The organism is Nonomuraea sp. 3-1Str, from assembly GCF_031570565.1.
GTDB lineage: Bacteria > Actinomycetota > Actinomycetes > Streptosporangiales > Streptosporangiaceae > Nonomuraea.
The window spans coordinates 1-55521 of record NZ_JALHBK010000019.1 but is presented as its reverse complement, the minus strand read 5'-3'; the positions used below and the strand labels follow the sequence as shown (position 1 = coordinate 55521).

At 70.4% G+C, this 55521-nt stretch carries 54 protein-coding genes and 7 pseudogenes (1 of these 61 only partly in view); 35 read left to right on the top strand and 26 right to left on the bottom strand.

Annotated elements, in window-relative coordinates:
* From MTP10_RS27165 to MTP10_RS27130, 8 genes are all read left to right on the top strand, one after another.
* Nucleotides 1–461, top strand: partial view of an ABC transporter substrate-binding protein gene (locus MTP10_RS27165; RefSeq protein ID WP_310712518.1) — the final stretch only. Its footprint begins 1087 nt before the window's first position; the window shows 461 of its 1548 coding nt (coding positions 1088–1548); its start codon lies beyond the left edge, outside the window; its stop codon occupies nt 459–461.
* Between the two features lie 66 nt (nt 462–527).
* On the top strand, nt 528–1550 hold the full coding sequence (locus tag MTP10_RS27160; RefSeq protein ID WP_310712517.1) for a LacI family DNA-binding transcriptional regulator: 1023 nt from the start codon (nt 528–530) through the stop codon (nt 1548–1550).
* Nucleotides 1547–2473, top strand: a complete 927-nt coding sequence (locus MTP10_RS27155; protein WP_310712516.1) for an ABC transporter permease — start codon at nt 1547–1549, stop codon at nt 2471–2473. Before MTP10_RS27160 ends, MTP10_RS27155 begins: the two co-directional genes overlap by 4 nt.
* Nucleotides 2473–3381 (top strand): ABC transporter permease, encoded by a 909-nt coding sequence (locus tag MTP10_RS27150; protein WP_310712515.1) that lies wholly within the window; start codon nt 2473–2475, stop codon nt 3379–3381. The genes MTP10_RS27155 and MTP10_RS27150 overlap by 1 nt, the downstream gene beginning before the upstream one ends.
* A 5-nt stretch (nt 3382–3386) precedes the next feature.
* On the top strand, nt 3387–4388 hold the full coding sequence (locus MTP10_RS27145; RefSeq protein ID WP_310712514.1) for an ABC transporter ATP-binding protein: 1002 nt from the start codon (nt 3387–3389) through the stop codon (nt 4386–4388).
* Nucleotides 4372–5397, top strand: coding sequence for a dipeptide ABC transporter ATP-binding protein (locus tag MTP10_RS27140; RefSeq protein WP_310712513.1), 1026 nt, complete (start codon nt 4372–4374; stop codon nt 5395–5397). The genes MTP10_RS27145 and MTP10_RS27140 overlap by 17 nt, the downstream gene beginning before the upstream one ends.
* Nucleotides 5398–5408: 11 nt before the next feature.
* Nucleotides 5409–6344, top strand: coding sequence for a phospholipase D-like domain-containing protein (locus MTP10_RS27135; protein WP_310712512.1), 936 nt, complete (start codon nt 5409–5411; stop codon nt 6342–6344).
* Between the two features lie 90 nt (nt 6345–6434).
* Entirely contained in the window at nt 6435–6956 is a 522-nt protein-coding gene (locus MTP10_RS27130) for a DUF4158 domain-containing protein (RefSeq protein WP_310712511.1), read from the top strand.
* Between the two features lie 81 nt (nt 6957–7037).
* On the opposite strand, the gene MTP10_RS27125 is transcribed toward MTP10_RS27130, so the two are convergent.
* Nucleotides 7038–7616: a recombinase family protein gene (locus MTP10_RS27125; protein ID WP_310712510.1), complete on the bottom strand. Its 579-nt coding sequence runs from the start codon at nt 7614–7616 to the stop codon at nt 7038–7040.
* Nucleotides 7617–8219: 603 nt separating this feature from the next.
* Between MTP10_RS27125 and MTP10_RS27120 the strand changes: the two genes are divergently transcribed.
* Together MTP10_RS27120 and MTP10_RS27115 are read left to right on the top strand one after the other, a co-directional pair.
* Nucleotides 8220–8519 carry a hypothetical protein gene (locus tag MTP10_RS27120; RefSeq protein WP_310712509.1) on the top strand — a complete coding sequence of 100 codons (300 nt, stop codon included), beginning with the start codon at nt 8220–8222 and terminating at the stop codon, nt 8517–8519.
* A gap of 15 nt (nt 8520–8534) precedes the next feature.
* Nucleotides 8535–9245: a hypothetical protein gene (locus MTP10_RS27115; protein WP_310712508.1), complete on the top strand. Its 711-nt coding sequence runs from the start codon at nt 8535–8537 to the stop codon at nt 9243–9245.
* A gap of 267 nt (nt 9246–9512) precedes the next feature.
* On the opposite strand, the gene MTP10_RS27110 is transcribed toward MTP10_RS27115, so the two are convergent.
* From MTP10_RS27110 to MTP10_RS27085, 6 genes and pseudogenes are all read right to left on the bottom strand, one after another.
* Entirely contained in the window at nt 9513–9728 is a 216-nt protein-coding gene (locus tag MTP10_RS27110; RefSeq protein ID WP_310712507.1) for an oxidoreductase C-terminal domain-containing protein, read from the bottom strand.
* A gap of 139 nt (nt 9729–9867) precedes the next feature.
* Nucleotides 9868–10707 (bottom strand): annotated as a pseudogene (locus tag MTP10_RS27105) (NAD(P)/FAD-dependent oxidoreductase); the annotation flags it as partial.
* A complete protein-coding gene (locus MTP10_RS27100; RefSeq protein WP_310712506.1) occupies nt 10704–10901 on the bottom strand; it encodes a ferredoxin in 198 nt (65 codons plus the stop codon). The pseudogene MTP10_RS27105 and the gene MTP10_RS27100, both read right to left, overlap by 4 nt.
* Before the next feature lie 19 nt (nt 10902–10920).
* Nucleotides 10921–12138, bottom strand: coding sequence for a cytochrome P450 (locus MTP10_RS27095; protein ID WP_310712505.1), 1218 nt, complete (start codon nt 12136–12138; stop codon nt 10921–10923).
* A 99-nt stretch (nt 12139–12237) separates the two neighbouring features.
* Entirely contained in the window at nt 12238–13656 is a 1419-nt protein-coding gene (locus MTP10_RS27090) for an MFS transporter (RefSeq protein WP_310712504.1), read from the bottom strand.
* Entirely contained in the window at nt 13653–13811 is a 159-nt protein-coding gene (locus tag MTP10_RS27085) for a hypothetical protein (RefSeq protein ID WP_310712503.1), read from the bottom strand. The genes MTP10_RS27090 and MTP10_RS27085 overlap by 4 nt, the downstream gene beginning before the upstream one ends.
* A 177-nt stretch (nt 13812–13988) precedes the next feature.
* Between MTP10_RS27085 and MTP10_RS27080 the strand changes: the two genes are divergently transcribed.
* Nucleotides 13989–14150 (top strand): hypothetical protein, encoded by a 162-nt coding sequence (locus MTP10_RS27080; RefSeq protein ID WP_310712502.1) that lies wholly within the window; start codon nt 13989–13991, stop codon nt 14148–14150.
* Nucleotides 14151–14195: 45 nt separating this feature from the next.
* Here MTP10_RS27080 and MTP10_RS27075 read toward each other — a convergent pair whose 3' ends face one another.
* The 3 genes and pseudogenes from MTP10_RS27075 to MTP10_RS27065 form a co-directional block, all read right to left on the bottom strand.
* Nucleotides 14196–16706, bottom strand: coding sequence for a Tn3 family transposase (locus MTP10_RS27075; protein ID WP_310712501.1), 2511 nt, complete (start codon nt 16704–16706; stop codon nt 14196–14198).
* A gap of 12 nt (nt 16707–16718) precedes the next feature.
* Nucleotides 16719–17966: pseudogene (locus MTP10_RS27070) on the bottom strand (IS3 family transposase).
* A gap of 78 nt (nt 17967–18044) precedes the next feature.
* Nucleotides 18045–18647 (bottom strand): helix-turn-helix domain-containing protein, encoded by a 603-nt coding sequence (locus tag MTP10_RS27065; protein ID WP_310712500.1) that lies wholly within the window; start codon nt 18645–18647, stop codon nt 18045–18047.
* Between the two features lie 82 nt (nt 18648–18729).
* Between MTP10_RS27065 and MTP10_RS27060 the strand changes: the two genes are divergently transcribed.
* Nucleotides 18730–19728 carry an SDR family NAD(P)-dependent oxidoreductase gene (locus MTP10_RS27060; protein WP_310712499.1) on the top strand — a complete coding sequence of 333 codons (999 nt, stop codon included), beginning with the start codon at nt 18730–18732 and terminating at the stop codon, nt 19726–19728.
* A gap of 124 nt (nt 19729–19852) precedes the next feature.
* A pseudogene (locus tag MTP10_RS27055) lies at nt 19853–20014 on the top strand (IS1380 family transposase); the annotation flags it as partial.
* 155 nt (nt 20015–20169) lie between these two features.
* Here the strand turns inward: MTP10_RS27055 and MTP10_RS27050 are convergent.
* Both MTP10_RS27050 and MTP10_RS27045 read right to left on the bottom strand, forming a co-directional pair.
* The gene (locus tag MTP10_RS27050; RefSeq protein WP_310712611.1) at nt 20170–20637 is read right to left on the bottom strand and encodes a signal peptidase II; all 468 of its coding nucleotides are present in this window, start codon (nt 20635–20637) and stop codon (nt 20170–20172) included.
* A 164-nt stretch (nt 20638–20801) separates the two neighbouring features.
* Nucleotides 20802–21416, bottom strand: a pseudogene (locus tag MTP10_RS27045) (transposase); the annotation flags it as partial.
* Nucleotides 21417–21511: 95 nt separating this feature from the next.
* Between MTP10_RS27045 and MTP10_RS27040 the strand changes: the two are divergent.
* On the top strand, nt 21512–22090 hold the full coding sequence (locus MTP10_RS27040) for a helix-turn-helix domain-containing protein (protein WP_310712498.1): 579 nt from the start codon (nt 21512–21514) through the stop codon (nt 22088–22090).
* A gap of 308 nt (nt 22091–22398) precedes the next feature.
* Here MTP10_RS27040 and MTP10_RS27035 read toward each other — a convergent pair whose 3' ends face one another.
* Entirely contained in the window at nt 22399–23397 is a 999-nt protein-coding gene (locus MTP10_RS27035; RefSeq protein ID WP_310712497.1) for a LacI family DNA-binding transcriptional regulator, read from the bottom strand.
* 62 nt (nt 23398–23459) lie between these two features.
* On the opposite strand from MTP10_RS27035, the gene MTP10_RS27030 reads away from it, so the two are divergent.
* From MTP10_RS27030 to MTP10_RS27010, 5 genes and pseudogenes are all read left to right on the top strand, one after another.
* Nucleotides 23460–24458, top strand: a complete 999-nt coding sequence (locus tag MTP10_RS27030) for a nucleoside hydrolase (protein ID WP_310712496.1) — start codon at nt 23460–23462, stop codon at nt 24456–24458.
* Nucleotides 24455–25483, top strand: a complete 1029-nt coding sequence (gene add / locus MTP10_RS27025) for an adenosine deaminase (RefSeq protein ID WP_310712495.1) — start codon at nt 24455–24457, stop codon at nt 25481–25483. Before MTP10_RS27030 ends, add begins: the two co-directional genes overlap by 4 nt.
* A gap of 70 nt (nt 25484–25553) precedes the next feature.
* Complete coding sequence (locus MTP10_RS27020; RefSeq protein ID WP_310712494.1) at nt 25554–26273, top strand: NADP-dependent oxidoreductase; 720 nt, start codon at nt 25554–25556, stop codon at nt 26271–26273.
* Nucleotides 26240–26637 (top strand): annotated as a pseudogene (locus MTP10_RS42045) (alpha/beta hydrolase fold domain-containing protein). The gene MTP10_RS27020 and the pseudogene MTP10_RS42045 overlap by 34 nt, the downstream one beginning before the upstream one ends.
* Before the next feature lie 66 nt (nt 26638–26703).
* On the top strand, nt 26704–26985 hold the full coding sequence (locus MTP10_RS27010; RefSeq protein WP_310712610.1) for a phospholipase D-like domain-containing protein: 282 nt from the start codon (nt 26704–26706) through the stop codon (nt 26983–26985).
* An 82-nt stretch (nt 26986–27067) separates the two neighbouring features.
* Here MTP10_RS27010 and nadE read toward each other — a convergent pair whose 3' ends face one another.
* The gene (gene nadE / locus MTP10_RS27005) at nt 27068–27892 is read right to left on the bottom strand and encodes an ammonia-dependent NAD(+) synthetase (RefSeq protein WP_397334519.1); all 825 of its coding nucleotides are present in this window, start codon (nt 27890–27892) and stop codon (nt 27068–27070) included.
* 165 nt (nt 27893–28057) lie between these two features.
* The gene (locus MTP10_RS27000) at nt 28058–28189 is read right to left on the bottom strand and encodes a hypothetical protein (protein WP_310712491.1); all 132 of its coding nucleotides are present in this window, start codon (nt 28187–28189) and stop codon (nt 28058–28060) included.
* A gap of 95 nt (nt 28190–28284) precedes the next feature.
* Here MTP10_RS27000 and MTP10_RS26995 point away from each other — a divergent pair, with 95 nt between their 5' ends.
* Entirely contained in the window at nt 28285–28488 is a 204-nt protein-coding gene (locus tag MTP10_RS26995) for an FAD-dependent monooxygenase (protein ID WP_310712490.1), read from the top strand.
* A 176-nt stretch (nt 28489–28664) separates the two neighbouring features.
* A complete protein-coding gene (locus MTP10_RS26990) occupies nt 28665–34136 on the top strand; it encodes a carboxyl transferase domain-containing protein (RefSeq protein WP_310712489.1) in 5472 nt (1823 codons plus the stop codon).
* Between the two features lie 27 nt (nt 34137–34163).
* Here MTP10_RS26990 and MTP10_RS26985 read toward each other — a convergent pair whose 3' ends face one another.
* On the bottom strand, nt 34164–34889 hold the full coding sequence (locus MTP10_RS26985) for an alpha/beta hydrolase (RefSeq protein ID WP_310712488.1): 726 nt from the start codon (nt 34887–34889) through the stop codon (nt 34164–34166).
* A 199-nt stretch (nt 34890–35088) separates the two neighbouring features.
* Between MTP10_RS26985 and MTP10_RS26980 the strand changes: the two genes are divergently transcribed.
* Both MTP10_RS26980 and MTP10_RS26975 read left to right on the top strand, forming a co-directional pair.
* Nucleotides 35089–36042, top strand: a complete 954-nt coding sequence (locus tag MTP10_RS26980) for an alpha/beta hydrolase (RefSeq protein ID WP_310712487.1) — start codon at nt 35089–35091, stop codon at nt 36040–36042.
* Nucleotides 36043–36116: 74 nt separating this feature from the next.
* Nucleotides 36117–36746 (top strand): alpha/beta fold hydrolase, encoded by a 630-nt coding sequence (locus MTP10_RS26975; protein ID WP_310712486.1) that lies wholly within the window; start codon nt 36117–36119, stop codon nt 36744–36746.
* Here the strand turns inward: MTP10_RS26975 and MTP10_RS26970 are convergent.
* Complete coding sequence (locus MTP10_RS26970) at nt 36669–39002, bottom strand: tetratricopeptide repeat protein (protein ID WP_310712485.1); 2334 nt, start codon at nt 39000–39002, stop codon at nt 36669–36671. The two genes, MTP10_RS26975 and MTP10_RS26970, sit on opposite strands and share 78 nt — an antisense overlap.
* 355 nt (nt 39003–39357) lie before the next feature.
* Here MTP10_RS26970 and MTP10_RS26965 point away from each other — a divergent pair, with 355 nt between their 5' ends.
* From MTP10_RS26965 to MTP10_RS26955, 3 genes are all read left to right on the top strand, one after another.
* Nucleotides 39358–39732, top strand: coding sequence for a DUF2255 family protein (locus MTP10_RS26965; protein ID WP_310712484.1), 375 nt, complete (start codon nt 39358–39360; stop codon nt 39730–39732).
* A gap of 363 nt (nt 39733–40095) precedes the next feature.
* Entirely contained in the window at nt 40096–40578 is a 483-nt protein-coding gene (locus tag MTP10_RS26960) for a hypothetical protein (RefSeq protein WP_310712483.1), read from the top strand.
* Nucleotides 40569–41621 (top strand): MFS transporter, encoded by a 1053-nt coding sequence (locus MTP10_RS26955; protein ID WP_310712482.1) that lies wholly within the window; start codon nt 40569–40571, stop codon nt 41619–41621. Before MTP10_RS26960 ends, MTP10_RS26955 begins: the two co-directional genes overlap by 10 nt.
* 215 nt (nt 41622–41836) lie before the next feature.
* Here the strand turns inward: MTP10_RS26955 and MTP10_RS26950 are convergent, their stop codons facing one another.
* Entirely contained in the window at nt 41837–42703 is an 867-nt protein-coding gene (locus MTP10_RS26950) for an NAD(P)H-binding protein (RefSeq protein WP_310712481.1), read from the bottom strand.
* A 114-nt stretch (nt 42704–42817) separates the two neighbouring features.
* Between MTP10_RS26950 and MTP10_RS26945 the strand changes: the two genes are divergently transcribed.
* Nucleotides 42818–43507 (top strand): helix-turn-helix domain-containing protein, encoded by a 690-nt coding sequence (locus MTP10_RS26945; protein WP_310712480.1) that lies wholly within the window; start codon nt 42818–42820, stop codon nt 43505–43507.
* A gap of 414 nt (nt 43508–43921) precedes the next feature.
* Here the strand turns inward: MTP10_RS26945 and MTP10_RS26940 are convergent, their stop codons facing one another.
* Nucleotides 43922–44458 (bottom strand): hypothetical protein, encoded by a 537-nt coding sequence (locus MTP10_RS26940; protein ID WP_310712479.1) that lies wholly within the window; start codon nt 44456–44458, stop codon nt 43922–43924.
* 572 nt (nt 44459–45030) lie between these two features.
* On the opposite strand from MTP10_RS26940, the gene MTP10_RS26935 reads away from it, so the two are divergent.
* The 6 genes and pseudogenes from MTP10_RS26935 (at nt 45031) to MTP10_RS26910 (ending at nt 48627) form a co-directional block, all read left to right on the top strand.
* Nucleotides 45031–45960 carry a histidine kinase gene (locus tag MTP10_RS26935; RefSeq protein WP_310712478.1) on the top strand — a complete coding sequence of 310 codons (930 nt, stop codon included), beginning with the start codon at nt 45031–45033 and terminating at the stop codon, nt 45958–45960.
* A 24-nt stretch (nt 45961–45984) separates the two neighbouring features.
* Nucleotides 45985–46155 (top strand): hypothetical protein, encoded by a 171-nt coding sequence (locus MTP10_RS26930; RefSeq protein WP_310712477.1) that lies wholly within the window; start codon nt 45985–45987, stop codon nt 46153–46155.
* A pseudogene (locus MTP10_RS26925) lies at nt 46152–46592 on the top strand (response regulator transcription factor); the annotation flags it as partial. The gene MTP10_RS26930 and the pseudogene MTP10_RS26925, both read left to right, overlap by 4 nt.
* Nucleotides 46593–46706: 114 nt before the next feature.
* Nucleotides 46707–48038: a glycosyltransferase 87 family protein gene (locus MTP10_RS26920; protein WP_310712476.1), complete on the top strand. Its 1332-nt coding sequence runs from the start codon at nt 46707–46709 to the stop codon at nt 48036–48038.
* 32 nt (nt 48039–48070) lie between these two features.
* Nucleotides 48071–48211, top strand: a complete 141-nt coding sequence (locus MTP10_RS26915; RefSeq protein WP_310712475.1) for a hypothetical protein — start codon at nt 48071–48073, stop codon at nt 48209–48211.
* A gap of 65 nt (nt 48212–48276) precedes the next feature.
* Nucleotides 48277–48627, top strand: a complete 351-nt coding sequence (locus tag MTP10_RS26910; RefSeq protein WP_310712474.1) for an STAS domain-containing protein — start codon at nt 48277–48279, stop codon at nt 48625–48627.
* A gap of 20 nt (nt 48628–48647) precedes the next feature.
* On the opposite strand, the pseudogene MTP10_RS26905 reads toward MTP10_RS26910, so the two are convergent.
* From MTP10_RS26905 to MTP10_RS26895, 3 genes and pseudogenes are all read right to left on the bottom strand, one after another.
* Nucleotides 48648–49545 (bottom strand): annotated as a pseudogene (locus MTP10_RS26905) (IS982 family transposase).
* Nucleotides 49546–49590: 45 nt separating this feature from the next.
* Nucleotides 49591–50106, bottom strand: coding sequence for a hypothetical protein (locus MTP10_RS26900; RefSeq protein WP_310712473.1), 516 nt, complete (start codon nt 50104–50106; stop codon nt 49591–49593).
* A gap of 83 nt (nt 50107–50189) precedes the next feature.
* Complete coding sequence (locus tag MTP10_RS26895) at nt 50190–50660, bottom strand: MarR family transcriptional regulator (protein ID WP_310712472.1); 471 nt, start codon at nt 50658–50660, stop codon at nt 50190–50192.
* Nucleotides 50661–50818: 158 nt separating this feature from the next.
* Here MTP10_RS26895 and MTP10_RS26890 point away from each other — a divergent pair, with 158 nt between their 5' ends.
* Nucleotides 50819–51757: a hypothetical protein gene (locus tag MTP10_RS26890; protein WP_310712471.1), complete on the top strand. Its 939-nt coding sequence runs from the start codon at nt 50819–50821 to the stop codon at nt 51755–51757.
* A gap of 45 nt (nt 51758–51802) precedes the next feature.
* Here MTP10_RS26890 and MTP10_RS26885 read toward each other — a convergent pair whose 3' ends face one another.
* Nucleotides 51803–52216 carry a helix-turn-helix domain-containing protein gene (locus MTP10_RS26885; protein ID WP_310712470.1) on the bottom strand — a complete coding sequence of 138 codons (414 nt, stop codon included), beginning with the start codon at nt 52214–52216 and terminating at the stop codon, nt 51803–51805.
* 84 nt (nt 52217–52300) lie between these two features.
* Between MTP10_RS26885 and MTP10_RS26880 the strand changes: the two genes are divergently transcribed.
* Nucleotides 52301–53116, top strand: a complete 816-nt coding sequence (locus tag MTP10_RS26880; protein ID WP_310712469.1) for an NAD(P)H-binding protein — start codon at nt 52301–52303, stop codon at nt 53114–53116.
* Nucleotides 53117–53163: 47 nt separating this feature from the next.
* Here MTP10_RS26880 and MTP10_RS26875 read toward each other — a convergent pair whose 3' ends face one another.
* The 3 genes from MTP10_RS26875 to MTP10_RS26865 all read right to left on the bottom strand — a co-directional run.
* Nucleotides 53164–53400, bottom strand: a complete 237-nt coding sequence (locus MTP10_RS26875; RefSeq protein WP_310712468.1) for a hypothetical protein — start codon at nt 53398–53400, stop codon at nt 53164–53166.
* Nucleotides 53401–53562: 162 nt separating this feature from the next.
* Nucleotides 53563–55296 (bottom strand): DUF6055 domain-containing protein, encoded by a 1734-nt coding sequence (locus tag MTP10_RS26870; RefSeq protein WP_310712467.1) that lies wholly within the window; start codon nt 55294–55296, stop codon nt 53563–53565.
* Nucleotides 55286–55521, bottom strand: a 236-nt coding sequence (locus MTP10_RS26865) for a hypothetical protein (RefSeq protein WP_310712466.1), incomplete at its 5' end; no start/stop codon positions are given. The genes MTP10_RS26865 and MTP10_RS26870, both read right to left, overlap by 11 nt.

Below are 55521 nucleotides of genomic sequence, written 5' to 3'. Positions count from 1 at the left end.
TGATGTGGTTCAAGGACACCGGCCCGCTGGCGACCGAGCTGGCGCAGTCGATCATCTCGGCCTGGGCCAAGGTCGGCGTCGTCGTGGAGCCGCAGCAGATCGAGAAGGCCGCCTGGATCAAGCGGCTGACGGCCCTCGACTGGGACATCGAGCTCCAGGTCAACACCGTGACCACCGGCGACGCCGACTACACCCTCGGCAGGCTCTACACCAGCACGGCCAACCGGATGGGCTACCACAACAAGGAGCTCGACGGCATCCTCGCCAAGGCCCGCTCGACCTCCGACCAGGACGAGCGCAAGTCGCTGTACGGCCAGGCGTGCGAGATCATCTGGCGTGACGCGGTCGGCGTCTTCCCCGCGGCGCTGTCGAGCACGTACGGGTTGCGCTCCACCGTGACGGGATTCGTCCCCGCGGCCAACAGCCAGCCCGAGTTCCGCACGGTGTCGACCGCCGGGTGATCCATGCGGAACTCGATCGAGTCTGGGGGCAGCATGCGTAACGCACGCCGTACCACCCTGAAAGATGTGGCCGAAAGCCTCGGCGTCTCGGTGAACACCGTGTCGCGGGCGCTGGCCGACAAGGACAGCGTCGGAGTGGAGACCAGGAACCGCGTCAAGGCCGAGGCCGAGCGGCTCGGCTACGTGCCGAACGTGACGGCGCGGTCGCTGGTCCTGGGCTCCGCGAGCACGCTCGGCATGGTGATCACCAACCCGTCCAACCCGTTCTACGCCCAGCTCATCAGCGGGATGGAGCAGCACTGCCGCAGGCACGGCTACTCCCTGCTGCTGATGGCGACGGAGGAGAGCGTGGCCAACGAGCGGCGCGCGGCCGACGAGCTGCTGCGCCGCGGCGTCGACGGCGTCCTGGTGGTGGCGGTGCAGGAAGGAGCCGACCACTGGCGGCGCTTCCGCTCGGCCGGCGTCCCGCTCGTGCTGATCAACCGTGACGTGCCCGAGCTGAACACCGACCTGGTGGGCGTCGACCATGTCCGGGGCGGCTACGAGGCGGCCCGGCACGCCATCGCCATGGGCGCCAGGCAGATCTACTTCCTGGAGGAGGACCTGGGGGTGTCCTCGGTCGCCGACCGCGTCGAGGGCTACCGCCGGGCCATGGCCGACAGCGGGCTGCCCGTGGAGCCGGACACCATGATCAAGGTGCCGACCCGGCGGCTGGAGCAGAGCGCCATGCCGTGGGACCCGAGCGAGGCGTACCGGCTGGCCAGGGAGGTCGTCCGGACCGCCCAGCGGCCCATGGCCTTCGTGGTCGGCAACGACTACTTCGCGCTCGGCGTCTACCGGGTGGCGGACGAGGCGGGGCTGAGGATCCCCGACGACATACTGGTCGTCGGCTACGGCGGCCACCCCTTCGCCCCGTTCGTCATCCCCTCGCTGACCACCGTGGAGCTGCCCGCGGCCGACATCGCCGTGTCGGCCGTGGACCACATGCTGCGGCGGCTCAAGCGGCCGGACGCCGACGGCCGGCCCGACCAGATCCTGTTCCCGCCGCGGCTGGTCGTGCGGGCGTCGAGCGGCGGGAGCGGCACATGACCGCCTTCGTCGCACGCCGCCTCGCCCAGGCGCTGCTGCAGATCTGGGGCGCCATCACGATCGTGTTCATCGCGCTGCGCGTGCTGCCGGGCGACCCGGCCGAGCTCATCCTCGGCAGCCAGGCCACCCCCGAGGCGCTGGAATCGCTGCGCACGCAGCTCGGCCTGCGCGACCCGCTGCTCGTGCAGTACCTGCACCACCTGCAGGACGTCGTCCGGCTCGACTTCGGTCAGTCCTGGCGGCAGGGCGTCAGCGCCCTCGACGCCTGCCTGGAACGGCTGGGCCCGACCCTGTCCCTGTCGGCGTGGGCGATGGTGATCACGGTGGTGCTGGGATTCCTCGCCGGCACCTTCGCCGCCCGGCGCGCCAACACCTGGGCCGACCACCTGGTCTCGGTGTCCTCGCTGGTCGGTCAGGCGCTGCCGCCGTTCTGGATCGGCATCATGCTGTCGCTGATCTTCGCGCGGTGGATGCAGATCCTGCCCAGCACGGCCGACGGGACGATGGCCGCCCTGCTGCTGCCCGCCCTCACGCTGGCGCTGCCGTTCGTGGGCTGGCTGGGCCGGCTCGTGCGCACGGGCGTCCTGGAGGAGACCAACCAGGACTACGTCCGCACGGCGTACGCCAAGGGGCTGAGCCACCGGGTGGTCTTCTACATCCACGTGCTGCGCAACACCCTGGTGCCGGTGGTGACCATGCTGGGCCTGCTCATGGGCTACTTCATCGCCAACGGCGTCATCGTCGAGGTGATCTTCGCCTGGCCCGGGATCGGGTCGCTGCTGGTCGACTCGATCACCTTCCGCGACTACTCGGTGGTCCAGGCCATCCTCACCGTCATCACGGTCTGCTACATCATGCTCAACCTGCTGGTCGACGTGCTGTACGTGTACCTCGACCCCAGGATCCAGTTGGAGAACGCCTGATGCCAGTGAAAGCCCCTGACCGGAGCGACGCGACGGCGTCACCGAACATGCCCAAGCGGCTCACCGTGACCAAGCGGCTGGCCGGGCTGCCGGCGCGTGCCCACCTAGCCCTCGGGATCGTCGCGCTGTTCGTGGTGGCCGGCCTGCTCGGGCCGCTGCTGGTGCCCTACGACGCCGCCCTGACCAGCCCGGTCGACCGGCTGCTGCCGCCCGGCAGCCGGCTGTCCGACGGCGCCGTCGCGTGGCTGGGCACCGACCAGGTCGGCCAGGACATCCTGGCCGAGGTCGTCGCCGGGATGCGCACGTCGCTGACCGTGGCGCTGGTGACCGTGGCCGTCGGCGGATCGGTCGGGCTGCTGCTCGGCCTGCTGTCGGGCTACTTCGGCGGCTGGGCCGACGGGGTGATCTCCCGGATCGGCGACATCCAGCTCGCCTTCCCCAGCCTGCTGCTCGCCATCCTGCTGGCGGGCGTTCTCGGCCCGAGCATGGTGAACGTCATCATCGCGCTGGCGGTGACCCGCTGGGTGATCTTCGCCCGGGTGGTGCGCGGCTCGGCGATCGCGGTCCGCGACCGGGAGTTCGTGGACTCGGCCCGGGTGATGGGCGCCTCCCACGGCCGCATGCTGCTCCACTACATCCTGCCCTCGTGCCTGCCGCCCCTGCTCGTGGCGGCGACCGTACAGGTCGGCCTGACCATGGTCGCCGAGGCGTCACTGAGCTTCCTCGGCCTCGGCGTGCCCTCCTCCCAGGCGTCCTGGGGCTCGACGATCGCCGAGGGCCGCGACTACCTGGCGTCGGCCTGGTGGATCGCCGCCGCGCCCGGCGCCGCCCTGGCGCTGGTGGTGGTGAGCATCGGGATCCTCGGCGACCTGCTGCGCGACGCCTCCGACCCGATGACGGAGCTCTGACGACGGTGAACGAAACCAGGACACCCCTGCTGGAGGTCGAGGACCTGGCCGTGGAGTTCGACACGCCGAGAGGCCCGCTGCGGGCCGTGCGCGGGGTGTCGTTCCAGGTCGGCGAGTGCGAGACGCTGGCGATCGTCGGCGAGTCCGGCAGCGGCAAGAGCGTCACGGCGCACACGCTGATGGGGTTGACGCCCCTGCTGGCCAGGGTCGCCGGTGGACGCGTCACGATCGAGGGCCGCGACGTCGTCGGCCTGCCCGACCGCGCATGGCAGAAGCTGCGCGGCGAACGGATCGCGATGATCTTCCAGGACCCGCTGAGCGCGCTCAACCCCTCGCTGACCGTGGGCTACCAGATCGCGGAGATGTTCCGCAGGCACCGGGGCACCGGCCGGGCCGAGGCCCGCCGCCGCGCCGCCGAGCTCATGGCCCAGGTCGGCATCCCGGACGCCGAACGGCGGCTGAACGACCACCCGCACCGCTTCTCCGGCGGCATGCGCCAGCGCGTCATGATCGCGATGGCGCTGGCGCTCGACCCGATACTGCTCATCGCCGACGAGCCGACCACCGCGCTGGACGTCACCGTGCAGGCGCAGATCCTGCGGCTGCTGCGCCGGCGCCAGCAGGCCGACCGGCTCGGCATGATCCTCATCAGCCACGACCTCGGGGTGGTCGCCCGCGCCGCCGACCGGGTCGCGGTGATGTACGCGGGCCGCATCGTCGAGACCGGCACCGTCGCCGAGGTCTACCAGCGGCCCGCGCACCCGTACACGATCGGGCTGATGCGGGCGGTGCCCACCGTGCGGGACGGCGACGCCCCGCTGGAGGCGATCGAGGGCCATCCGCCCGACCTCGCCGCGCCGCCCACGGGCTGCGCCTTCCACCCGCGCTGCCCGTTCGCCCGGGACGTCTGCCGCGAAGAAGACCCGCAGCCGCGTGACCTCGGCCCGCGCCGGGCCAGCGCCTGCCACTTCGCCGAGGAGATGATCGCGCATGCCCGCACCCGCTGAGCCCCTGCTGGAGCTGACGGACCTCGTCACCGGCTACCGTGTGCGCAGCGGCATCGGCCGCCCCGGCGGGCAGGTGCGGGCCGTGGACGGGGTGAGCCTGACCGTGCGCCCCGGCGAGACCGTCGGGCTGGTCGGCGAGTCCGGCTGCGGCAAGTCCACGATCGCCCGCACCATCGTCGGCCTGGTACGGCCCTCCAGCGGCAAGGTGCTGTTCGAGGGCCGCGACCTGGCGGCGCTGCCCGCCAAGGAGATGCGCAGGCTCCGCCAGGAGATCCAGCTCATCTTCCAGGACCCGTACGCCGCGCTGAACCCCCGCATGACCGTCGCCGCGCTGATCAAGGAGGCGTGGCGCATCCACCCCGGGCTGGTGCCGCGCGAGCGGTGGGAGGAGGAGGTGCGCGGCCTGCTGAGCCGCGTCGGACTGCGCCCCGAGCACGCCGACAGGTACCCCCACCAGTTCTCCGGCGGCCAGCGGCAGCGCATCAGCATCGCCCGCGCGCTGGCCGTGCGGCCCCGGCTGATCGTCTGCGACGAGGCGGTGTCCGCCCTGGACGTCTCGGTGCGGGCGCAGATCCTCAACCTGCTGCGCGAGCTGCAACGCGACCTGGGCGTGGCGTACCTGTTCATCTCCCACGACCTGGGCGTCGTCCGCCACCTCTGCGACCAGGTCGCGGTGATGTACCTGGGCAAGATCGTGGAAACCGGCTCCAAGGAGAGCGTCTATCAGCGGCCGTCGCACCCGTACACGCAGGCGTTGCTGTCGGCGGCGCCGAGCCTGGACGACTGGCGGGGCGACGAGCGCGGCGAGATCGTCCTGAGCGGAGATGTTCCCTCACCGTTGAACCCCCCGTCAGGCTGCCGTTTCCGTACGCGCTGCTGGCGGGCCCAGGATCGATGCCGGGACGAGGAGCCGGCGCTCGTCGACCGGGACACGGGTCATCCGGTCGCCTGCCACTTCCCCGAAGCCGTCCCCACCCCGAGCACGACGGCGGCCGAGACCGCCTCATGAAGGAGCGACCGATGTCAGGCAAGGTCCTGTCCATGCTGGCGGCCGGAGCAGTCACGGCCACGGCCGCGTTAGCGGGCGCCCCCGTGGCGAGCGCCGAGAGCGCGATCGCCTCGGCCTGCACCGACACGCCGGTGACCAGCGGCGCGGTCTTCAACCAGCCGGTGGGCGGGGACCCGGCCGCCCTCGTGCGCGAGCTGTGCGGCCTGGTCCGCCAGGCGCCCGCCGCCTCCCGCATCCAGCTCGCCCACTTCGTCATGTCCGGCGCGGCCGGCACCGGCTTCGCCGACGAGCTGATCAGCGCCCACCGGCGCGGCGTGGACGTCCAGGTGATCCTGGACGGCGACACGCGCGGGGCGGGCGTGGCGGGGCGGCTGTCGGCCGAGCTGGGCACCGACACCTCCGCCGGCTCCTGGGTGCACGTGTGCACGGGCCCCCCGTCCGGCGGCACCGCCGCGTGCATCGGCGACAAGGGCCAGCACAACAAGTTCTACCTGTTCTCGCGGACCGGCGACGTCTCCGACGTGGTGGTGCAGTCCTCGGCCAACCTGACCGACCTCAACTCCTCCACGTACTGGAACAACCTGGTCGTCCTGCCCGGCAACAAGCGGCTGTTCGCGGCCTACAGCGGCTACTTCGCCGACCTGGCGGCCGAGCGCAAGAACCTCGACTACTACCGTGTCACCACCACCGGCGGGCCGGGCGGTTCGGTACGGGCCCACTTCTTCCCCCGGGCGGGCACGGACGCCGGCACCGACCTCATCGTGGACTACCTCGGCAAGGTGTCCTGCCGCGGCGGCACGACCATCCGCGTCGGCATGTCGGAGTGGGACACCTACCGCATCGCGATCCCCGAGAAGCTCCGGAGCCTGGCCGCCCAGGGCTGCACGGTCCGGATCGTCTACGGCATCATGGACGAGGAGGTCAAGAGCGGCCTTCGAGGAGTCTGAGTGCAGAAATTAGCGGTAGCGAGTTGATCTTGATACCGGTTCGATGACGGCCGCTGTTCCTGCTGGTGGCAGGCCCTACGTTCCTGGGCCATGCCTTTCGAATTCCTCTCTGATGAGCAGGTCGCCCGCTATGGCCGCTTCCCCGCGGAGCCCTCGCCGGCCGAGCTGGAGCAGTTCTTTCGCCTGGACCGCAGCGCGCTGGATGCGCTGGCGTCCAAACGACGCTCGGCCACCAAACTCGGCTGGGCCGTGCAGTGGGGCACAGTGCGGATGCTCGGGGTGTTCCTGACCGAGGATCCGCTGGCGGTCCCGCCGGGCGCGGTGGCGTTCGTGGCCGAGCAGCTCGGGCTCGATCCGGCGCACTTGGCCGATTACGGTCACCGCCAGCAGACCGTCTATGAGCACGCATGGGAGATCCGCCAGTTGCTGGGCTACCGCGACTTCGGTGCCGGCGAGAAAGAGGTGCGCCGGTACGTGGCGGCGCGAGTGTGGGCGTCGGTGGAGGGGCCGCGGGCGCTGTTTGACCGGGCGCGGGTGCACATGCTCAAGGAGCGCATCCTGCTGCCCGGCATCACCGTGCTGGTGCGGCTGGGGGTCCCGGTAGTCCTGTAGGAATTTCCGTCGGATATGGCCCTGAGATGGGATAACGCGGCTGTGCTTCGGATACTCGGCGGGCTACTCGTGCTCGGCGGGCTACTCGTTCGGCTGAGTCTCGGCCAGGGCTTCGGCGAGGGTCTTGTGGACGACGCCGATGGAGACTTTGACGTCGGCGGCGATGGTGCGGATGGATTCGCCGCGCCTGCGGCGGGCGAGGATGGCGGCGCGTTTGTCGTCGTCGACGACGGGGCGGCGGCCGCCGATGCGGCCTCGGGCGCGGGCGGCTTCGAGCCCGTTCTTGGTTTTGCGGGTGATGTCGCGGCGGCGGTCTTCGGCCAGGGCGAGCGCGAGGTCGAGGATGAGCGAGCGTTCGGTGTGCTCGCCGGCCGCGATGCCCTCCAGGACCTTGACGCCGATACCGCGCTGGAAGAGGTTGTTGAGGACGATGAGTCCTTCGAGGAGGTTGCGGCCGAGGCGGTCGACCTCCTGGACGGTGAGCAGGTCGCCGTCGCGGATGTAGGACAGGGCGTTCAGCAGCGCGGGCCGGTCGTCGGTGGAGAGCTTGCCACTGATCTTCTCTTCGAAGACCTTCAGGCAGATGGGGTCAAGGGCGTCGTGCTGCCGCTGGGTGTTCTGCTTGTCGGTGCTGACCCTGACTAGGCCGATGAGCGCCATCGAGGGGCCGCCTCCCGTTCGTCAAACGTACTGCTCGGAGCAGATGAACACTAGCGGAAAATGAACGGTGAAATGAACGCCGTGGCCGGTTGTGGCGGCCTCTCCGGCCGTATCCCCGCTTGCGTTCATCAGACGTTCCTTAGATGAACGCCGAACATGCTCCCCATCCCTGGGAGATCCTGACGGTCCGTCCAGATCTTGCGTACGCAGGCACTACGCGATGCACCGGCAAGATGGCCCGCCAGGGGACTGGCAGCGAGCCGGGATTAAGGATGACATTCGTTGACGCACTGAGCGTAGGGGGCGTGCTCTTTGCGTCCGGTCTTCGTCGGGAACGGCCTTCCGCGAGACCCGCATCCTGCGCACCGTAGGCAGCAGGGCCGTGGTCTGCCTACGGCACGGCGACCGGCACCGAGCTGACCGGCTTGGCCCACAGCCTGGACACCATGCAGGTACGGGCCCGGAATGCGGGCGGCGCTCTCGACGGCGGCTGCCCCTCACAGTGGCGTGTAGGCCGTGTCCTGTAGATCTTGGTGGGTCTGTCGGTGGTCGTGGTTAGCATCGAGTACGTTCGGCAGTCGGTTTGTCTATCGAGGGGTAGCGATGCTGCGTGCTGTGTTTGTCCGGACCCTGAAGGTGGGCGTGACATATGAGCAGTTCAAGAACGCTTGGGTTCCGGAGGATATGGACGGGGGCTACCCCGCGAAGGTCAGCGTTGCTCGCAACGTCGCCGACGACCGGCAGGTGATCACGGTCCTTGAACTGGACATGTCCCTGGCCGAGTTCGAGAACAAGCGCGCGGTGCTGACCCGCCCCGACGCATTGGAGCGGCTCGCCGAGATCGTGGACACCACCGAACTGGAGGGCCTGTATGAGGACGTGTTCGATGACCGGGATCTGTGACCTGCCTGGCCAGTGATGTCGTTCAAGGCCGAACAGATCGCCGGGCTGGCCGAGTCCGGGTGGTCGCACTGCGAGTCAGTGGCCGAAGCGGTGGCCAAAGCCGGGCTACCGGCGGTGACGCCTGACTACCTGGCGACGGCCTTCTCGGGCGATCTGTGGGACGCCGCCGAACGCGCGGTGCTCGCCCTGCGGGATCACTTCGCTGCGGCTCGCTTCGCGGACGAGACAACGTATGGAATCCTGCTGGTGCCCGACCCCGGCAGGCTGGACACCCGGCGCCCGATGGCCGCGGCCGTGCGAGCAGACCAGCTCGGCACGCCCACCGAGGATGTGTTCGACGAGCGGCTGCCCGCGGGTGTCCTCGGGATTCGGCCCGGCACGCCGTGGACCATGGTCGCTACGGTCACCGGCGTCTATGGGCCGTCCTTGGGCAGCCACCACCAAGTCGTGGACGGGGCGGCGGCGGCGTTCACGGTGGCCGGCACCGACACTAGGGCGCTGATGATCCGTCAGCTCTGGGGAGCGCGAGTCCTGCAGGGCGGTCGTGACCTGCCTGACTGCGAATCAAACCAGAGGTGGACGTTCACCCTGTTCCCCGGGGAAGGCCTCACCGATGGCCAAGCCGAGTCCGGCACCGTGCTCAAGGGCAAGGTGCGGTTCCGTCTCGGCAAGCCGGACCGCGGCATCGGATCCGCACGCGTGGCTCCCGCCATCGCGGTCACCTAGGCACCTTGCCGAGGTACGCATCGGCGTCGATGGTTTTCCCTTGCCCGCAGCGGCCGCCGAACTCGGCCCGCATCTGCTCCCCATGCACGCGTTGGAGCGGGTGATCCCGTCCGAGAGCCCGCGCCGCCCGAGTCAGCACGAACCAAGCCGGCACGTCCATCTCCAGTGCCTCCAGGTCTTCGGCGTGGCCGGGGCACAAGCCACTACGGCAAGATCGCCACCTGACAGGCCGGCAATCGAGAATCCGGTACCCAGCGCACATCGCCATCAGCCGCGGCGGACTCCCAGTGCTTGCCGCCAGGGGGTTCGCTCGGCGACATGGCGGCGAAGGTCACGTGCCTGCCGGGGAAGGTTCCAGGTCACGGCTCCTGTGACGCGACCGTCCGTGCTGTACAGAGCGGCGAACTGATGCGTGGCCGGGTCGTCGGCGATGATGTGGAGTTCGGCCTCCCCGCTGGGGCGGCCGTAGGCCTGGATCTTCACGTCGTATTGGTCGCTCCAGAAGTAGGGAACGGGCGCGAACGAGGTTGCCGCGCCCGAGGAGAGTCTGCGCGGCGGCGGTGCCTTGTTCGGTGGCGTTCATGCGGTGTTCGACGCGCATATGTCCGAACTGCGGGTGGGACCAGGAGGCAAGGTCACCGGCGGCGACGACACCGGGGGCGGCCCGGCACGTCTGGTCGCATCGCACGCCGTCGTCCAGGTTCAGCCCGCTGCCGGTCAGCCAGTCGACGGCCGGGGTCGAGCCGATGGCCACCAGCACCAGGTCGGTTGTGACGTGATCGCCGTTGTCCAGGTTCAGACCGGTAACCCGGCCATCGCGGCTGCTCAATGCGGTCACGGTGGTGCCGGAGCGGACCGTTACGCCGTGCTGGGCGTGCAACTCGGCGCACAACTGGGCCACGTGATCTCCGAATTGACGGATCAGTGGGGGCAGCGGGTCGATCAGGGTGACGTCCAGGCCGAGTTCGCGGGCGACCGCGGCGACCTCCGAGCCGAGGAAGCTGGCGCCGACGATGGCCACCGAGGTGGCGGCCAGCAGCCCGGCTCGCAGGGCAAGCGCGTCGTCGAGGGTGCGCAGCAGGTGCACGCCGCCGAGTTCGTGTCCTGCGGGCAGCCGCTGGGGAGCGACTCCGGTGGCGATCACGAGCCCGTCGTAGGGCAGCACGCCGCCGTCGGTGAGGGTGAGTGTACGAGCGTCGGTGTCGAGGTAGGTGGCGGCGACGCCGAGCCGCCAGTTCGCGCCCAGGGCGGCGAGCGCGCCGGGGCGCCGCAACGTCACCCGGTCGGGCTGCCAGGTGCCACGCAGGATCTGCTTGGACAGCGGCGGCCGATCGTAGGGCGGTCGCGACTCGTCGCCGACGATGGTCAAGGCGCCGGTGTATCCGTTGTGGCGCAAGGCTTCCGCGGCGGTCAGTCCCGCCGCGGAAGCGCCTACGACAACGATGCGGGATGGCTGCCTCACGGCCGGGTCAGGGTGATGGCCGAGGCCGGGCAGATCCGCTCGGCCTCACGTACGTCTTCGTGCTGGTGGGCAGCCGGGTTGTCGTTGAGCAGCACGACGATGCCGTCGCTGTCGCGCTGGTCGAACACCTCGGGGGCGCTGAGCACGCACTGGCCCGAGCCGGTGCAGGCGTCCTGGTCGACGGTGACCTTCATCTACGTTCTCCTTCGTGTGCTACCAGGTGACGGGCAGGTCGCGGACCCCGTAGAAGACCGCGTTGGGTTTGAACGTGAGGTCCTGCGGCGGCACGGCCAGCGCCAGCGTGGGAACGCGCCGGAACAGGGTGCCGAAGACGACCTGGAGTTCCACGCGGGCCAGCGGCTGGCCCAGACACTGGTGGGCGCCGTAGCCGAAGGCGACGTGGTGGCGGGCGCTGCGGTGGACGTCGAGCGCGTCCGGGTCGGGGAAGGCGGCAGGGTCGCGGTTGGCGGTGCTCTTCACCGCGATGATGCCCTCGCCCCGGCGAATCAACTGCCCGCCGATCACGAGATCCTCGCGGGCGACGCGGCGGGCTTCGGTGTGGGTGATGGACAGGTAGCGCAGGAGTTCCTCGACGGCGCTGGCCACCAGGGCGGAATCGGCGCCATCACGGATCGCGCTCAGCTGCTCGGGGTTCGTCAGCAGCGCGGTAGTGCCCAGGGCGATCATGTTCGCGGTGGTGTCGTGCCCGGCCACCAGCAGGAGCTGTCCCATCGTGGCGATCTCGCCCCGGGTCATCGCGCCGGTGCGGTGCTGCTCGGCGGCCAGCCTGCTGAGGGCGTCGTCGCCTGGCTCGGCGTTCTTCTCCTCCACCAGCTTCTCGAGGTAGCCGTTCAGTTCCTCACTGGCGGCCATGGCCTCGGCGGGATCGCCCTCGTCCATGACAAGCTTGCCCGCCACACGCTGGAAGAAGGCACGATCGGCGTACGGCACGCCCAGCAGCTCGCAGATCACCAGCGAGGGAACCGGCAGTGCGAAGGCCTCCACCAGGTCGGCAGGGTTCGGCCCGGCGAGCAGGTCATCGATGAGACCATCGACGATCCGCTGAATCGTGGGCCGCAGCGCTTCCATCTTCTTGACCATGAAGTCCGCGGTCAGCCGGCGCCGGTGCACGGTGTGCTCCGGCGCGTCCATCTGCATCAGCGTCTTCATCTGCGCGTCGCGCGCCTTGCTCACCGCGTTGGTGTGGGGGAAGCCCGGCTCGGCGACGTCGACGCTGACGCGCGGATCGGCGAGCAGCGCGCGGACGTCGGCGTAGCGGGTGACCATCCACGTGGTGCTGCCGTCCCAGAGCCGCACGCGCGAGACCGGCGCCTGCTCGCTGCGGCGGCTCAGCTCCGGTGGCGGATCGAATGGACATCCCGCCGCACGGGCCATCGGGAACATTGGTGTCTTGGACAGGGCATCAGTCATGACATCTCCATCGGGTCGTACATGAGGCATGGTCGAGCTCGAGTAGCGATCGAAAGGCTGTGGTGAGCGATTCAGACCGGATCGGTGGGTGGTGACGGGTCATCGGCCGGACTGATCGGCTGAGACCAGAGAGCTGGTACGTGCCGCCACACGGGCGGTGACGGCACCGAGCGCGCAGATGATCGCGAACCCGAAGAGCATGTATCGGGCCGCGTCGAGCATCGAGGAGCCGCCCAGGTTGACCAGGGCGCCGGCGACCGCCGTACCGAACGCGATCGACAGGCTCGTCACCGTGGCGATGGCAGCGGCCGCCCGCCCTCCTTCCTCCGGATCCTGCGTGCTGGACATCACCGCCACCGACAGGTGCGGATAGGCCAGCCCGATGCCAGCACCGGCGATGAACAGCACCGGCACCCACACGAGCACCAGCCAGACCGGGGCGTCCTGCCGCTGCAGCAGCCCCTGGACGAGGAAGCCGAGCGCCAGCAGCAGCGGGCCGAGCATGCGCAACCGGCCGATCGTGCGTTCCTTGACCGCTGAGGAGCTGACGAGCTGGGTCGCCGACCAGCCCAGCGAGATGGCCGCCCCTAAGAACCCGGCCACGGCCGGGGCCAGCCCGCCCAGCCGCTGTCCGAACAGCGGCAGGAACGACTCCACCGCGACGCCGAAGGCCAGCAGCGCCAGCGTCAGGTACAGCCACTTCAGCGGCGACCCCGGCCGGTAGGTGGTGCGCGGGAAGACCCGCAGCTCACTGCGCCGCTCATGAGCGACGAAGACGGCCACCAGCAGCAGCGCCACTGCGATGCCGACCGCCATGGCCGCAGCGCCGGACAGCACCCCCGCCACGCTGACCGCGGCGGTGGCCGCCGTGACCAGCAGCAACGACACGACCGGGACCGGTGCCCGCGCTCCACCGCGTTCGCCGCGCGGCAGTACCCGGGGCACGAGCAAGCCGCACACCGCCGCGATCACCGCCATCGTGACGAACGCCATCCGCCATCCGCCGAACTGGGCGAACAACCCGCCGAGCGCGGGGCCGACGAAGTTGCCGACACCGTACATCGCCGACATCAGCGCATTGCCGCGCGTCCACAACCGCTGCGGTAACGCTGATCGGACGGCGGCGAAGCCCAGCCCGGACAGCAGCCCCGCCCCCAGCCCCTGGACGCCGCGGCCGGCCAGCAGCACCGGCATCACCGGGCTCACCGCGCAGGCCAGCGAGCCCACCAGGAACACACCGAAGCCGAGCAGGTAGGCGCCGACGCCGCCCCAGCGGGCCAGGAAGCGGCTGACCAGCATCGTCGCGATCACCATCGCGACGAGGTAGATCGTCATGTTCCACGCGTAGAAGTCCGCGCCGCCGATGTCGGCCACCGCGGTCGGTAGCAGGCTCGAGGCCAGGTAGATGTTGATCGCACCGACGAGCACCCCGACGGCCAGGACGATCGCCGCGCCGGCGTGCTCCGGGCTCAGCAGTTCCCGCCACGAGACGGCGGCGGGGGCAGAGGTATCCTTCACGCGGTCGGCCCCGTCCGCTCGCCGGGCACGGGACGTCTCGCGGGGCCGGACTCGTCCGCCACGGCGAGAGAGCCGTCCGGTCGGTGGCGCAGCCGTGAGCGGCGGATCCCGAGGGCGGGCTCCGCGCCGGACTGCTCGTTGTCACAAACACTCATGCTTCAAGGCTGTCGTTGAACGAGTCCCGGAGACTTACGCCTCGCGCCGTACCCCCTGCCTGGGCGCGGTACGCGAAAAGCCTCAACCGCGCGGTGCAACCCGGCCGATCAGCCTGTCCGGCCCGGAGGTGAGACTCTCGGGCCACCCGGCCTCAATGCCGAGTCGAATGATGACGCGTGGCACTCCGGCGGCCGTCGATCCAGTGTCAGCGATCTTGGCGGCTGCCCCCGCTGGCCTCCCTGGCCGTCCTCGACGTCATCCTCGTCGTGACAGCCACCGTCTTGACCCGCGCGCACCACAACCTGGCGTGTGCCCTCCGCGAGGCCGGGGCCGCCTGAGGCCGCACGACCACCCTCGAGGGCCAGCGGCAGGGTCAACTACGGTCAGATCTGCCCGAGCATCCCGTCCGTCCCGTCGGCAGGCCGCGTGCGCAGGGGCCGCCAGCCGTTGTCGAGCTTGGCGAGTTCGGCTTCCACCTCGACGGGGATGGCGCCGAAGAAGTTGATGTTCTCACTGCGGCCGGGTGAGATGTGGCCGAGCAGTTCGTCGTCGATGGCCTTGCCGTCCGCACGGAGCTGCTGCACGGCGAGCCCGAAATATTCGGTCGTCCAGACCACCACGCTGTTGGTCAAGATGGTCAGACACCACTGCTGTTCGATCTGGTCGGCAAGGTAGGGCCGGGCGGTGATGGTTCCCTGCTGGGCGTAGTGCAGGTCCCGGCGCAGCGCGTGCAGGGACTCTCCCTTGTTGAGCTGCCGGGAGATCCGCCGCCGGTAGACCGGGTCCGACAGGTAGCGGGCAGTGTGCAGGGTCCGTCTGAGCACCCCCCATTCCTTGAGCGCGGTGGCCAGGGTGTTCTGGCGCGGCGCGGCGGACCACTTGCCGACCACCAGGGAGGCGGTGGCCTGCCCGTACTTCAGCGACGCGCCCATCCGCATCAGATCGTCCCATGTCCCCTCCACGAGGGCTTCGTTCCAGCGGGAGTTCAACAGCGGCCCGGCATTCGGATACCGCAGATTGATCACGGTAGGGGTGTCATCCCGAACCAGAGTGACCTTCGTCAGATCCCGCATCCGCGGGGTCAGGCGCTTGCCGACCAGGTCGAACAGACTGAAGTTGATCAACGTGGCGCCGTGTGTGTCGGTTGCGTGATCATGCAGCGGGAGGTCGGTCTTGTTGCCGAGGAACTCATCCAGGGTGTACTGGCCCTCGCGGGTGGTCGGCACGAACTGCTGGGTCCCGAACGTCGACCACTGGTCGGAGACGTGGGTGTAGGACGACAGCACCTGGCCGCCGTAGACGGTCATGTTCCGGCTGGTCAAGCTCTTGCCACGGACCGGGAACCGTTGCCCGTCGGAGGAGGACATGGTGCCGCCACCGAACACCTTCGACGGCTCCAGCCCATGGTGGTGGTTGACGATCACGGTGTTGGCATCCCGGAGCGTGTCTTCGCGGATGTACCACTCCATCGTCCAGGCGAGCACCTCATAGGAGACCCCGCAGGCCTCGCTCATCCGGACCAGGCCGAGGTTGGTGCCGAGGCCGATCAGGCAGGCCAGGATGTTGCGTTTCGTCTCCGCCGACTTGGCCAGCTTGCGGCCGCCAGCGTGGGTGAAGCAGTCCAGGAACGCCGTCCGGGCGTCCAGCTCGATCAGCACCGAGGCGATCGGCGCGAACGGCAGCATCCCCGCCAGATCATCGTGCAGCTCCTTCACCTCCGACGGGATGTCCTCGGCCAACAGCGGCGGCACGATGAGGTTCCCGTCGGCGTCCAGACGGACCGCCCCGGCCTGGTCCGGCGGCGCGTTCCGCAGCGTCTCCTCCAGATCGGCGAGGGCGGCGTGCAGTTCCTGCTTGCCGATCTCGACAGCGTCCTTGCCGGCCAGGGGCTTGCGGACCAGCTGGGCGTACTCGGAGCGTTTGGGCGCCCACTGCTTCGCGGTGTACAGATACGTCGACGGATCGGCGTACCGCCGTGAGCCCGGCACGAACACATCCCCCGACCGCAGCCCGTCCCGCAGGCACAAGATCACCACCAGTTCCCAGTAGTGCCGGAACGCGGTGTCCTCCCCGGACGTGCGGGCCTTGTCCAGATAGTCGGCGTACCGGGCCGGCACGAACCCCGTCGGCGCCTCCGCAGGGACCTTGCGGCCATTGGTCTCGTTCAGCCTCTTCAAGATCGCGACGGCTATCATGAGGTCATCGGTGCCAGGCCCGCCCTGGAAATCGACCGCCGCCAGGACGTTCGGGGTGAACTGGCGCAGGTAGGAGTAGGAGGAGTCCAGTTCCGACAGCCGTCCGCGGTCCTTCGGGAGCGGCTTCCAGGCATCCGAGGTGATCTCCCTCAGGCGTTGCATCCCGATCTGTTCACGCAGCATGCCGCCGACCTGCTCGTCCGGCACCAACGGATCGGCCAGCACGGGCAGGATGAGGTCCATCAGCAGCTGCCGGGCCTCGCCCTTCTTCGCCCGTTCGACCAGGGCCTCATCCGTCTTGCTCTTCGCCCGCGACTCACGCGCCGACACCGCCTGATCGAACAACGCCACGACCTCGTCCATCTGGTCGATCGCGGCCTGCGCCACAAAGGCCAGCAGGATTGGATACTTGCGTTCCTCCCTCCGATGCAGCGCCTGGTTCGTCGACCGGAGCGCCACCGTGGCCAGGAACCGGCGCCGCTCGTTCGGCAGAGCCGACAGGTCCATGGTGTGAGCGTCGATCGCCCGTAGCCACAACAGCTTGTCGATCGACGTCTTCACCGCCGAGGCCGTGGCCTCCCGCGCCCCCTGCTTCAGCCACTCCAGCCGGGTCATCCCCAGGCCGACATCAACGATCAGGAGCCGCTCCAGGTCCGCCCGGACCTCGGCGGTGAAGTTGCCCCGGTTCAGTAGACACATCAGGGCTTGCGACTACGCGGCAGCATAGTCGAGGTCTTGGGCGTTCTCGTGTGCGTGTCGGCGTTCGTATTCGGCGGGGCTGAAGTAGCCGTTGGCGGAGTGGCGGCGGCGCGGGTTGTAGAACCCTTCGATGTAGCTGAAGAGGGCCCGTTCGGCTTCTGACCGGGTGCGGAATGTGCGCCGGTCTATCAGCTCGCACTCCAGCGAGGCGAAGAAGCTCTCGGTGATCGCATTGTCGAAGCAGGTCCCGGTACGGCCCGTCGACGGGCGGACGCCTGCCTGCTCACAGCGCTGGCCGAAGGCGATAGAGGTGTATTGCTCGGGTTCAAGGAGTCGTTGTGAAAGAGCGCACCGTCCAGGCGGCCGCCCCGGGTGTGCGCCGCGGCCTGCAGCGCGTCGACGACGAGCTCGGTGCGCATGTGGTCGGCGATCGACCAGACCACCAGCCGGCGCGAATACAGATCGACGACCGTGGCCAGGTAGAGGAACGTGCCGCCGCCGACGGGCAGGTAGGTGATGTCGCCCACGTAGCGGGTGTTCGGCTGCTCGGCGGTGAAGTCGCGTTGGATCAGGTCAGGGACCGGCGCCGCGTCCGGTTCCGGAACGGTGGTGCGGACCTTCTTGCGTAGATGCAGCCCGACGATGCCGTGCTCATGTATCACCCGCTCCACCCACTTGTGGTTGGCCTTGATGCCGGCCGCCCGCAGCTCAGCCGTCATCCGGGGCGAGCCGTAGGTTCCCTCATACTCGGCATGAATCCGCCGCATCCGCCCGGCCAGCCACTCATCGCCCTGGCGGCGGGCCAGCCGCGCGGCAGCACTCTTCAGCCACCGGTAGAAACCCGAGCGTGACACCTGCAGCACCCGGCACAACCGCTTCACCCCGAAGAGCGCCTTGTGGTCCTCAACGAACTGAAAGCGGCTCACCAGTTCGTCTCGCCCGCGAAAAGCTTGGCGGCCCTGCGCAAAATGTCCCGCTCTGCTCAAGCTCCCGGATCCGAGCCCTGAGCTGCTTGTTCTCCTCTTCCAGCACGTCGTCCGAGGGTAGGTGTCCAGACGAAGCAGACTTACCGGCAGCGGCACCTGCTGCCGCGCCTTGTCTGCCCTCGCCGCGTGCTTGCGCGGCGCGCACCCATAGCCGCAGCGTCTCGCGGCTGACCCCCAGCTCCCTCGCGATCGACGTGATCGTCCGGTCCGGCCGGGACAGCACCAACGCCACCGCGTCGGCCTTGAACTCGGGCGGGTAGTTCTTCATCACCATCAGTGGCATCTCTTCCCCTGGACCTCAAGATCCAGTCTCCAAGGTGTCCACATTCAAGGGGGAACGCCCTGGACGGGGTCAGGTGACGGATTGCGCCACCAACGCCATGGCCTGCCGCATGGCGTTGCGTACCTCGTCGGGTCCGTCGCCGCGCTGCAGCGCGGTCAGCGCGGATGCGCTGACCGCGCCTACCATCGCGCCGACCAGGGCGGAGGCGGTGATCGTGTCGAGGCTGTCGGGGAATGCCCGCTGCAGAGCCTGGGCCAGTTCGGCCTGCGCGGTGAGGTATCGCTGCAGCAGCCGGGCCTGCAGCGCCGGCACTGAGGCCGTCAGCCGTGCCCGAAGTGCCGCGAGCCCGCTGGGGAGGTCGCTGTCCCATGTGTTGGCGATCATCTGGTCCATCGCCCGCACCAGCACTTCGGGGAGCCGTTCCTCGGCGCGGCGCTCGTCGATCGCCTGCAGCGCCAGGTCGACGCGCACGTCGGCATTGGCCAGGAGCACATCCTCCTTGGCCTGGAAGTGGAGGAAGAAGGTGCGGGGTGACACCTCCGCGGCGTCGGCGATCTCGGCCACGGTCACGTGGTCGTAGCCCTTGTCCTCGAACAGGCGCACCGCCGCCTCGATCAGTGCCTGCCGGGTGCGCTGCTTCTTGCGCTCTCGCAGTCCATGCTTCTCCACCACGCAGGGCAGTTTATTGCATCTTTCGAATTGATGCATACTGTGAATCGCTACATAGACTGTAGTCAGTTGAAGGAGATCATTCGTGGGAAGTCTGGACGGACGCGTCGTCCTCATCACCGGAGCAGGGCGCGGCATCGGGCGGGAAGAGGCGTTGTTCTTCGCCGCCGAAGGCGCCAAGGTCGTCGTCAACGACCCCGGCGTCGCCATCGACGGTACGGGCGACGACGACGGCGTAGCCGCGAAGGTCGTCGAGGAGATCACTGCCCACGGCGGACAGGCCGTGGCCAACACCGACAGCGTCACCGACTGGGACGGCGCCCGCCGCATGGTGCAGACGGCCCTGCAGTCCTTCGGTGACCTGCACGTCGTGGTCAACAACGCGACCATCGAACGGAACATGGGCCTGACCGACCTGTCGGAGGAGGACTTCGACGACGTCGTAGCCGTCAAGCTGAAGGGCACCTTCGCGGTGACGCACTGGGCGGCCCGCCACTGGCGCGACCGGTATCAGGCAGGGGTCCACGCCGACCGCGCCGTGGTCAACACCTCCTCCGGCTCCGGGCTGCTCAACCCGCTGCCCGCGCAGGTCTCTTATGCGGCAGGCAACGCCGGGGTCGCGGCGCTGACCACCGTGGCCGCCCTCGAACTCGGCCGCTACGGCGTGCGGGTCAACTGCATCTCGCCCTCAATGGCCCGCACCCGCCTCACTCTCGCCGTCCCCGGCATGAGCCAGGAACCGCCGGCGGACCGGTTCGACCCGCTACACCCGGCCGCCAGCGCGCCTATTGCCGCCTACCTGGCCAGCGCAACCTGCCCGCTCACCGGCCAGGTGCTGTCGGTACGGGGCGGAACGGTCGCGGTCAACCACGGCTGGTCCCTCGGCGCCCACATCCACAAAGACGGGCTGTGGAGCGTGGAGGAACTGGCCGAGAAGGTGACGGAACTGCCGATGGACGACCCGTTCGACAAGCTCGCCCAGGCCCTGACCGGCGCACTCGGCTCCGTCGGACGCGCCCAACTCCAGGAGATGATCAACGCCCTGCTGGACCAGGGAGTCCACTCCGACGCGGCCTCCGCATGACGCGATGAGCCACGTCCCCGGACCGCGTGCTCCAGTCTCGCGGTCCGGGGACGTGATCTAGTGGCTCGTCTCGCATCGTTGACCGAGTAATCGACGTGCCGCCCGGCGGCCTGCAGACTATCTCGCCGAGCCGAAGAAGCTCCGCTACCGGCTGCTGCATGCAGCCGCTCGCATCACCCGGGGCGGTCGCCGCTTCCATCTGCGCATCTCCGCAACCTGGCCCTGGCGAAACGAGCTGACCAGCGCATTCGTAGGCCTCACAGCCCTGCCCTGGCCAGCCACCTGAAGCATGACAGCGCCTCTGCCCGCCCACCACCCGAGGAACCCTGGAGCACCCGACCCGCGCGTCGGGCCACGGCCATGCCCGCCGACGAAAAGCAACCGAACCACCACTGCACACCAGCTCAGACCGGCTCAGCCACTCGAAGCGAAACAGGGAGGCTAGGCGGATTCTTCGCCCGGCACCTTAGCGAGTTGCACACCACGCAGGCTGAGCAGCACCAATCCAGCGCACCCGCAGACGAGCGCGATGTCGGCGACGTTACCCACGAACGGGCCGTAGTCGATGAAGTCCACAACATGCCCGCGGCCCAGGCCGGGTTCGCGGAAGAGTCGGTCGCCCAGGTGGGATACCGCACCGCCGAGCAGCACGCCCAGCACGAGCGCCCAGCCCGCCGAGGCCAGTCGGCGTGCGGTGTAGAGAATGCCGACCACTGCCGCTGCCGTTGCCAGGGTGAACACCCATGTCGCCTCGATGCCTATGGAGAACGCGGCGCCAGGGTTGTACAGCAGCCGGAAGTAGATCAGAGGCGGGATCACGGCGACGCGCTCGCTGTCGGACAGCGCGGAGACCGCCCACAGTTTGGTGAGCTGGTCCGCGAGCAGGACTACCGCCGCCAGTATGAGCATCACGCTGTACAGTCGGCTTGAACCCCGCGCCAACCGCATCATCATGGCCTCCGTGCGTAGCGATATCCGAACCAAGATTCCCTGAGACTACTGGCCCCTTCGCCGTGGCGGGTCTGTCCAGTTAACGGCTCTGTCCCGTAATCGGTGGTAGCGCTGGGTGATCTTCACCGCAGCAAGATGCGGTGGCGCAGGAGGTCGAACCCGGCGCGGCCGTGCATCTGTCGCATGATTCTCTTCGTGCGGGTGTTGGCGCCTTCGGTTCGGCCATTGTGGTGCGGAAGGGTGAGGGCGGCGTTCACGGCGTCGCGGTCGAGTTCGAGGCCGTTGGCGAAGCCGTGCAGGTGGGGCAGGTCAGCGGCTCGGATGGTGGCGATCCAGGTGGTGAGCTTGGCGTCGTTACCTCCGGCTGGGGTGAGGAGTTCTGCGAAGCCGCGGACATGGCGGACGAGATCGGCCAGTTCGGGGCAGGCGGCCGTGAGCTCCTGCAACAGTTGGGTGTCGCTGTCACGCAGTCGGTCGGGGCGGGTGAGCAGGAGACGGGCCAGGCGGCGTGGGGTGATGACAGGCCGCTCTCCTTCGGCTCGGCCTTGGGTGATGTAGCGGTAGAGCAGGTTGAGGCTGCCCGTGTAGCCGAGCTCTTTGATCTCGCGGAACAACTGCAGGACCGCTACGGCAGGGTCGGCGGAGCGCCGCTCTCGCAGGTGATCACGGTAAGGATCGACGAGGGTGGGCCGGTAGCGCGGAGCATGGCGCAAAGCCTCGGGTTCGCGGGTGCGGGCACCCACCTAAGTGGATATGTCGTATCCGATTATGTCGGGCAGCCTAGCACGTAGCGGATATGCTGTATCCAGTTAGGCGGAGGAGCGGGGATGCCATGAGCGAAGAGACACCGGTACTGCGCCGCGATGCCGAGCACAACCGGCAGCGCACACTGGCGGCGGCACGGGAGGTGTTCGCCACGCGTGGGCTGCAAGCCACACTCAACGACGTCGCCCACCACGCGGGACTCGGCGTCGGCACCGTCTATCGACGGTTTCCCAACAAAGAAGTCCTCGCCGAGGCCGTCTACGCCGGCAAGCTTCACGGCCTCCGCGCCACGGCACAGGCCGCGCTGGCAGGGCGGGACGCCTACGAATCCCTGAGGGCCTTCCTCGAACATGCCTTGGAACAAGCCGCGACCGACCACGGGCTCCGCGAACTGATACGGCAGGGCGCGGGCGAGAGCAAGCAGATCGCGCGCACCCGGGAAGACATAGTGGAGTCCTGCGGCCACCTCATCGCCCGCGCCCGGGAACAGGGGACGATACGCGAGGACGTCACGGTGGACGACATCGCGCCCATCGTTGCGATGATCGACTCCGTGATGGATCTGCCGACCGCCGGCGCCGTGCAACCGTGGCGGCGCTACCTCGCGCTCATCCTCGACGGTCTGCAGGTCAGACCGGACCAGTGAGGCCGGCGCTCGTCATGGAGTTCGGCTCGCCATCGCGCGGTATGTAGGCGTCGAGATGCACCAGTCGTAAGATTCGGCCGCGGGCGCGATCGGCGGCGGCGATCACCATCTCGCCGAAGCCGTGGCCGACCAGCGTCGCGCTGGCGTGAACGGACGCTGCCGCCGCCGCAGGATGACCCTATCCAGCAGGACAGCAAGTGCTGCGTCGCAGGACCGTCTCGTACGTACTCTGCTCGTGAATGTCACGGTGACCTGAACCAAGCGCGCTTCAGAAGATTTGGGCCGTTCTGGGGCCTGTCGCCTATCGGTCATCCTTCGTCGCACCCACAGCTACGTCTGATGACCAGGGGGGCATGCGCGACGAGCGAACAGGAAGCATGGCCGAACAGCAGGTCGATGGCCTGCTCTGCCATGGCCTGCAGTGGCTGGCGGGTGACTGTCAGTGCTGGGGCGGTGTGGGCGCTCTCAGGGGTTCCGTCCAGGCTGATCACGGCGATCCGGTCGGGGACGGGAAGGTCGCATGCCCACGCCCCTGACAGGACCCCGGTTGCCTGCTCATCGGTGGCGGTGATCACGGCCTGTGGCATGGCGCCTTGGCCTGCGAGGCGGCGGGCCAAGGCGTCCGCTGCTGCCCGTGAGTAGTCACAACGCAGTAGGACGGCATCAGGATCGTCGGCGACGGCCGCGTGCCATGCAGCCCGCCGCGCCCCCACCGGTCCTGTGTCGTGTGGGCCGGACAGGAAGGCGATGTGCCGGTGCCCGTGCGCGCGTAGGTGCGCGACCGCTTCCTGCACGGCATTCTTGTTGTCGGCCGCGACGACAGGTGCGCGCCCGCCGGTCGGGCCGTTGTGGACGTAGACGGCGGGTACGCCCGCCGCTTCGGCGCGGGCCGCCACGTCGTCCTCCCCGTCCGCGGAGACGATCACCAGAGCGTCGACCTGGGCGGCGAGGAAGCGATCGACGAGGTGCCGTTGCCGGTCGGCGGAGTAGTCGGCGTTGCCGACCAGCGTGAGTCGATCGCGCTGGTCGAGCGCCTGCTCGATATGCCTGGCCAGAGCGCCGAAGTAGGGGTTGGACGCGTCAGCCACGACCAGGCCGACCACCCCTGTGGTGCGTGAGCGCAACGCGCGCGCGATGCGGTTGGGGCGATAGCCGAGCTCGGCTGCGGCGGCCAGGACGCGTTCTCGCGTCGCGGCAGCGACAGGACGAGGGCCGTTGTTGATCACATAGCTGACCACCGCCGTGGAGGTCCCCGCTCTACGGGCCACATCGGCCAGCGTGATCGTCTTACCTGCGCGATTCATCATGGCGGTTTACATTCTCTCATCTAATCGATTAGATTGCACGGTGTGACTCTAAACGTTTAGATGTGGAGGAGACCGTGCCGAAACTTCCCTTGATCATCGATACCGACACCGGCTCCGACGATGCGGTGGCGCTCCTGCTCGCGGCCGCCAGCGGTCTGGGCGACGTACGTGCCGTCACCACGGTGGCGGGCAACGTACCTGTGGTGACGGGCACTCGCAACGCGCTCATCTCACTGCAAATAGCTGGATGTGTCGACATCCCGGTCCATCCCGGGTGCGAACGCCCGATGACGCGCGCGCCGTCCACCGCCCAGCAGGTGCACGGCCACGACGGGATGGGCGACGTCGGTCTGCCCAAGCCGCTGCGGGCCGCCGAGCCGCAGCACGCGGTCGACGTCTTGCTGTCCTACCCGCGATGGCATCCAGGGGAGCTGACGCTGGTCACTCTGGGCCCACTCACCAACATCGCCGCCGCTCTGCTGCGTGATCGCGATCTGCTTACCCGGTACCGGCATGTGTACTGCATGGCCGGTGCCGCGGACATGCGCGGCAACATCTCGGCCACCGCCGAGTTCAATGTCTGGGCCGACCCCGAGGCCGCTCGGGTAGTACTCCAGGCCGCCACACCGGACAAGGTCACCTGGATCGGCTGGGACGTCTCCCGAACGGACGCGGTCATGACGCCCGCAGACCAGCTCCGCCTGGAGCGGCTCGGCACGCCCATGGCCACCTTCGCGCACCGCATCAACCGGACTGTCAACGATTGGGCCCGCGACGTCACCGGCCTGCCCGGATACGATCTCCCCGATCCCGTCACCATGGCAGTGGCGCTGCGGCCCGAGCTGGCCATCGAGCGGGAGCAGGTCCATGTGGACATCGCCCTCGGTGAGGAGACTCGCGGCCAGCTGATCATAGATCGCCGCCGATCGGCTCCCGTACCCAACCTGACGCTCGTCCGACGGGTCAGCGGAACCGGCTTCAAGCAGTTGCTCTTCGACACGTGCGCCCGAACCCCGGGCCAGGCGTCAGCACCCGACCCTCACCCAGAAAGACACCGATGATGTCCGACGCCGCTCCCTCACTCGTGCCGCGTTACGAACTGCACTGCCATCTCGACGGGTCGGTGCGCCCCGGCACGGTGGCCGATCTGGCACGCCTTCAGGGCCTCACTTTGAACGGCCCCGTCGAGCGGCTGGTCACGGCGCCCGTCGATTGCGGCAGCCTGACCCGGTTCCTCACTTACATCGACGTGCCACTACAGGTCCTGCAGACCCCCGACGCTCTCCGCAGGGCAGCCCGCGAGCTGGTCGAAGACTGGAGCGCCGACGATGTGGTCTACGGCGAAGTCCGGTTCGCCCCGCAATTGCATGGCCGACGCGGCATGAGTCAGGACGAGGCGGTCGAGGCCGTCTCCGAGGGCTTGGCAGCAGGTAGCGAAGCCACCGGCGTACGCACGGGGCTGCTGCTGTGCTGCCTGCGGCACCAGACAGCACAGGAGAGCCTCGCCGTCGCCGAGACGGCGCTGCGGCACCGCGACAAGGTGGCCGGGCTCGACCTGGCCGGAGACGAACGGCTTCACAGCGCCGTGCCACACCGAGCCGCCTTCGACCTCGCCCACACGGCAGGGCTGCCTTGTACCGTTCACGCCGGCGAGGCCGCAGGCCCCGACAGCATGTGGGAGGCGATCGAGGTGCTCGGCGCTCGCCGGATCGGCCACGGCGTCCGCTGCATCAGCGACAACGCGCTGCTCGAACGGCTGCAGCGCGACAGGATCGTCCTGGAGATGTGCCCGACCAGCAATATACAGACCGGCGCAGTCCCCAGCCTGGCGGCGCATCCCGCCGCCTGGCTCCTGACAAAAGGGCTAGCGGTCACCATCAACACCGACACGCGCACCACTTCAGCAACCACGCTGGCCGGGGAGTTCAGTAGCCTGCGAGAGGCGACCGGATGGACGGTCGAACAGGAAGCACTCGTGCAGGCTCACGCGGCCGACGCAGCCTTTGCCGGCGGACCGGCTGCTCAGGTTCGCCCCCGCCAGGCCGGCTCCGACACCAGCGCCAGCAGGCATCAGCCGTGTCGCTGAGCTGTGACGCCGCCCCAGTAGTTGCACATCATCAACGCGTCCATCAGCCCTCGGTGACGGCGTCGATGCGGTGGCGGTCGGTGACGAGGTCGTCGGATTCCTCCCGATGATCGGCGACGGCGCAGCTGCTGAGTACGTCATCGCGCCCGCCGAGGTCCTGGCGGCCGCGCCTTCGAGCGTGCCGCTCGCTGACGCGGCGGCCCTGCCACTGGTGGGCCTAATCGCATGGCAGGCACTGTTCGAACTCGGCGAGCTCACCGCCGGGCAACGCGTGCTCATCACCGGCGCCGGAGGCGCTGTCGGTGCCTACGCGGTGCAGCTGGCAAAGAACGCCGGTGCGCACGTTATCGCCACGGCGAGCTCGCGCAGCGCGAACCGGGTCCGGGCCGCCGGTGCCGACGAGGTTCTCGACCACACCGCGACCGACGTGGTGGATGCGGTGACCCAGCCGGTCGACCTCTTGCTCAACCTCGCACCGATCGAGCCCTCGCAGCTCGCCGACCAGGCCGCTCTCGTGCGGTCCGGCGGGGCCGTGGTCAACACCACGGTGTGGATGCAGGCGCCGAGCGACGAAGCGCGCCATGTGCGCGGGCTCAACGTCTTCGTCCGGAGCGACGCCAAGCAGCTCGCCGGACTCGTGGCGGCGATCGACCGAGGCGAACTTCACATCGACATCAGCCGCCGTATCCAGCCCAAGGACCTCCCGAACGGAACCGAACATGTCCCCTCATCCTGGATCCCGAAGTCGCCGAAGCCATGGCCCCGATGGGCGAAGCGATGGCCAGCATGACCCCGCCGGTCGTCAGCGACGTCGGCGGACGACGCGCCATGTGGGAACCGATCCTTGAGGCGTCAGGGAAGGCCCGGCCGATCCCGAAGGACGTCACCACACACGAGTACGTCGCCGCCACGGACGACGGCGCCCCGATCACGATGCACGGCCCCTTCACCTGGGACGTCTCGGCGAGCGGCGTGCCCATGCTCTCCGTCGAGTACCGCCGAGCACCCGAACACCCCTCCCCCACCCCGCTCGAAAACGCCTATACCGCCCTGAAGTGGCTGAACGGGCAGCCGCCGAGCTCGGCGTCGACCCCGACCGGATCGGCGTCATGGGCGACAGCGCCGGTGGGGGTATGGCGGCCGCACTCTCCTGATGCCGATGCTCGACGACCGGAACATCACCCCGGACCGGCACATCGCACCCCTCGCCGTGCGGGAGCCTGCTGCTGGCCGAGCCGAGGATCGAGCTGCGCACGCTGGGCGACGGCGGCGCGCTGCCCGGCCGCGTCCACTCCAAGTACCTCCTCGTCGAGGGCTCCTTCGACGGCGACCGCGACGCCCGCTGGGTGTTCACGGGCAGCCACAACTACAACGAGACGTCGCTGCGCCGCAACGACGAGACGCTGCTGCGGCTCAACGACAGGCGCGTCTACCGGCAGTACGTGGACAACTTCAAGCGGATGCGCGCGGTGGCACCCCTCGCCCCCGCCACCGCCTCCTGACCCCTGCCACCGCCCACCGGCCACCGACGTCCCGGGCGGGACGTGTCCCGGCCCGATCGCCCCCTGATCGCGGCCCCGCGGATCAGCGGGCCGTTCCGGGGGCGATCGGCGGCTGCCGCTTGTGCTCGGTGAGCCGGTAGCGGGCGGCGATGGCCGCGAAGGCGGCCTCGCCGACCGGCTTGCCTTCCAGGAAGTCGTCGATGTCGTCGTAGGTGACGCCGAGCGTCTCCTCATCCGGCTTGCCCGGGTTCAGGGTCTCCAGGTCCGCCGTCGGGGTCTTCCAGACCAGCGCGGACGGCGCGCCCAGGGCTTCCGACATGGCCCGTACGCGCCGCTTGGTCAGGCCGGTGAGCGGGACCACGTCGGCCGCGCCGTCGCCGAACTTGGTGAAGAAGCCGGAGACCGCCTCGGCGGCGTGGTCGGTGCCCACCACCAGGCCGGCGTGCGCGCCCGCCACCGCGTACTGGGCGATCATGCGCTGGCGGGCCTTGATGTTGCCGTGCACGAAGTCCTGCTGGTGGTCGTCGCGGAAGACCATGCCGCCGGCCAGCAGCGCCTCCAGCGCGGCGTCGGCCGCGGACTTCACATCGACGGTCAGGACCTGGTCGGGCCGGATGAACTCCAGCGCCAGCTGCGCGTCCTTCTCGTCGGCCTGGGCGCCGTACGGCAGCCGCATCGCGAAGAACGTCGCCTCACCGCCGGCGGCACGGACCCGCTCGGCCGCGAGCTGGCACAGCCGGCCCGCGGTCATGGAGTCCACCCCGCCGCTGATGCCCAGCACCAGCGAGCGCAGGCCCGTGGCGGTCAGCTGATCGGCGAGGAAGGCCACCCGGCGCTCGATCTCCTGCCCTGCGTCGAAGGTCGCGCTCACCTGGAGATCCCGGGCGATCCCCTGCTGCAGGGACATGGACGCCAGGTCGGTCACGGTCGCTCCTCGGTCGTGCTCGTGCTCGTGGTGGAGGCCACGGACGCGTGTGGGACGCAAAGCACTCTAGAGGACGGCCGTGCGGCGGTGCTCGGGGCGCCCCGCACCTGAGGGCCGCGCCACGCCCGTGCGGGATCGCCGGAGGCGTCAGGCGGTGTCGAGCCCGAGGTGCCGGGCGACGGCGGCCACCTGATCGGCGAAGTGCTCGACGAACTCGGGCGATCCGGGATCGGCGTCGCAGACGCTCTCGATGACCTGCGGCAGCGTGGTGATCGCCATGGCCGCGGCCATCTTCCCGATCGGTATCCGCTCCGCCGGCCGCGTCGAGGCGTGGGAGCCCGGCCCCGTCACGCTGCTCGGCGACAATCCACCTCATGCCGCCCACCGGCGGCGTCGGCGCGAACACCACCCTGCGGGACTCCGCCACCCTGGCCGGCGAGCTGCTCCGCGCCGCCCGCGGCGAGCAGTCACTCACCGACGCGGTCGCCGCCTACGAGCGCGTCATGCTCCCGCGCGGCCTCGACGCCGTCGACCACTCCCTCCGGATGGCGAGTCAGACCTTCGGCAGGACGTTCTGACCACGATCACGGGGGCGAGCCGGCGCGGTTTTGGTGGTTTTCCCACAACTCGGGGCGCGTAACGTGCGCTGTCTGCGACATGGCGGTGCCCACCCGGTAGAGGGAAGGGTGGAGACTACCGGGGGGCCGCCGCGTCGCGGCGCGCACATCATTGGTCTACAGGAGGGCTCGGTCGGGTGTTCAGTCGTGTCGCCATCGTCAACCGTGGTGAGGCCGCCATGCGGCTCATCCACGCCGTCCGGGACGTCGCCGCGGAGACCGGGACACGGATGGAGACCGTCGCCCTGCATACCGACGTGGACCGCACCGCCACGTTCGTGCGCGAGGCCGACATCGCCTACGACCTCGGCCCCGCCTCCGCCCGGCCGTACCTCGACCTGAAGGTGCTGGAGCGCGCCCTGGTGGAGACCGGCGCCGACGCCGCCTGGGTCGGCTGGGGCTTCGTCGCGGAGGACCCGGCGTTCGCCGAGCTGTGCGACAAGATCGGCGTCACCTTCGTCGGGCCCAGCGCGGAGGCCATGCGCAAGCTCGGCGACAAGATCGGCGCGAAGCTGATCGCCGAGGAGGTCGGCGTGCCGGTCGCGCCGTGGAGCCGCGGCCCGGTCGAGACCCTGGACGCCGCCCTGGCCGCGGCGGCCAGGATCGGCTACCCGCTGATGCTGAAGGCCACCGCCGGCGGCGGCGGGCGCGGCATCCGCGTGATCACCGACGAGACCGAGCTCGCCGACGCCTACGAGCGCACCAGCCAGGAGGCCGCGCGGGCGTTCGGCAGCGGCGTCGTGTTCCTGGAGCGCCTCGTCACCGGCGCCCGGCACGTCGAGGTCCAGGTGATCGCCGACGGCGAGGGCACCGCGTGGGCGCTCGGCGTCCGCGACTGCTCGATCCAGCGGCGCAACCAGAAGGTCATCGAGGAGTCGGCGTCCCCGGTGCTCAGCCCCGTGCAGACGGCCGAGCTCAAGACGGCGGCCGAACGCCTGGCCATCGCCGTCGGCTACCGCGGCGCGGCCACCGTCGAGTTCCTCTACCACCCCGGCGACAAGCAGTTCGCCTTCCTCGAGGTCAACACCCGCCTGCAGGTCGAGCACCCCATCACCGAGGTCACCACCGGCTTCGACCTGGTCAAGGCACAGCTGCAGGTGGCCTCCGGCGGCAGACTCCAGGGCGAGCCGCCGCTGGAGCGCGGACACGCCATCGAGGCCCGCCTGAACGCCGAAGACCCCGACCGCGACTTCGCGCCCTCTCCCGGCCACATCGCCCGCCTCGACCTGCCCGCCGGGCCCGGCATCCGCGTCGACACCGGCGTCAGCGAGGGCGACACCATCCCCGCCGACTTCGACTCCATGATCGCCAAGATCATCGCCTACGGCCGCGACCGCGACGAAGCCCTCGGCAGGCTGCGCCGCGCCATGGCGCAGACCACGGTCATCATCGAGGGCGGCGCGACGAACAAGAGCTTCGTGCTCGACCTGCTCGACCAGCCCGAGGTCATCGACGCCAGCGCCGACACCGGCTGGATCGACCGCGTCCGCGGCGAAGGCCGGCTCGTCTCCCACCGCCACTCCGCCGTCGCGCTGGCCGCCGCCGCCATCGAGGCGTACGAGGAGGAGGAGCGCGTCGAACGGCAGCGGCTGCTGTCGACCGCGTTCGGCGGACGCCCCCAGGTGCAGCACCAGAGCGGCCGGCCGCTCGGCCTCAAGCTGCGCGGCGCCGCCTACCGCGTCCGCGTCGCCCGGGTCGGCGCGCACCGCTTCCGCGTCGGCGTCGAAGCCGGCGACGACGTCCGCATCGCCGACGTCGAGCTCGACCGCTTCGACCGGCACACCGGCCAGATCATCGTCAACGGCACCCGCTACCGCCTGCTCACCGGCACGCACGGCCCCACCCACCTGGTCGAGGTGGACGGCGTGACCCACCGGATCAGCCGCGACGAGGGCGGCGTCGTCCGCTCACCCGCACCCGCGCTCGTCGTCGCCACCCCGCTGCAGGTCGGCGCCGAGGTCGAGGCCGGCGCGGCGGTGCTGGTGCTGGAGAGCATGAAGATGGAGACCGTGCTGCGGGCTCCGTTCAGGGCGCGCCTGACCGAATGCGTCGTGTCCGTCGGCAGCCAGGTGGAGACCGGCGCGCCGCTGCTGCGCCTTGAGCCGCTCGGCGACGACACCGAGGCCGCCGCCGCCGGCTCCACCCACTCCGTCGAGCTCGACCTGCCGGCCGCGCCCGGCGAGATCCCGGCGCGCCGGCGCGCCACCCGCGGTCAGGAGGACCTGCGCAGCCTGCTGCTCGGTTTCGACGTCGACCCGCACGACGAACGCCGGCTCCTCGACGACTACCTCACCGCCCGCAAGGCGGCCACCGACGACGGCCACCGGCCGCTCGCCGAAGAGCTCGAACTCATCGACGTGTTCGCCGACCTCGCCGAGCTGAGCCGCAACCGCCCGGCAGGCGAGGACATCGGCGGCGACGGCGGCGACAGCCACGTGCACAGCCCCCGCGAGTACTTCCACACCTACCTCCAGAGCCTCGACGTCGAACGGGCCGGCCTGCCGCAGTCCTTCCAGGCCAAGCTCGCCAAGGCCCTCAGCCACTACGGCGTCACCACCCTGGAGCCCTCCCCCGGGCTCGAAGCCGCGGTGTTCCGCATCTTCCTCGCCCAGCAGCGCGCCTCCGCCGACGCCACCGTCATCGCGACGCTGCTGCGCGCCTGGCTGCGGGAGGCGCCGCCGGACGAGGCGCTGCGCGAGCCCGCCGGCCTCGCCCTGGAGCGGCTCGTGGCCGCGACACAGGTTCGCTTCCCCGTGGTCGCCGACCTCGCCCGCGGCGTGGTGTTCGCCTGGTTCGCCCAGCCGCTGCTGCGCCGCAACCGCGCCAGCGTCTACGCCCAGGTCCGCAAGCACCTGCGCCACCTGGACGCCCACCCCGACGCGCCCGACCGCGCCGAGCGCGTCGCCGAGATGGTCCGCAGCACCGAACCGCTGGTACGGCTGCTCGGCCAGCGGCTCATCCGCGACGACCTCGACAACGCCACCATGCTTGAGGTACTGACCCGGCGCTACTACGGCAACAAGGGCCTCACCGGCGTCCGCACCAGCCAGGTCGCCGGCTGCACGTTCGTGGTCGCCGAGCGCGCCGGCTCATGCGTCGTCTCCTCCGCGGTCGGCTTCGAAGCGCTGGGCGACGCCCTGCGCGGCCTCGCCGAGCTCGCCGACGGCGAGGACGCCATCGACGCCGACATCTACCTCGCCTGGGAGAACCAGCCGCAGGACTCCGACGCGATGGCGGCCGCCCTGCACGAGGTCGTCAGCGCCCACCCGCTGCCCAGCCAGGTCCGCAGGCTCACGACCACGGTCGCGGGCAGCCGCGGCGCGGTGATGCACCACCACTTCACCTTCCGCCCCTCGCCCACCGGGATGGCCGAGGAGCGGCTCATCCGCGGCCTGCACCCGTTCATCGCCCAGCGCATGCAACTGGAGCGGCTGAGCAAGTTCGACCTCACCCGCCTGCCGTCCTCGGACGAGGAGGTCTACCTCTTCCAGTGCGTGGCCCGGGACAACCCCTCCGACGACCGTCTCGTCGCCTTCGCCCAGGTACGCGACCTGACCGAGCTGCGCGAGCACGACGGCCGGCTGGTGGCGCTGCCGACCGCCGAGGACACCATCGCCTCCTGCCTCGACTCCATCCGCCGCGCCCAGGCACTGCGACCGTCCGCCAGACGCTTCAACACCAACCGCATCGTCGTCTACGTCTGGCCGCCGATCGACATCACCCGCGCCGAAGTGGAAATGATCGCCGGACGCGTGCGCCCCACCACCGCGGGCGCCGGGCTGGAGGAGATCCTCTTCATCGCGCGTCAGCGCGACCGCAGGACCGGCGAGCTGACCAAGGTCGCCGTCCGCATCTCCTTCGACGCCGCCGGCGGCACCGAGCTGACCATCGGCGAGCCGTCCGACGAGCCCGTCGAACCGCTCGACGACTACCGGCAGAAGGTGCTGCGCGCCAGCAGCCGCAACACCGTCTACCCGTACGAGCTGACCGGCCTGCTCGGCGACTTCACCGAGCACGACCTCGACGACCAGCACGCGCTGGTGCCGGTCGACCGGCCCAAGGGGCGCAACACCGCCGCCCTCGTCGCCGGCGTGGTCACCACGCCGACCCCGCGCCACCCCGAGGGCGTCACCAGGGTCGTGCTGCTCGGCGACCCGACCAAGTCACTCGGCGCCCTGTCGGAGCCCGAGTGCCGCCGCGTGATCGCCGCCCTGGACCTCGCCGAACGGATGCGCGTGCCGCTGGAGTGGTACGCCCTGTCCTCCGGCGCCCGCATCTCCATGAAGTCCGGCACCGAGAACATGGACTGGGTCGCCGCCGCGCTCAAGCGGATCGTCGAGTTCACCCAGGACGGCGGCGAGATCAACATCGTCGTCGCGGGCATCAACGTCGGCGCCCAGCCCTACTGGAACGCCGAGGCGACGATGCTCATGCACACCAAGGGCATCCTGATCATGACGCCGGACTCGGCGATGGTCCTCACCGGCAAGCAGGCACTCGACTTCTCCGGCGGCGTCTCGGCCGAGGACAACTTCGGCATCGGCGGCTACGACCGGGTCATGGGCCCCAACGGGCAGGCCCACTACTGGGCGCCCAACCTGACCGCCGCGCGCCACGTCCTCATGTCGTACTACGACCACACCTACATCGCACCCGGCGAGCACGCACCACGACGGGCGACCACCACCGACCCCGTCAACCGCGACATCTCCGACTTCCCGCACGCTCTGGACGGCAGCGACTTCACCGCCGTCGGCCAGATCTTCTCCCCCGAGGCCAACCCCGACCGCAAGAAGCCCTTCGACATCCGCACCGTGATGCGGGCACTGTCCGACCAGGACCACCCCGTGCTGGAACGCTGGGCGGGCATGGCCGACGCCGAGACCGCGGTCGTCCAGGACGTCCACCTCGGCGGCATCCCCGTGTGCCTGCTCGGCATCGAGTCACGCTCCGTGCCGCGACGCGGCTTCCCGCCCACCGACGGCCCCGACACCTACACCGCCGGCACCCTGTTCCCCCGCTCGTCCAAGAAGGCCGCCCGAGCGATCAACGCGGCCAGCGGCAACCGGCCCCTCGTGGTGCTGGCCAACCTGTCCGGCTTCGACGGCTCACCCGAGTCGATGCGCAAGCTGCAACTGGAGTACGGCGCCGAGATCGGCCGCGCGATCGTGAACTTCCGCGGCCCCATCGTGTTCTGCGTCATCTCCCGCTACCACGGCGGCGCGTTCGTGGTGTTCTCCAAGGCGCTCAACCCGAACATGACCGTGCTCGCCTTGGAAGGCTCCTACGCCTCCGTCCTCGGCGGCGCCCCGGCCGCCGCCGCCGTCTTCTCCGGCGACGTCAACGCCCGCACCGCGGCCGACCCCCGCGTACGCGACCTGGAGGCCCGCGTCGCGGCCGCCTCCGGCGCCGACCGCGCCGCCCTCACCGCCGAGCTCGACGAGCTCCGCTCCTCCGTCCGCGCCGAGAAGCTCGGCGAGGTGGCCGCGGAGTTCGACCGCGTGCACAACATCCGGCGCGCGGTCGAGGTCGGCTCCGTCGACGCCGTCATCAGCGCCGCCGAGCTGCGCCCGCGGATCATCGAGGCCATCGAGTCCCGCCTGCGCTGACGGTACGAGACAGGAACGCCGGCGTGTTCAGGCCGAGACGGCCCGGACCGCCTCCCGGATCACGCCGGCGACCTCCTCGGGACGGGACACCGCGATCGCGTGCGAGGCGCCCGCCACCTCGACGACCGTCGCCCCCGCCCGCTCCGCCCCGAACCGCTCCACCTCAGGGTTGATCGCCTGGTCGGCGCCGGCGACGACCGCCCACGAAGGCTTCGCCCGCCAGGCCGCCGTACTCGCGGCCTCGGCGAACGCCCCGCCCGCCAGCGGCCGCTGCGTCACCGCCAGCACCCGGGTCACCTCCGCCGGCACATCCGCGGCGAAGATCTCTGGGAACGCCTCCGGAGCGATCGTGAACTCCACGGCGCTCCCGCCGCCCTCCACCGGGTACGAAGCCTGCCGCAGGTTCGCGCCGAGCGGCGAGTCGGCGAAACGCCCCTGCAGCTCGCCCAGGCTCTCGCCGTCCTCGAGCACGTACGCGGCGACATAGACCAGACCCACGACGTTCTCCGCCGCGCCGGCCACGGTGATGACCGCGCCGCCGTACGAGTGACCGACCAGCACGACCGGACCGTCGATCTGCGCCGCCACCGAGGCGACATACGCCGCGTCGGCCGCCAGGCCACGCAGCGGGTTGGGCGGCGCCACCACGGGCACGCCATGCCCCTGCAGCTCGGCGATGACGCCGGACCAGCTGCCCGCGTCGGCGAACGCGCCGTGCACGAGGACGACCGTCGGAATGGTGCTCTCCGTCATGAGAACGCTCCTTGTCGGAAGATGTCAGGTGTTCAGCGACGATCCGAGCACGCCACGAGCAGCCGGCACGAGGCGAAACCACACTTCTGCCTGCCGTTCTGCCTCGTCCTCGCCGGCGCCGGTTGCTTGGATGTGCGAAGGACGGCATCCCCCCACCGCGCCACAGCCTCGCCCTTTCCCACCCATCCTTGGAGCCATCGTGAACAAGCCCGTCCTCGAACCCGCCGCCCAGGCCTTCGCCGAAGCGACCGCCCAGCCGCCCTACCTCTTCCAGCTCACGCCGCAGGAAGGCCGCAAGGCCGTCGACGACGTCCAGTCCGGCCCGGCCGACAAGCCCGCCGTCGACGAGGAATGGATCACGGTCCCCGGCGGCCCCACCGGCGAGGTCAGGGCCCGCATCGTCAGGCCGGCGGGCGCCACCGGCGACCTCCCCGTGATCATCTACATCCACGGCGCCGGCTGGGTCTTCGGCAACGCCCACACGCACGACCGGCTCGTACGCGAGCTCGCCGTCGGCACCGGCGCGGCCGTCGTCTTCCCCGAGTACGACCTCTCGCCCGAGCACCGATACCCGGTGGCGATCGAGCAGAACTGGACCGTGGCCCAGTGGATCGTCGCCGAGGGCGCCTCCAAGGGCCTGGACCCCGCACGCATCGCGGTGGCCGGCGACTCCGTCGGCGGCAACATGACCGCCGCACTGACGATCATGGCCAAGCAGCGCGGCGGTCTGCCGCTGCGACAGCAGGTGCTCTTCTACCCGGTCACCGACGCCGCCTTCGACACCGACTCCTACCACCAGTTCGCCGAAGGCTACTTCCTGCGCCGCGACGGCATGCAGTGGTTCTGGGACCAGTACACCACCGACGAGACCCAGCGGGCCGAGATCACCGCCTCCCCCCTGCGCGCCACCACCGCCGAGCTGACCGGCCTGCCCCCGGCCCTGGTCATCACCGGCGAGGCCGACGTCCTCCGCGACGAGGGCGAGGCGTACGCCGGCAAGCTGCGCACCGCCGGGGTCCCCGTCACCGCCGTCCGCTACCTCGGCATCATCCACGACTTCGTCATGCTCAACGCGCTGCGCGAGACGCACGCCGCCGAGTCGGCCATCGAGCTGGCCATCACCACGCTCCGCCGGGCCCTCACCGACAGCTGAGACCGGCCCGTACGGGGCCGCCGTGGTGCGGCGGCCCCGTACGAACCGCCTCCCCCCACCCAGGACGTCACGCCGTGCCCCCAGTCCCCGTCCTCTTCCTCCCCGGTCCCTGGCGGCCACCCACCGGCTGGGGCCGCTGGGCCCCCGTGTTCGAGGAAGCCGGATACGCCGCCCTCACCCCACCGGCCCGAGCGGATCTCACCGACCTCACCGACCTCATCAGCCGGCTCGAACGCAGACCCGCCATCATCGGCCACTCCACCGGCGCGCTGCTCACCCAGATCCTCGCCGGACGCGGCCTCGCCGCGGCCTCCGTCGCCGTCAGCCCCACCCGCGAAACCCCGCCGCCCGGCTACGACCGGTTCCGCCACGCCTTCGCCAACGCCGTCCACGAGCAGGAAGCCGAGCGGCTGTACGAGACGCTCCACACCCCCGCGACCCGACCGCACCACCCCTGGACCGAACCGGACATCCACCACACGGCCCACGACCGCGGCCCGTTACTGATCATCACCGGCGAACTCGACCGCACCGCACCCTGGGCCCTCGCCCACACCACCTACAGAAACCACGCCCGCAACCGGCACCACCTGACCGAGATCATCGAAATGCCCGGCCGCGGCCACTCACTGACCGTCGACAGCGGCTGGCGCGAGGTCTGCGGCACCGCCCTGACGTTCATCCAGCGCTTCGTGGACCCCTGACCGCAGCCGATCGAGCTCCCTGACGACCCGCGCCGCCCGCGCCGTGTCACCAGCCCCCTCGTACAGCTCCACCGCCTCCCGGAACGCCTCCCGAGCCTCCTCCACCTCCCCCAGCCGGACCAGCGCCTTGCCCAGATTCAGCAGCGACACCGCCATGGCCCGCACGATCGGCCGCCCGCGCAACTCCGACAACGCCTGCCGGTAATGGTCGGCGGCCTCCTGCCAGCGGCCAAGCTCCAGGTAACCGTCCCCCACCAGATCCAGCGCCGCGCCCACGGCGTGGCTCACGATCGCCGGCGACCCGCCGAACGCCGGATCACGCAGCCGCTCCACCACCGCCAGGCTGTGCCGCACGGACTCCTCCACCCGGCCGATCCGCCGCAGACAGTTCCCCACGCTCACCATGGCGTGCGCGTACCCCTCCGTGTCCCCCGCCTGCCGGAAGTACTCCACCGCCTGCCGCGTATAGCCCAGCGCGACCTCCTGGCTCGGCTCGTCGTCACGCGCCCACGACGCCCACGTGGCATAGACCAGAGCCCACCCCTGCTGACGCACGTCACCGACCTCACGGGCCAGCTCCAGGGCACGCAGAGCGGTCGCCTCCGCCTCCGCGTGACGCGCCTGACAGTACGTCCGCGCCCACGACAGATAGTTGAGATGCGCCGCCTCCTGCGCACGGTCCCCCATCGCCCGAGCGGCCCCGGCGGACAACTCGAACACCTCCGGCCAGTGCCCCCAGTGCATCCACAGGTCCGAGAACCAGTGCATCGCCCCGGCCACCTCGACGACCCGCGCGTTCTCCCCGACCCGCGCCGCCTGCCGCAAGGCCGCCAGCCACGCCTCACCTTCCAGCTGCAGCCACTCCTGCGCCTCCTGCGAGCCGTCCAGCCCCACAGGAGAGCTCCAGTCCAGCGGCGGCGCACCATGATCCGGCTCGAACCAGCGCCCGGCGACCGTCGCCACCTCCAGCAACCAGTCGTCCATCCGCCGCCGCGCCTGCCGCTGAGCCACGATGGACTCCTCCTCCGACAACCGCGCACGCGCGAACAGCCGCACCAGATCATGGAAGCGGTAACGACCGGGGTACGGCGACAGCAACAGGCCGCAATCCACCAGCTCCTCCAGGGCGTCCTCCGCCTCCCCCGGACCCAGCTCGGCCAGGACGGCCGTCATCGGCACCCCGAAATCCGGCGCCACGGCCAACGCCAACCGCCGGAACACCCGCCTAGCCTCCACGGAGAGCTGCCGATACGACAGCGCGAACGCCGCCGCCACCGACAGATCCCCGGCGGCCAGGGACTCCACCCGCCGGCCCTCATCACCCAGCCGCGCGGCCAGGTGGCCCACCGTCCACCCCGGCCGGCTCTGCAACCGATTCCCAGCGATACGCAACGCCAACGGCAGATTCCCGCACAGGCTCGCCACCCGCGCCACGCCCTCCGACTCCGCCCCCGCACGCCCCTCGCCCACGATCGCGCTCAGCAGCGCCACCGCCTCCTCGGACGCCAGATGCGCCAGCGGAATCTGATGCACACCCTCCAGCCCCGCCAACGGCCGCCGGCTGGTCACCAGCACCATCACCGGACCATCCGAAGGGAGCAACGGCCGCACCTGCCCCTCATGCGCCGCGTTGTCCAGAACGATCAGACACCGCCGCTCACGCAGCAGAGCACGGTAATGACCCGCGCGGTCCTCCTCATCGGCCGGGATACGCCGCTCCGCCACCCCCAGAGCCTTGAGCAATCGCGACAACACGGCCCCCGAGTCCAACGGAACCGGGTCCATCCCCCGCAGATCCACATAGAAGCACCCGTCGGGGAACAGGTCCGCCAACTCCCCGGCGGCCCGCACGGCCAACGCCGTCTTCCCGATACCGGCCGCCCCCGAAACGGCCGCCACGACCGCGGTCCTGCCCTGACCCGCCGCCTCCGCCAACTCGCGCAGCAGGGCCGACTCCCGCACCCGCCCGGTGAAGTCCCCCACGCCACGCGGCAACTCACACGCGCCCGGCGCGCCGGCCTCCTGACGAGGCCGGCCGGCACGAGCCGCCTCCGACAACACCGTCCGCTGCGCGTCGTCGAGCCGGAGCGCATCGGCCAACGCCTCCACGGTGCGCCGCTGCGGCCCCCGGCTCGCACCGCGCTCCATGTCGCCGATGGCCCGAACGCTGACGCCGGACGCGTGGGAGAGCTCCTCGATCGTCAGCCCGCCCGTATGACGCAAACTCCGCAGCAACGTGCCGAACGACTCCGCCACTCGTCTCCCTCGCCCTTGGATCCACCGGCCGCCGGCACAACCCACCCCAAACGCCGCATATCACCCTATCCGCCCTGCTGAGAGCTCACTGTCGCTGTCGTTGGTTGTGCGCTGTGACAGGTCGATGATCTTCACTCAAGCCCCCGCCTTTACAATGTAGATTTCTACGTGGAACCCACGATCGAGTGCCGCCGATCCGTGACCGCCGGCGTCAACGGGGCACGACAAGCACTGATGCCTCGCGGCATCGACCGCCCGGCTGCTGCTCCGCCGTGCCGCACGTTCCGGCGCGCCGGGTGCGTGCCGCCGCCCGATCCATCAGCGGCTCTCAGCCACCCGTGAAGGAGACACGCCCATGACTGTCTGGACCAGCGACGAACTGCAGCGCATCGCCACCGCCGAGGAACTGGACATCGCCCCCCAGCGCACCGACGGCAGCCTGCGCGAGCCCACCACCATCTGGGTGGTCCGCGACGGCGACGAGCTGTTCGTGCGCTCCTGGCGTGGCGGTGACGGAGCGTGGTTCCGCGCCGCCCGCGCCAGCCACTCCGGCCGCGTCAGCGCCGCAGGCGTCACCAAGGACGTCGCCTTCGCCGAAGAGACCGACCCGGCCGTCAACGACCGCGTCGACGCCGCCTACCGCGCCAAGTACGGCCGCTACAGCTCCTACGTCGAGCCGATGGTCGCCGCCTCCGCCCGCGCCACCACGCTCAGACTCCTGCCGCGCTGACTCCTGCCGCGCTGACGCGTTCGCCCGGCGAGGTGCGGATGCGGCCCCCGCGATGGCGACGACGCCCACCAGCGCTTCGGCCGCGACCGCGGGCGCCCGGACGCGGGGCCGAGGCCGGGCATGTCCGGCGCACTCATGACACCGACCGCTCAGGGAACCGGCGCCCGGCGGCGGTTCCGGCCTGTGGCGGCCGGGACCGCCGCATCGCCGCCGACGGCACGGCCCCGGGTGTGAGCGGCCGGGTAACGCTCTGAGCAGTGGCAACGCGTTGTTCTCGGTCATCCCGGCCACCGTTCATGCCGCGTTAAAGGCTCTCTTGGAGGTTTGTGGACTGGCACTCCACCCTGCACGAGAGGCTTCACTGTGAAGAACAAGAAGGCCCAGGAGTCCGAGCAATCCGGGCTTTCACGGCGCCGGCTGGTCAAGTACGCCGGCGTCGGCGCGACCCTGGCCGCGGCGGCCCCCCTCGTGGGCGGCACCCCGGCGCAGGCGGACGACGAGCGCAAGTTCGGCAACGGCGGCAACAACGGGCGCATGTGGCGCGCGGGCGATCACCACATCCACTCCGAGTACAGCGGCTCGTTCGACACCAAGACGAACCCGCCGACCTTCCGCAAGGGCGCCGACGCCGTCTACCCCATCGTCACCAATGCGATCATGTCCAAGTACTTCGGCCTGACCTGGGCGATGTGCACCGACCACGGCGGGCCGACGCACTCGAAGGTCAACCTGGAGCAGGCCTACCCCGACCTGCTGCGCTCGCGCGTGCTGGTGCCGGAGGTGCTGCAGTTCTGGGGGATGGAGTTCGACGCCCCGGCCCTGGACCACCACACCGCATGTTCCTGATCGGCGGCACCCTGGCGGACCGGATCGGCTACAAGCCGATGATCATGGCCGGGTGCGCGCTGCGCACCCTCGGGTTCGCGCTGTTCGGGCTGACCACGTCCGTGCCGCTGCTGATCGTGGCCGCCGTGCTCACCGGGTTCGCCGGCGCGCTGTTCAACCCGGCGGCCCGTGCCTGCCTCGCCGTCGAGGCGAAAGAGCGCAAGGTGGCCGCGTTCGCCGTGTTCAACGTCTTCTACCAGGGCGGCATCCTGCTCGGCCCGCTGGCCGGCATCGCCCTGCTGAACGCCGGGTTCACCGCCGTGTGCCTGTCCGCCGCCGCCATCTTCGCCGTACTGACCGTGCTGCAGGGGCTCTGCCTGCCACGGCGGCGCGGCATGGGGCAGGGCCGCCGGCCGGTGCTGCGCGAGTGGCGGCAGGCGTTCGGCGATCGGGCGTTCCTCTCCTTCGCCGCGGCGATGATCGCCTCCTACGCGCTGTCGTTCCAGATGTATCTGGCCCTGCCGCTGGAGGTGCAACGCCTCGGCGGCGGCCAGGCAGGGGTGATGGCCCTCTACGCGGTGTCGGCGCTGCTCGGCATCGCCGGACAGATACGCCTGACCGCCTGGTGCGCGCAGCGGTGGAGCCGCGGCCAGGCGATCAGCCGCGGCCTGGCGCTCATGGGCGTCGCCTTCCTGCCTCCGGCCGCCCTGGCACACCTGCCGCCGGCAGGGGGATGGGCGATGCTGCCCGTCCTGATTTGCACCGTCCTGCTCACCGCGGGCACACTGATCGCCTTCCCGTTCGAGATGGCCACCATCGCCGACATGGCCGGCGACCGGCTGATCGGCACCTACTACGGGATCTACAACCTGGCCTCGGGCGCCGGCATCCTGGCCGGGAACCTGGTGGCCGGCACCCTGCTGGACGTGGCCCGCACAGCGGGGCCGGCCGGCCTGCCATGGGCACTGCTGGCCGTCGCGGGCCTGGCCTCCGCGGCGGCCGTCCGGCGCCTGGACCGCCGCGACCGGCTCTCGCCCACCGCCCAAGTGGCCACCGTCACCTGAACGCGAACGCCTCACGTACGCGGCTGAGGGCCGCCGGACCACCACTTCGTTCATGAATCCTCCTCAGCTTCTTGGACGTCCCGGCGGTCTCGCCGGCGTGAGCCGGAACCGCCGGCGGCACGGGCAGGCATGAGCGCGACGGGACACCGCCGACCGGGCAGCAGGTCGTCTGCCGAGGTCACGGGCCTCGCGACGAGCACGGGACCGTCGGCCGGTCAGTTGTCCATGGTGGGCAGCGAGCCGCGCAGGTAGTCCTCGATCGTCGTCGCGGGACGGCCGAGGAGGTCGGCCAGGGCGGGGTCGGTGGCCCCAAAGTCGCCGCGCCGGCTGGCGGCGAACATGCCGACCAGCAGCTCGGCCGCCGGTGCGGGCAGCCCCGCCGACAGCAGACCATGCCGGTATTCCTCGTCGGAGATGACGACGTGCCGGATCGCTCGGCCGGTGATGCGCGACGCGATCTCGGCCACGCGACTCATGTCGATCGCTTCCGGGCCGGTCAACGGCGGGGTGCGGCCGTCGAATCGCCCGTCGACGAGGATGCGTGCGGCGGCCTCGGCAAGATCGGCGTGGGCGGTCCACGCGACGGGTCCGTCCTGCGGGACGCGTAGCTCACCGGTGTCCAGCGCGTGCCGCAGCAGCTGGGGCACCGTCGAGGCGTAGAAGCCGTTGCGCAGGGAGGTGAACGCCGTTCCCGATGCCTGCAGGGCTTCCTCGGTGGCGGCGTGGTCGGGCATCGGGGGGAACGGAGACGACGGGTCGGCGCCCATGTGGCTCGTGTAGAGGATGCGCTTGGCGCCTGCCGCCACAGCGGCGTCGATGGCGTCGCGGTGCAGGCGCACGGCTTCGGCGCCGGTGCTGTTCGCCGACACGATCAGCACGTGGGACGCGCCCTCCCACGCGTCCCGCAGGCTCGCGGGCTCGGCGAAGTCGCCGTGCCGGACCCGCACGCCACGTCGGGCGAGGCTCGCGAGTTTCCGCGGGTCGCGGACGCTGACACCGATCTGCTCGGCGGCTACGAGCCGCAGCAGATGGTCCACGACGGCACTGCCGAGCTGACCACTGGCCCCGGTGACGATGATCATCGCTTCTCCCTCTCATGAGTGCGAACCGCCGAAGCCGGATCGCTATCGCTGGAACCATGATGACCATAGCACTGTTAATAACGACGGAAACACAGTTGTGTTATCGTTGGCGACGTGGACAGCAGAGAGGTCGACTCCCCGCGCGAGCGCATCATCGCCGCAGCCCTGGAGTTGCTCGGGGAGGCCGGCGAGGAGGCGGTCTCCACCCGGGCGGTCAGTGCTGCCGCAGGGGTGCAACCTCCGACCATCTATCGCTTCTTCGGCGACAAGCAAGGGCTGCTCGACGCGGTCGCGACCCACGGCCTGCACGCCTACCTCGCCACCAAGTCCGCCGTGCCGCTGTCCGACGATCCCGTAGCCGACCTGCGCCGAGGGTGGGACCTGCACGTGGAGCTGGGCCTGGCGCGCCCCGCCCTCTACACGCTCATGTACGGCCGGCCGCGCGCCGCCGCCTCACCGGCCGCGCGTGCCGCCGCCGACATCCTGGCCCACCACATCCGACGCATCGCTGAAGCAGGTCGCCTACGGGTGCCCGAAGCCCTCGCCGCCGGTCTCGTCCACGCCGCCGGCTCCGGTACGACCCTCGCCCTCATCGCCACGCCCGAAGATCAGCGCGACCCTGCCCTGTCACCCACCGCCCGCGAAGCGGTCATCGCCGCCATCACGACCGACCAGCCCATCGGACGCCAACCCGGACCAGTGACCGCCGCCGTCGCCCTGCACGCCGCTCTGCCCCACGTCGACACGCTCACCGCCGCCGAGAAGACGCTGCTGACCGAGTGGCTCGACCGCATCACCACTTGACCACCTCACCTTCCCGCACCCCCAGCTCGACCTCCCGCCAAGGCAACCACGATCCCGCCAGAAGCACTTCACGAAAGGTTGTCGGGCTCTCCGAGGGCCTCGCCGACACCGACGACGGCCTCACCGCCTGGGCCGGCCGCTGCCTCACCCTGGCCGGCCGCGGAGTGCGCTCCGACGAAGTCGCCGCTGAGACAGCCCGCCATGGGCGGCGCTTCATCGCCTGGCTCACCGACGGCCTCGGCCACGACCACCTGTCGGCCGTCACCCCGCGCGGGATCACCTCCTGGCGCGACCACCTGGCCGCCGCACACCGCCAAGTCACATCACGGAAGGGCTCTTTCCTGCAACGTTCTGGAGCGCGGCGCGCCACGGCTATGTCGGCACGTCGACGGAGATCCATGACTGGCAGCGCCTTCAGGCGTGGCGGCGGCGCCGGTGGTAGGCGTGGGCCAGGACGAGCACTGTCGGTCCCCACAGCGCGAGCGGGGTGATGCAGACCATGGCCAGCGCCTGCCACCAGCCGTTCTCGTACGCCATGCGGCCGGAGACGCCGACCCAGGTGAGTACCATCCAGACCGAGACCGCGGTCAGCACCAGCCCACCGGCCGCGGCAGGGACGACCGCCGCCATCGGCGGCACGCGGCGGCCGCCGACGATCGGGATCCAACCTGGGGCCGCCTCGCCCCACCGGCGCACCAGTCCGATGCTGAGCAGCGCCGCCAGTTCGGTGAGCACACTGAGCCCGAAGACGTACGGGATGGTGATCCACAACGGCGACACAGGCGCGTCGTTGAGCTGCCCCATGTCGAAGTGAAAGGCGAACGGCAATCTCCACAGGCACGAGGGCAGCAGCAGCCAGGGAAGCGCGTAGGCGGCACGCAGCGCCCAGCGTGGGACGGGTTGTTCAGTGTCGCTGGTGGCGGGAGCCTTGTGCAGCAGGTTGATGGTCATTCTTCTGCCTCCGGGACTGTCTGGACAACTGGATAGCGGTGTTTTTCGATCTTGATCCATCGGGTCGTCGGGGCCAGGCCGTCGAAGGTCGGACGACAGCCATCCCTCCCGCGTCCACTTCTGCCGGCCGGTGCCCCCGGCGAGATCGTTCTCAGCGCCAACGGCTGTTCATGGCGCTGGAGGGACCGCAGGACCCCGAAGGATCTCAAGGGCTGTTCGTCAGAAGGGACCGGGCATTCCCCCGCCACCTCAGGGCGACGGCGGCGACCAGGACGCCCGCCGTACACGTGAGGGCGATCACCGGAGCCCTCGCACCCGCATCGGCCCCGGCGAAACAGGCTCGCACCGTCGACGGCTCGCGGGTCGGGACCCGCCGCCGCCCGCCCACCGGTGGTAGCCGGGTGCTCCGCAGACGGCGCTGGACAGCAGCGCGCCGAACATCACCGGTCTCTTCCGTACCATCGTCGCCTCCCGGCTTCTGGAATCAGCACCCAGACTGCGCTCACGCGGGGAGGAAGACATCTGCCGATCGGCCGATTCGCCGGCGCGGGCCGCTGCCCTAAGGTGCCGCTATGAGACTTCTTGCAGGTGGGCTGCCGGTGGCCGGCGCGCTCGCGCTCGCATTAGTCTTGCGGCCGCTTCCGAGCCCGCTCGTCGTCGTGCCCGCGATGCTCGCGGTCGCGGCCATGTCGGTTGTCTGGTGGCCGAGGGCGCGCCCCCTCCTCGCGGCGATCACGGCGGCCGCGGGTGTGGTCGGCGCGACGTGCACGCTCGCCTGGTTGGCCGGTCCCGGCATCTCCGGCGGTCCGTCGACCTACACCCACACGGTTGCCGTGCTCACGCTCATCACGCTGACCGTGCGCTGGGCCGCCGTGCGGCAGGCAGTCCCGGCGGTGGCGGTGGCCGCGACCTCCGAAGCGCTGCTGGCGTTGCAGATCACCCAGCCGCCGCCCTCGGGCCTCGAAGCGGTCGCTCTCGCCCTCTTCTGGTCCATCGGCACGGCAGGCGCAATCGGTCTCGGCGCCTATCTCCGCACCCTCGACCGGCGCCGGGTCGAGGCGGTCAGGCAGGCCCGCCGCACCCAGCGCCTGCAGCTGGCCCGCGACCTGCACGACTTCGTCGCCCACGACGTCAGCGCCATGGTCATCCAGGCCCAGGCGGCGCAGATCCTGCTCGACCGCGATCCGTCCGAGGTCGCGGCGGCACTGCGGGCGATCGAGGAGGACGGCGCGCGGGCACTCGCGTCGATGGACCGGACCGTGCGTATGCTGCGCGAGCTGGAGGGCGAGAGCGCCTCCGCCGAGCCACTGCCCGGGCTCGACAGCCTGCCCGATCTGGTACGGCGTTTCGCCGACGCGGGCTTCCCCGACACCGAGATGCGCGTCGAACCATCCGGCCCGGTGCCGCGCGAGGTCGCGACCACGATCTACCGCATCGTGTCGAGGCGCTCACCAACGTCAGAAAGCACGCGCCGGCCGGGTCGAGCGTCGCCATCCAGGTGACAGACGAAAGGGGGGGCGGTCGTCGTGACCGTGGCCGACCATGCGCGCGACCAGGCCCTGCCGCGTCTGCCGTCCGCCGAACGCGCCGGCGTCGGCTTGGCCGGGCTGGCCGAGCGGGTGCAGGCGCTGGGCGGCGAGTTCACCTCCGGCCGCGCCGCCGGCGGCGGCTGGGTCGTGAAGGCGGTGTTCCCATGACCATCCGGGTTCTGATCGCCGACGATCAGCCGACCGTCCGACGCAGCTTCCGCACGATCCTCGAGGCCCAGCCGGACCTGGAGGTGGTGGGCGAGGCGCCGGACGGCGTGACCGCGCTCGACCTCGCCCGCGAGCTCCGGCCGGACGTGGTCGTCGCCGACATCCGCATGCCGCGCATGGACGGGCTCGAACTCACCCGACGCCTGGCCGGCCCCGAGGTGGCGGCACCGATGCGGGTGATCGTCGTGACCACCTACGACCTCGACGAGTACGTGCACTCCGCGCTCCATGCAGGAGCCTGTGGTTTTCTGCTCAAACACGCGGGGCCGGTGCTCCTCGTGGAGGGCATCAGGGCGGCAGCCGCAGGCGATGCCTTGATCAGCCCCTCGGTGACCGTACGCCTGCTGCGCCACCTCACCGTGGACGGGGCTGCCCCGGCGCCCTGCGAGGCGTCGTGAGAAAGCGCGCCTTCCCTGCGGAGTTCTTACAGACTCCGGACGTTCCGGCTCCAGAGGGCCTCGACCTGCGCCGGCGGTGGAAAGCTCGGCGGTGTGAGCAGGTACGGCGCCGGCGGGCGCATGGTGTGCGCTGTCGCGGTCCTGTCGGCCCTGGTCGCCGTCCTCGTCAGGATGGCGCTCGGGGGCTCCGGTCTGCTCGGCTGGCATCTGGCCGGGTGGGCGCTGTTCGCCGCCGCCCTGTGGGTGGCGCGGAGCCTGCCGGCAGGTCGTCTCACCGGCCTGGTCGTGGCCGGGGGCATCGCCGTGACCGCCACCGGCCTGGTGGCCCCGCCGAGCACCAGCACCGATTCCTACCGTTACGCGTGGGACGGCCGGGTGCAGGCGGCGGGCATCTCCCCCTACGACTACGCCCCCGCCGACCCGGAGCTGGCGTTCCTCCGGGATGACTGGCTCTTCCCCGGCGACTGCGCGGCGCCTCGTCTCGCTCCGCTCGGGGACGGAACGTGCACCCGGATGAACCGGCCCGCCGTGCACACGATCTATCCGCCGGTCGCCGAGGGGTACTTCCTTCTGGTGCACCGGCTCTCGCCCGAGGGGTCGCGGCACAAGGTCCTCCAGCTCGGGGGCGCGCTGATGGCGATCGCCGTGCTGCTCGCGCTGTGCCGATGGAGGGACGTGCGGACCGCCGCCTCCTGGGGCTGGTGCCCGGCCGTGCCGGTCGAGGCGGTGAACAACGCGCACGTCGACGTCCTGGGCGTGCTGCTGGTGGTGCTGGCGTTCTGCGTGGTCCGGGGCCGGGGCCGCGGGGCGCTGCTCGGCGCCGCGGTCGCGGCCAAGCTGCTGCCCGCCACCGCGTTGCCCGGCGCCCTGTCGGGCGTGCTCAGGCAGGGGGTGGCGTGGCGGCGGCGTCTCGTCGTCGTGGTGCCGGCCGCGCTGGTGGTCATGGCGGCGTACCTGCCGTACGCGCTGGTCTCGCGGGGCTCCGTGCTGGGCTATCTGTTCGGGTACGTGCGGGAGGAGGAGTACGCCGACCCCTCCGCCAAGAGCCGGTACGCGCTGGTGCGGCTGGCGCTGCCCGACTCCGGGGCACCGTTCGCCGCGATCCTCCTGCTGGCGCTGGTCGTCCTGCACGTGCTGCGCGAGGGGGACCCCGAGCGGCCCTGGGCCGGGGCGCTGCTGGTCACCGGGTCGCTGTTGCTGCTGTTCACGCCCGCGTACTCCTGGTACGCGCTGCTGGTGGTCGCGATGGTCGCCATGGACGGCAGGTGGGAATGGCTCACCGTGGCGGCGGCCGGAGCGGTCGCCTACCTGTCCGGCCCGGCCACGGCGGCCTACGCGGTGGCGGGGCTGGCGGTCGGCGTCGGCTGGGCCGTACGCCGGTCACACCGTTCCCCCGCACGGACACGAGGAGGAGCGCAGCCGTAGCTCTCCGGACGAGGGCCGCCAGGGTGTCCGCCGTGATCGCCGCCGATCGGCGCGCCGTCGACCGCGCGCCTCCGGAATTTCTTGCACATGGCAAGGATCTGCTACGGTCGTGGACGGTGAGCCGGGAAGTCTGGTCGGCGTGGAAGTGTCATGCGATCGAAGGGCAGCCGTGAGCCGGAACCAGCCGCTTCCACCGGATCGCTCCGCCCTTCGGGTGCGGCAGTGGAGCGTGGGCCCGGTGATCGTCCTCACGCTCAGCGGCCTGCTGACCTCCGACACCGCGGGCACGCTCGAGCGCCCCCTGGTGCAAGCCCTGGCCGCGCGCATGCCGCCGCTCGTCGTGGTGGACGTGTGCCGGACCGACGAGATCGACTCCGCGGGCCACATCCTGCTGGCCGACGCCGAGCGATACGCGGCGGCGGCGGGCGGCCGGCTGATCGTGGCCGGAGGGAGCGGACACGCCGCGGGAGCCACGGCTGCTGCGGCGGCGCCGACCCTGGAGGAGGCGCTGAGCGAGCTGGCCCGGCCGGTCCGACGCGGTCCCACGCCTCCACCTGAACCGCCTGGCGGCGAACCGGCCCAGGACTAGACGAGTCGTTCCGAATATGATCAGTGGTCATAGGCGGTCAGTGAACGGCTGACCGCCTGCCCGGTCTGGAAGTTGTGCCATACGGCGGCGGCCAGCGCCAGGACGCGCTGGGCGACCCGTACGGCCACGCCCTCGACAGTGCGCCCGCCGTGTTGTTCCAGGTCAAGCTGGCCCTTTAGGGTGTCGTTGACCGACTCGATGAGCTGGCGCACCTTCTTGAGCATCGGCTCGCCGGGCCGTAAGACCTCCTTCTTTCGGGAAGGCCGCAGCAAGGTGATGCCCTGTTCGGACAGTGATCGTTCGAACTGCTTGGACGCGAATCCTTTGTCAGTGATCAGCAGCAGGCCGGGCCGAGCGGCCACCAGGTCGGCCTCGACCTCCAGCAGCGCGGCCAGCACCTCGCGCTCACCGAGCTTGGGATCGGCCAGCGCCCACAGAATCGGCATGCCCGCCGGGGTGCACACCAGGTAGAGCCGCAGCCCCCAGAAGAACCGCGAGTGCGACGCGCAGTAGCCGTAGTTGGCCCAGTCCCGTCAGCTCCGACCGCTTGACCGTCGGCCGGGACATCCCGCACGGCACTGGCGTCGATTCGCTGATCCACACCGTGTCGTGCCAGAAGTCGCTGTCGATGGCCAGCAGTCGGAACACTCGCTTGATCGCGGGTAGCGCGGCGCGTAGCCGTTTGTTGTAGCCGGAGTCTTGGGGCAGGAAGGGGAACAGGTGGCGGTAGTGGGCGCGGGCGTGCCGCAGCCAGCGGGCTTCGCTGTGAAAGCCGAGCATCGCCTGCATCACCGCCAGGCACAGCAACTCCGAGTGACTGAGCTTCGGCGGCCGTCCCGGCAGGCGGGCGATACCCGCCCACTCGTCATCGATCTTCACGTACAGTGCGGTCACGAGGGTGTCCAGGTTCATCGTCACAACCGATCATGGACACCCTCCCTTTCGCCTCCGCAAGCATCCCAGTCAGCGAAACCCGGATCGAGGGTAGGCCGGATCTACAGTGATCTTCACCTGTTGAGGGGCGTTCCTGGGAAAGGCCCAGACACGGCCTGCGGTACTGATTGCCGTCACGGTGGTCTCATCCAGGGCGACCTCGGCAAACGGATTGGACCCGCTGGAGATCACGACCCATTCCAGAGCGCCTTCGTCATCGTCTCGCGTCAGGGCGACCCAGCCGATGCTGCCGTGGGCGGCTGACTCTCCTGCCAAAGCGCGGACTCCGGCGTAGGTGCATGAGGCGAGCACGCAATCGACATCCACCCAGTCGTTGGCCGTCCACGCGGTGGCTCGTAGGAGCTCGACCCACTCCCATCGCTCAGCTCGGAGATCGTTGAGCCGACCCGGCAAGGAGAGGCACCTGAGGTCCATCACTGACAGAGAACCATCGGCGAACACGATGAAGTCTCCGTCAGACGCCTCCCAGGCACGCCAGCGGCGATGCACCTCGTACGCGGCAGCTGTCATGTCGGAGATGTCCACGTCAGCATCGTGACATAGGGCAGCAACCACACAGGCCGGACGGAACAACCGGACATTTGGAAAGACTCGTCTAGGAACGTCCGCTAGATCTCGGGCACCGCCTTCTCGTCCGCCGCCTGGGCGAACGCGCTCAGGGCCGCCACCACCGCCTCCCGCTGATCCTGCGTCAACTGGCCCAGGATTCGCGCCAGGTCGCCACGGCGATGCCGGGTGACCCCGTCCACGAGCGCCCGCCCCTGCGGAGTGAGCGCGATGCTCACCGTCCGCCTGTCATCAGCGGGCCGGCCGCGTCGCACCAGGCGCTTGGCCACCAGCCGATCGCACATCCGCGACGCCGTCGACTGGCTCACGTCCAGCGCGTCGGCCAGGCTCGCCAGCCGCTGCGGGCCGCGCGCCGCGATCACCACCAGCAACCGGTACTGCGGAAGCGTCACGTCCCCGCCCGCCGCCGCGATCGACCGCGCCGCCACGCCCACCAACGCGCGGCTCGCCGTCAGCACCGACTCCACAACCGGATCGTCCTCCGACAACCGCTCAGCGACCGGAACGTCCACCGCACTCCCCACATGTCGACCATCGCCGCACCATCCAACCGCGATCATCGCGGTTCCCGCCGGGTCTCAGCCACGGCACCTTCCCCAGCAGCCCGGCTCTACCGGCGGCCCGGCCGGAGGTGGGGAACATCGGGGGCATCTCGTTCGTCCTTCGAGGTATGATGAGCTCACCTGATCGTGACGGGCGGCTGCGGGACGCGGCCGCCCGCGTGCGCCGGGCGGATCATCTGCGGCGGCTGCGGGAGGCGACGGCGGAGCAGATCCAGGACACCCGCCGTACCCTGGCCGGCCTGGAGCTGGAGCTGTCCAAGGAGGAGAACGACGTCACCCGCCTGGAAGGCGGGCTGTCCGCCGTCCTGGCCCGGCTGCTGGGCGACCGCGCGGAGCGGCTGGACCGCGAGCGTGCCGAGGCGGCCGCCGCCCGGCAGCGGGTCGAGGGCCACCGGGCCCGCCTGGCCCGGCTGGAGGCGGACGCGCGCGCCACCGAGGCCGAGCTGGCCGGGCTCGCGACGGCCCCGCAGGAGTACGCGGCGTCACTGGCCGAGAAGGAGCGGCAGCTCGTCGGCGGTGGTGACGCCCGCGCCAGGGAGCTGGTCGACCTCGGCGCCGCTCTGGACCGGGTGGCGGCGGACCTGCGTGAGCACGCGGAGGCGCAGCAGGCCGGAAAGGCCGCGCATGACGCGCTCCGTCAGGTGCTGCGCCATCTGAGCTCGGCCAAGAGCGCCTCCACCTGGGACGTGCTCGGCGGCGGCCTGTTCGCCGACGCCATCGAGCACGGCCAGTTGCACACCGCCGACCAGGCCGCGTGGCACGCCCAGCGAGCCCTGGACGTCTTCTCCCGCGAGCTGGCCGACGTCGGCGTCTCCGCACGTCCGCACCTGCCCAAGGTGGACACGCGGTGGTTCGTCGACACGTTCTTCGACAACATCATCACCGACCTGCTCAAACATCAGCGCATCGCGAACACCCACGCCGAAGTCGCCAAGACGGCCCAGTGGGTGCAGGACATGGGCGCGCACCTGCGGTCCCGCACTGCCGAGCTGTGGGCCGAGCAGTCGCGGCTGCTGGCCAGGCGGGAGGCGCTGCTGCTCGGCTAGGCTCCCCCGGGACCCAGGCCGCCGGAGCAGCTGACCGGAGCTCAGTCAGCGCACGCCGGAGCCGGGGTTCAGCTCGTCCCAGTCGCGGCGGGCCAGCGCGACGGCGTCGCGGTGCTCCGCCGACCAGTCGGCCAGGGTCTTGACCAGGTGCGTCAGGCTGTGGCCCATCGGCGTCAGGGCGTACTCGACCTGCGGCGGGATGGTCGGATGGACGGTGCGCGTGATCATTCCGTCGCGCTCCAGCCGCCGTACGGTGAGCGTCAGCATGCGCTGCGAGATGCCCGGGACCGCGCGCTGGAGCTGCCGGAAGCGGCGCACTCCCTGCGCCAGCTCGACGACGACCAGCACCGACCACTTGTCGCCGATCCGGTCGAGAACCTCGCGTATGCCGCAGTCCTCGCCCTCTCCCCCGCACGTGACCACGGGCTGGGTGGTTACCGCCGTGTGCCCCACTGACATCGAAGTGCCTCCTTCCGCCGCGCGGCACGGACCCGCAGCATGGTCGTGGTTACCAAGAAGAACCTACCGCCAGGGAGAACTTCGATGATTCTGGTCACCGGCGCCACCGGCGCCCTGGGCGCGCTGGTCTCCGAAAGGCTGTCCGGCCGGGACGACGTGGTCCTGGGCACCCGCGCGCCCGAGCGTCTCCGGGGGACGTCGCCCGTCCGCCGGATCGACTTCGACGCCCCAGACACGCTCGCCGAGGGGTTCGCGGGCGTCGACGTGCTGCTGCTGATCTCCGCGGGCTACGGCGAGGACGACACCGTCATCGCCCGCCACGAGGCCGCCATCGCCGCGGCGGAGAAGGCCGGCGTCGGCCACGTCGTCTACACCAGCCTCACCGCGGACGGCGACCACCTGCCGTACGCGCTGCCGCACCGCTGGACCGAGCGCCGGCTGCGCGACAGCGCGCTGACCTGGACGATCCTGCGCAACGGCCTCTACGCGGAGCTGCTGGCCCTGCTCACGGCGCCGTCGCCGGACGGCACGGTCACCGCGCCGCTGGGCGACGGGCGGGCGGCCGTCGTGGCCCGCGCCGATCTCGCCGACGCCGCCGCGCTCGTCGTCACCGACGCACCCGCCCACGCGGGCCGCGTCCACGAGCTCGTCGGCGAGCACGCCGTCGGCGGCGCCGACCTGGCCCGGGCGTACGGCGCGCACGTCCGTTACGAGCCCGGGACCCTGGCCGAGGCCCGCGCGGGCATCACCGCCCTCGGCGTCGAGGCGTTCCAGGTGCCGATGCTGGTCGGCACCTACTCCGCCATCGCCGCGGGCTTCCTCGGCCGTACGGGCGGCGAGCTGCGCGCGCTGCTCGGACGGGCGCCCCGACCGGCGATCGAGGCCATCACCTCGCCCTGAGAACTCGCCTTGAGAACTCGTCCTGAGAGGAGGCCGGCGACGGCCGGTCAGCCGGCCAGCCGCCGGCGCAGGTGCTCCTTGCCCTGCTCGGCGCCTTTGTGGCTCTCGGCCTGGGCTCTGCGGAAGAAGTCCGCCAGCTCGGAGTCGCCGGCCCGTTCGGCGTCGGCGATGTAGCTCTCCAGCCGCAGCGCGTTGCTGAGGCACTTCTCGACGAACCAGATCAGGTTGTAGTCCTTGTCCTTGGTACCGGTGACCTCACCGGTCTCCTGACGCGACGGATCCATGGGCACCTCCGGTCGAGACACGGACACGCACCCCGTAGGGGCGGCATTCGGTCCTGTACCCGAGCCGCGCCGGATATATCTCCAGGTGGCGAGGGGTGCGGCGCGTGGCAGGGTCGCGGACGGGCGCCCGTCCGCGACCCTGCCGCGCGGTGGAGGGTCAGGTCAGTTCGGCGCTCCCCCGCCGAAGGCGAGGTCGCTGTCGCTGAAGATCGGGTGGGCCGGGTTCACGTCGGCCTCGCCGGCGCCTCCGTCGCAGCGGCGGTCGGGATTGAACATCAGGTACGTCCCCGAGCCGCAGGCCGTGGCGGGCTCGGCGTCGCCGCCGATGACCACGCTGGCGCTCAGGTTGGCCCCTCCTTGGACCAGGGCGCTGTTCTTCACCACGGCGTTGCCGGTGACGGTGGCGCCGCTGTTGACCCAGGCCAGGTCCTCGACGCGGGCGTTGCCGCTGACGGTGCTGTTGCCGTAGACGGCGGCCCGGGGCCCGACGTAGGCGGTGGCGGCCACGTTGGCCCGGTTGTCCACCCAGCCGCCGCCGTTGGAGTGCCAGTGGCCGTTGCCCGGCGCGGCCGGACGCACGTGGCCCGGCTCGTACCCCCATGGCAGGGCGCCCTGGAGGCGGAACTGGTACGGGTAGCGGTAGTTGCGCGGGTAGCCGTCGAGGAAGGCGTACTTGTGCACGGCCGCCGGGGCGCCGACGACCACGAGGTAGACGTCCTTCTCGCCCGGCTGGGTCTGGAAGGTCACCTCGCCGTTGGGTGAGCTGGTGACGGGGCCGTAACGGGGGACGCCGTTCTTGACCGCGACGAACCCGTACGACCAGCCCGACTGCGCCGCGCTGTTGACGTGGCCCCTGAAACGCATCCGGATGAGGGCGCCGTCGCTGCTGGGGACGAGGCGGATCTTGTTGTAGCCGTAGTCGGACGGGGCGAGGGCGTCGGAGACGCGGAAGTGGCCGGCGGCGGCGTTGACCGGCTCCACCGCCACCCCGTTGTAGGCCGTGACGAACGGGTACAGGCTGGTGATGAACGGCATGACGTCGGCCCGGTTGGAGTAGTCCCAGGTGACGTTGTGCTGGGCGTACTCGCCGACGCGCCGGTTAAGCTCGGCCTGGTCGATGCCCGAGATGCGGCGGTAGACCTCCAGCGGGTGCTCGGTGTCGCGGGCCTCGTTCCAGATGCGGTTGAACATGGCCAGGCCGTCGCGGTCCTTGATGTACTGCAGGAGCATCCAGGCCCCGTAGTGGTGCCGGCTGCTGCTGTAGGCGAGGTTCTCGGTGCGGATGAACCTCGTCAGGTCGCCCGCGGCGGTCTTGGGGTAGACCTGCATGGCCATGAACTCGGCGCTGGCCTCCCAGAACGTCCCGGCGCTCGGGTGGGCCAGCCCGTAGCCGGGCCTGCCGAGGAACGTGTAGTTCTGGAAGACGTGGCCGAGCTCATGGGCCAGGCCCCAGGATCCGGGCTGCGCGGCGGCGGGGGCGATGTTGATGACGCCGACCTTGCCGTCGGTGGAGCCGCCCGTGGCCCACGCGTCGAGCGGCGCGTTCGACCACGTCGTGGTGACGATGACGATGATCTTGTACTGGGCCAGCAGGCCGGTCTCGGGCGTGAACTTCATGGTGTTCACGTAGAAGGAGTAGAGGCTCTCCAGCTGGGACAGCATGTTGTCGGGGTCGAATCGGTACGGCGAGGGGGCCGTCCTGGGGTCGGTGCCCGACCGGTCGCCCCACAGCAGGATGAAGTTCGCCGACTCCTTGGTACGGGAGCTGACCCACGGCACCTCTCCGGTGCCGGCCCAGCGCGACGGGATGTACACGGTCTTGGCGGCCGCGTCGGCGGCGGGGGCCACGAGGAGCGCGAGGAGAAGGCAGAGGACTGCCGTGACTCTAGTAGCCATAGCGACTCTTCAGGTGCCGCCACCAGTCGCGCAGCATCCACGCGTCGAACTCGGTGATCGAGGTGGCGCTGCCCGCCTTCATGATGAAGCAGCACTGGCCCGTGGGCGTCCAGTCGTAGAAGTCGTCCAGGCCGAACGAGTGCCCCATCTCGTGCAGCAGGATGTGGATGTTGTCGGCGTTGAGGTTGCTCATGAAGTACTCGCTGCCGATGCGCTGGCCCCAGT

Excerpts from the sequence above, each read along its gene's own strand:
- MTP10_RS26890 (WP_310712471.1), top strand. The coding sequence starts at position 50,819 with ATGATGAGCTCACCTGATCGTGACGGGCGGCTGCGGGACGCGGCCGCC.
- MTP10_RS27115 (WP_310712508.1), top strand. The coding sequence starts at position 8,535 with ATGTCGTTCAAGGCCGAACAGATCGCCGGGCTGGCCGAGTCCGGGTGG.
- MTP10_RS26880 (WP_310712469.1), top strand. The coding sequence starts at position 52,301 with ATGATTCTGGTCACCGGCGCCACCGGCGCCCTGGGCGCGCTGGTCTCC.
- MTP10_RS26870 (WP_310712467.1), bottom strand. The coding sequence starts at position 55,296 with ATGGCTACTAGAGTCACGGCAGTCCTCTGCCTTCTCCTCGCGCTCCTC.
- MTP10_RS27050 (WP_310712611.1), bottom strand. The coding sequence starts at position 20,637 with ATGCTCATACTGGCGGCGGTAGTCCTGCTCGCGGACCAGCTCACCAAA.
- MTP10_RS26965 (WP_310712484.1), top strand. The coding sequence starts at position 39,358 with ATGACTGTCTGGACCAGCGACGAACTGCAGCGCATCGCCACCGCCGAG.
- MTP10_RS27120 (WP_310712509.1), top strand. The coding sequence starts at position 8,220 with ATGCTGCGTGCTGTGTTTGTCCGGACCCTGAAGGTGGGCGTGACATAT.
- MTP10_RS27085 (WP_310712503.1), bottom strand. The coding sequence starts at position 13,811 with ATGAGTGTTTGTGACAACGAGCAGTCCGGCGCGGAGCCCGCCCTCGGG.
- MTP10_RS27130 (WP_310712511.1), top strand. The coding sequence starts at position 6,435 with ATGCCTTTCGAATTCCTCTCTGATGAGCAGGTCGCCCGCTATGGCCGC.
- MTP10_RS27035 (WP_310712497.1), bottom strand. The coding sequence starts at position 23,397 with ATGATGAATCGCGCAGGTAAGACGATCACGCTGGCCGATGTGGCCCGT.
- nadE (WP_397334519.1), bottom strand. The coding sequence starts at position 27,892 with ATGTCCCTGCAGCAGGGGATCGCCCGGGATCTCCAGGTGAGCGCGACC.
- MTP10_RS26950 (WP_310712481.1), bottom strand. The coding sequence starts at position 42,703 with ATGATCATCGTCACCGGGGCCAGTGGTCAGCTCGGCAGTGCCGTCGTG.
- MTP10_RS26985 (WP_310712488.1), bottom strand. The coding sequence starts at position 34,889 with ATGACGGAGAGCACCATTCCGACGGTCGTCCTCGTGCACGGCGCGTTC.
- MTP10_RS26935 (WP_310712478.1), top strand. The coding sequence starts at position 45,031 with ATGAGACTTCTTGCAGGTGGGCTGCCGGTGGCCGGCGCGCTCGCGCTC.
- MTP10_RS27125 (WP_310712510.1), bottom strand. The coding sequence starts at position 7,616 with ATGGCGCTCATCGGCCTAGTCAGGGTCAGCACCGACAAGCAGAACACC.
- MTP10_RS27075 (WP_310712501.1), bottom strand. The coding sequence starts at position 16,706 with ATGTGTCTACTGAACCGGGGCAACTTCACCGCCGAGGTCCGGGCGGAC.
- MTP10_RS27140 (WP_310712513.1), top strand. The coding sequence starts at position 4,372 with ATGCCCGCACCCGCTGAGCCCCTGCTGGAGCTGACGGACCTCGTCACC.
- MTP10_RS26940 (WP_310712479.1), bottom strand. The coding sequence starts at position 44,458 with ATGACCATCAACCTGCTGCACAAGGCTCCCGCCACCAGCGACACTGAA.
- MTP10_RS27095 (WP_310712505.1), bottom strand. The coding sequence starts at position 12,138 with ATGACTGATGCCCTGTCCAAGACACCAATGTTCCCGATGGCCCGTGCG.
- add (WP_310712495.1), top strand. The coding sequence starts at position 24,455 with ATGATGTCCGACGCCGCTCCCTCACTCGTGCCGCGTTACGAACTGCAC.
- MTP10_RS27100 (WP_310712506.1), bottom strand. The coding sequence starts at position 10,901 with ATGAAGGTCACCGTCGACCAGGACGCCTGCACCGGCTCGGGCCAGTGC.
- MTP10_RS27150 (WP_310712515.1), top strand. The coding sequence starts at position 2,473 with ATGCCAGTGAAAGCCCCTGACCGGAGCGACGCGACGGCGTCACCGAAC.
- MTP10_RS26995 (WP_310712490.1), top strand. The coding sequence starts at position 28,285 with ATGCCGCCCACCGGCGGCGTCGGCGCGAACACCACCCTGCGGGACTCC.
- MTP10_RS26885 (WP_310712470.1), bottom strand. The coding sequence starts at position 52,216 with ATGTCAGTGGGGCACACGGCGGTAACCACCCAGCCCGTGGTCACGTGC.
- MTP10_RS27000 (WP_310712491.1), bottom strand. The coding sequence starts at position 28,189 with ATGGCGATCACCACGCTGCCGCAGGTCATCGAGAGCGTCTGCGACGCC.
- MTP10_RS27040 (WP_310712498.1), top strand. The coding sequence starts at position 21,512 with ATGAGCGAAGAGACACCGGTACTGCGCCGCGATGCCGAGCACAACCGG.
- MTP10_RS27155 (WP_310712516.1), top strand. The coding sequence starts at position 1,547 with ATGACCGCCTTCGTCGCACGCCGCCTCGCCCAGGCGCTGCTGCAGATC.
- MTP10_RS26955 (WP_310712482.1), top strand. The coding sequence starts at position 40,569 with ATGTTCCTGATCGGCGGCACCCTGGCGGACCGGATCGGCTACAAGCCG.
- MTP10_RS27135 (WP_310712512.1), top strand. The coding sequence starts at position 5,409 with ATGTCAGGCAAGGTCCTGTCCATGCTGGCGGCCGGAGCAGTCACGGCC.
- MTP10_RS26875 (WP_310712468.1), bottom strand. The coding sequence starts at position 53,400 with ATGGATCCGTCGCGTCAGGAGACCGGTGAGGTCACCGGTACCAAGGAC.